A 57014-nucleotide genomic window follows, 5' to 3' on the forward strand; every position below is an offset into this window, starting at 1 on the left:
TGTATTGTAAGGTATTCCTGATCTTCTAACATGCTCTTAGCTTATTGTCACGTCTGTGTGTTGCTCGTGCTGCCTGTGTGCTATTTGCTCCTCTATCCTCTACTCGTCTATTGGTCTTTTTTCTTTGTGTTTTTAAGCAGACGATGGCATACTAGGTGCTCATGAGTCTCGTGGGCTCGTATATTTGTATAATAGACAGGTTACGTGAAGCTCGACCAGCCGCGAGGCTCGGAATCCCGCGAGGACTCCACCTTCAAACTGGTCAAGGGCCTCGCGGACAGCTCCTGTTACTCCTTCGCCACCCAGGACGGCAAGTACCTGCGCCACCGCAGCTTCGTCCTGGTCGCCGAACGCAGCGACGGCTCGTCCCTGTTCAAGCAGGACGCGACCTTCTGCTCCCGTTCGTCCTCGGTGTACGGCGCGGTCATGCTGGAGTCGGTGAACTATCCGGGCCGCTTCCTGCGCCACCAGAACTTCCAGCTGAAGCTGGATCCGTACCAGTACAACGACCTGTACCGATCGGACTCGGCGTTCCAGCTGGTCGACGGACTGGCCTGAGCACACACGCGAAAAACGGCGACGCCCGCGAGGGCGTCGCCGTTTCTGCGTTCGCGGTGGGTCTCAGACGTTGAACCCGAGCGCCCGAAGCTGCTCGCGCCCGTCGTCCGTGATCTTGTCCGGGCCCCACGGCGGCATCCAGACCCAGTTGATGCGCAGCTCGTTGACGAGGCCGTCCGTGGCGGACTTGGCCTGGTCCTCGATGACATCGGTCAGCGGGCAGGCCGCCGAGGTCAGGGTCATGTCGATCGTCGCGATGTTCGCGTCGTCGATGTGAATGCCGTAGATGAGGCCGAGGTTGACGACGTCGATGCCCAACTCGGGGTCGACCACGTCGTACAGCGCCTCGCGGACCTCGTCCTCGGAGGCCGGCTTCATCTCCACGGTGTCGCTCATGCCGTCTTCCTTTCGGCGTCGGCCCCGCTCAGGGCCTGGGCCGTCGCGTCCTTCCACGCCATCCAGCTGAGGAGGGCGCACTTGACCCGGGCCGGGTACTTGGAGACACCGGCGAACGCGACCGCGTCCTCCAGCACCTCCTCCATGGCGTCGTCGGGCTCGATCTTCCCCTTGGACTGCATCAGCTCCAGGAAGGTCTCCTGGATCTTCTGCGCCTCGGCGAGGTCCTTGCCGACGAGGAGGTCGTTCAGCACGGAGGCGGAGGCCTGGCTGATCGAGCAGCCCTGCCCCTCGTACGAGATGTCCGCGATCCGCGCAGTGCCGTCGCCGAAGGCATACTTCACGCGCAGCGTGATCTCGTCGCCGCACGTCGGGTTGACGTGGTGCACCTCGGCGTCGCCATCCCGAAGACCGCGCCCGTGCGGGTGCTTGTAGTGGTCCAGGATGACTTCCTGGTACATCGAATCAAGCTTCACGACTCAGCCAGCTCCTCAGCCGAAGAAGTTCCGTACGTGCTCCAGACCGTCGACCAGAGCGTCGATCTCGGCCGGCGTGGAGTACAGATAGAACGACGCTCGCGTGGTCGCGGGAATTCCGTAGCGCAGGCAGACCGGGCGGGCGCAGTGGTGACCCACGCGGACCGCGATGCCCTGCTCGTCCAGAACCTGGCCCACGTCGTGCGGGTGGATGTCGCCGAGCGTGAAGGAGATCGCCGCACCCCGGTCCTCGGCCGTCGTCGGGCCGATGATCCTGAGGTCCGGGACCTCGCCGAGCCGCTTCACCGCGTACTCGGTGAGCGCGTGCTCATGGGCGAGGATCTTGTCCATGCCGATCGAGTTCAGGTAGTCGATCGCCGCGCCCAGACCGACCGCCTGCGCGATCGGCGGGGTGCCCGCCTCGAACTTGTGCGGGGCGGGAGCGTAGGTCGACGAGTGCATCGACACCGTCTCGATCATCTCGCCGCCGCCCAGGAACGGCGGCAGGTCCTCCAGCAGCTCCTGGCGGCCCCACAGGACGCCGATGCCGGTCGGACCGCACATCTTGTGGCCGGTGAAGGCCACGAAGTCGGCCTGCAGCGCCTGCACGTCCAGCGGCATGTGCGGGGCGGCCTGCGAGGCGTCGATGCAGACGAGCGCACCGACCTCCTGCGCGCGGCGCACTATCGCCTCGACGGGGTTCACGGTGCCGAGGATGTTGGACACCAGCACGAAGGAGACGATCTTCGTCTTCTCGGTGATGATCTCGTCGATGTTGGAGAGGTCGAGGCGGCCGTCGTCGGTGAGGCCGAACCACTTCAGCTTCGCGCCCGTGCGCTGCGAGAGCAGCTGCCACGGCACGATGTTGGAGTGGTGCTCCATCTCCGTGATGACGATCTCGGTCTCGTGGTCCACGCGGTAGGGCTCGTCCGCCCAGCCCAGCATGTTCGCGACGAGGTTGAGCGACTCGGAGGCGTTCTTGGTGAAGATCACCTCGTCCCGCGACGGCGCGTTGATGAACGACGCGACCTTGTCACGCGCGCCCTCGTACAGCGCCGTGGCCTCCTCGGCGAGCACATGCACACCGCGGTGGACGTTGGCGTTGTAGCGCTCGTAGTACTCGTTCAGGGCGTCCAGGACCTGGCGCGGCTTCTGCGAGGTCGCCGCGTTGTCCAGGTACACGAGCTTCTTACCGTCGTGGACCTGGCGGTCCAGGATGGGGAAGTCCTTACGGATCGCCTCAGTGTCGAGGAGGCCCGGCAGCTGAGTCACGAAGATGCGCCACCCTTCACGTACTTGTCGTAGCCCTCGGCCTCGAGCTGGTCGGCGAGCTCCGGGCCGCCGGACTCGGCGATCCGGCCGTTCGCGAACACGTGCACGTGGTCGGGCTTGATGTAGCGCAGGATGCGCGTGTAGTGCGTGATCAGCAGGGTGCCGACCTCGCCCGTCTCACGGACACGGTTGACGCCCTCGGAGACGATACGAAGGGCGTCGACGTCCAGACCGGAGTCCGTCTCGTCGAGGATCGCGACCTTCGGCTTGAGCAGTTCGAGCTGGAGGATCTCGTGGCGCTTCTTCTCGCCGCCGGAGAAGCCCTCGTTGACGTTGCGCTCGGCGAAGGAGGGGTCCATGTTGAGGCGCTGCATGGCCTCCTTGACCTCCTTGACCCACAGGCGGAGCTTGGGGGCCTCGCCGCGGATGGCGGTGGCGGAGGTGCGCAGGAAGTTGGAGACCGAGACGCCGGGGACCTCGACCGGGTACTGCATCGCCAGGAACAGGCCCGCGCGGGCGCGCTCGTCGACGGACATCTCCAGGACGTCCTCGCCGTCGAGGGTGACGGTGCCGCCGGTGATCGTGTACTTCGGGTGGCCCGCGAGCGAGTAGGCGAGGGTCGACTTGCCGGAGCCGTTGGGGCCCATGATGGCGTGCGTCTCGCCCTGCTTCACGGTCAGGTCGACGCCCTTGAGGATCTCCTTCGTGGCGTTGTCGGCCTCGACGGTGACGTGCAGGTCGTGGATTTCAAGCGTTGCCATGGGTTCCTCAGGACTCCTGGGTGAGGGAGGCGCGTACGTCGACAAGGACGTTGCCTCCTTCGATCTTTACGGGGTATACGGGGACGGGGCGCGTCGCGGGAAGGCCGGACGGCTTGCCGGTGCGGAGGTCGAACGCGGAGCCGTGCAGCCAGCACTCGATCTGGCAGTCCTCCACCTCGCCCTCGGAGAGCGAGACGTTCGCGTGCGAGCAGATGTCGTTGATCGCGAACACCTCGCCCTCGGTGCGGACGACCGAGACCGGCGTGCCGTCGAGTTCCACCCGCATGGGGGTGTCCTCCTCCAGCTCGCTCAGCCCACAGGCACGTACGAACGTCATCAGACGGACGCCTCCAGCTCCTCGTCGATCTTCACGAGAAGGCGTTCCTGGATGTCGTCGACACCGATCTGCTGGACCAGTTCGGCGAAGAAGCCGCGGACCACCAGGCGACGGGCCTCGTCGGCCGGGATGCCGCGGGCCATCAGGTAGAAGAGCTGCTCGTCGTCGAAGCGGCCGGTCGCGGAGGCGTGCCCGGCGCCGACGATCTCGCCGGTCTCGATCTCCAGGTTCGGCACGGAGTCGACGCGGGCGCCGTCCGTGAGGACGAGGTTGCGGTTCATCTCGTAGGTGTCCGTGCCCTCGGCCTTGGCCTCGATGAGCACGTCGCCGATCCACACCGCGTGGGCGCCCTCGCCCTGGAGCGCGCCCTTGTAGACGACGTTGGACTTGCAGTGCGGGACGTTGTGGTCGACCAGGAGGCGGTGCTCCTGGTGCTGGCCGGCGTCCGTGAAGTACAGCCCGAACAGCTCGGCCTCGCCACCGGTGCCGGCATAGGCGACGCGGGGGTGCAGTCGGACGACGTCGCCGCCGAAGGTGACCACGAAGGACTTGAAGGTGGCGTCCCGGCCGATCAGCGCGTTGTGCTGCGCCACGTGCACGGCCTTGTCGTCCCAGTCCTGGACGGAGACGACGGTCAGCTTGGCGCCGTCACCCAGGACGTAGTCGACGTTGGCGGCGAGTACGGCGTCACCGGTGTGGTCGATGACGACGACGGCCTCGGCGAAGGCTCCCAGCTCGATCACCTGGTGGGCGAAGGCGGTGCCGCCCTCGCCGTGCACGGCGATCCGGATCGGCTCGGTGAGGACCGTCTCCTTGGGGACGGTGATCACGCCGGCCTTCTCGAACGCCGAGTAGGCCTGGGCGGCGATGCGGTCCACCGGGGTGCCCGCCTTGCCGAGGCGCGCGTCGTCGCGGCCGACGGTCTCGACGCTGACGCCCTCGGGTGCCTGCACCTCGACCTTCAGGCCCTCGCCGGTCGCGACGGCGGTGCCGTCCTGAAGCCCGCGCAGGCGCTCCAGCGGGGTGAACCGCCACTCCTCCTCGCGGCCGTGCGGGACCGGGAAGTCCGCCACGTCGAAGGACGGGGGCGCGCTCATGCGCGTGGCGACGGTCGACTCGGCGGCCACCGCGATCGAGCCGGCGGTGGTGGATCCCACCGGGATGTTCTGAGCCTCAGCCATGGCTGTCGGTCTGCTCTCTTCCTGCGTAAGTGACGTGACGGAGACGGGTCGCTGCTTAGCCGACCGCGCCTTCCATCTGGAGCTCGATCAGCCGGTTGAGTTCCAGCGCGTACTCCATGGGCAGCTCCTTCGCGATGGGCTCGACGAAGCCGCGCACGATCATCGCCATGGCCTCGAACTCGCTCAGACCGCGGCTCATCAGGTAGAAGAGCTGGTCCTCGGAGACCTTGGAGACGGTCGCCTCATGGCCCATGGACACGTCGTCCTCGCGGACGTCCACGTAGGGGTACGTGTCGGAGCGGGAGATGGTGTCGACGAGCAGCGCGTCGCACAGCACGTTGGACTTGGAGCCGTGGGCGCCCTCGCCGATCTCGACGAGACCGCGGTAGGACGTACGACCGCCACCGCGCGCCACCGACTTGGAGACGATGTTGGAGGAGGTGTTCGGCGCCATGTGAACCATCTTGGAGCCGGCGTCCTGGTGCTGGCCCTCGCCCGCGAAGGCGATGGAGAGGGTCTCGCCCTTGGCGTGCTCGCCCATCAGGTAGACGGCCGGGTACTTCATGGTGACCTTGGAGCCGATGTTGCCGTCGATCCACTCCATGGTCGCGCCCTCGTACGCCACGGCGCGCTTGGTGACCAGGTTGTAGACGTTGTTCGACCAGTTCTGGATGGTCGTGTAGCGGCAGCGGGCGTTCTTCTTGACGATGATCTCGACGACCGCGGAGTGCAGCGAGTCCGACTTGTAGATCGGCGCCGTACAGCCCTCGACGTAGTGCACGTAGGCACCCTCGTCGACGATGATCAGGGTCCGCTCGAACTGGCCCATGTTCTCGGTGTTGATCCGGAAGTAGGCCTGGAGCGGGATCTCGACGTGCACGCCCTTCGGCACGTAGATGAAGGAGCCGCCGGACCACACGGCGGTGTTCAGCGACGCGAACTTGTTGTCGCCGACCGGGATGACGGTGCCGAAGTACTCCTTGAAGAGCTCCGGGTGCTCCTTGAGGGCGGTGTCGGTGTCCAGGAAGATGACGCCCTGCTCCTCCAGGTCCTCGCGGATCTGGTGGTAGACGACCTCGGACTCGTACTGGGCCGCGACACCGGCGACGAGGCGCTGCTTCTCCGCCTCGGGGATGCCGAGCTTGTCGTACGTGTTCTTGATGTCCTCGGGCAGGTCCTCCCAGGACTCCGCCTGCTTCTCCGTGGAGCGCACGAAGTACTTGATGTTGTCGAAGTCGATGCCGGAGAGGTCCGAGCCCCAGTTCGGCATGGGCTTCTTGTCGAACAGGCGCAGGCCCTTGAGGCGGAGCTTGGTCATCCACTCCGGCTCGGACTTCTTCGCGGAGATGTCCTTGACGACGTCCTCGTTGATGCCGCGTCGCGCCGAAGCACCGGCCGTGTCGGAGTCCGCCCAGCCGTATTCGTACTTACCCAGGCCCTCGAGCTCGGGGTGGGCAGTCTCCTCGATGGGGAGAGTCATGCGGGGTTCCTCCCGGCCGTGCTTGCAGATGCGTTATGTGTGGTGTGGGAAATCTTTGGGATGAACGTCGTGCAGACGCCGTCACCGTGCGCGATGGTCGCCAGTCGCTGGACGTGCGTTCCGAGCAGCTGGGAGAAGATCTCGGTCTCCGCCTCGCAGAGCTGTGGGAACTTTTCCGCGACGTGGGCGACGGGGCAGTGGTGCTGGCACAGCTGCTCGCCGACCGGTGCGCTGCGCGCCGTAGCAGCGTACCCGTCCGCGCTCAGGGCCTTGGCCAGGGCTTCGGTGCGCTCTTCGGGGGCGGCGGCCTCGATCGCCGTGCGGTACACGGTGGCCTGCTCGGCGATCCTGGCGCGCGCGAAGGCCACCACGGCCTCGTCCCCGCCGAACCGCTCCGCGATCCAGCGCAGGGCGTCCGCGGCGAGCTTGTCGTAGGACTGGTCGAAGGCGTCGCGGCCGCAGTCGGTGAGCGCGAAGACCTTGGCGGGACGACCGCGCGTGCGGGCGCCGTAGACCTTCTGCTCGCGCGCCTCCACGACGTCGTCGGCGACCAGCGCGTCGAGGTGCCTGCGTACGGCGGCGTGGGTCAGGCCCAGTCGGCCGGCCAGCTCGGCGACGGTCGAGGGCCCGTGGTCCAGGATGGACCGCGCGACCCGGTTGCGCGTCGAACGCTCACCGGTCGCGAGCTCCTCCTGAAGGGTCCCCGTGGGGGTCTCCCGAGCCTCGCCGACGTTTTTCACAACACCATTGTTGCGTAATTCCTCAGAGCCGGGCAACCCGCGTCCCGGCCGATGCACGGTGCGGTGCGTCACTTAGGTAAAGCTAACCTGACCTGCGGAAACGATCTTTGATCGATCAATTCGGTGGCATCGCCGGGCCCCTTCCGGGACACTCCACCACCATGGCCATACCCCCTCCGACCGGCCCACTTGTCACCCGCGGCACCATGGCCGCACAGCTGCGCGAGCTGGGCGTCCGGGACGGCGAGACCCTCCTCGTCCACTCCTCCCTGAAGTCGCTCGGCTGGGTCTGCGGCGGACCTGTAGCGGTCGTCCAGGGCCTGCTCGACGCCCTCGGCCCGGACGGCACCCTCGTGGTCCCCACCCAGACCGGCGACCTCTCGGACCCCGCCGTGTGGGCGAACCCGCCGGTGCCCGAGGAATGGTGGGACACGATCCGCGCGTCCATGCCGTCCTACGACCCCCAGGTCACGCCCTCGCGCGGGGTCGGCGTGCTCCCGGAGACCGTGCGCACCTGGCCGGGCGCCCTGCGCAGCGCGCACCCTCAGACGTCGTTCGCGGCGATCGGCGCCCGTGCCGCCGAAGTCGTCGACTCGCACGCGGCCGACTGCCGGCTCGGCGAGCACAGCCCCCTGGCCCGCCTCGAAGCCCTCCACGCGCGCGTGCTCCTGCTCGGCGCCGGCTACGGCACGTGCACGAGCTTCCACCTCGCCGAGTACCGCATCCCCTCGCCCCTGGTGAAGGTGGGCCGCCCCGGTCCGGCCGGCTGGGAGACGGTGACCGAGGTGTCGATCACCTCGGAGCGGTTCGACGAGCTCGGGCACGACTTCGAGCGGGACCGTCCCGTCGTACGGGGAACGGTGGGCGCGGCCCGCGTACGGCTGTTCCCGGTGGCCGACGCGGTGGCCTACGCCGAGCGGTGGCTGGCGGTGCACCGCCCCCGTGACGAGGAGATCCCGTCCGGGGGAGATCCCGCACCCTCCCCCACTCTCGAATCCGCTCGAGCGGGGGGACCCCCACGTCCGAGGCGCGCACCGCGTACCTAGACTCTTGGGTCATGCGAAGCGAGCCCGTGGTCCAGGTCCAGGCCCTGGTGAAGCGGTACGGCACGAAGACCGCGGTGAACGGCCTCGACCTGGTGGCCACGGCGGGGGTGACCGCCGTGCTCGGTCCCAACGGGGCGGGCAAGACGACCACGGTCGAGACCTGCGAGGGCTACCGCGCGCCGGACTCCGGCACGGTGCGCGTCCTGGGCCTCGACCCGGTCAGACACTCCCCTGAGCTGCACACCCGGATCGGCGTGATGCTCCAGTCCGGTGGCGTCTACTCGGGCGCGCGGGCGGACGAGATGCTGCGCCATGTCGCCAAGCTGCACGCCCACCCGCTGGACGTGGACGCGCTCATCGAGCGCCTGGGACTGGGCGGTTGCGGCAGGACGACGTACCGCCGGCTGTCGGGCGGCCAGCAGCAGCGGCTCGCCCTCGCGATGGCCGTGGTGGGCCGCCCGGAACTGGTCTTCCTGGACGAGCCGACCGCCGGACTCGACCCGCAGGCCCGCCACGCGACCTGGGACCTGATCCGCGATCTGCGCACCGACGGCGTCTCCGTCATCCTCACCACCCACCACATGGACGAGGCCGAACAGCTCGCCGACGATGTCGCGATCATCGACGCCGGCAAGGTCATCGCCCAGGGCTCCCCCGAGGAACTGTGCCGGGGCGGCGCCGAGAACACCCTCCGCTTCTCCGGCCGCCCGGGCCTGGACGTGGGCTCGCTGCTCAAGGCCCTCCCGCCCGACAGCACGGCCGCGGAGCTGACGCCGGGCTCGTACCGGGTCGGCGGCAAGGTCGACCCTCAGCTGCTCGCGACGGTGACGTCGTGGTGCGCGCAGCACGGGGTGATGCCGGAGAAGATCTCGGTCGAGCGGCACACGCTGGAAGACGTATTCCTGGAGCTCACCGGCAAGGAGCTGCGCTCGTGACCACGACCGGTACGTACACCCCGAGGCCGGGCGCGGCTCCCCTGGGGCGCATGATCGCGGCACAGGCCGCACTCGAGACGAAGATGCTCCTGCGCAACGGCGAGCAGCTCCTGCTGACCGTCGTGATCCCCACCCTCCTCCTGGTCCTGTTCAGCTCGGTCGACATCGTCGACACGGGCGCGGGCGAGGCGGTGGACTTCCTGACCCCCGGCATCCTCGCCCTCGCGGTCATGTCCACGGCCTTCACCGGCCAGGCGATCGCCACGGGCTTCGAGCGCCGCTACGGCGTCCTGAAGCGGCTGGCCGCCTCCCCGCTCCCCCGCTGGGGCCTGATGGCGGCCAAGACGGTGTCGGTCCTGGTCACGGAGATCCTCCAGATCGTCCTGCTGACGGTGATCGCCTTCGCCCTGGGCTGGGACCCGCACGGCAACCCCCTGGCCGTCCTGCTCCTCCTGGTCCTCGGCACGGCCGCCTTCTCCGGCCTGGGCCTGCTGATGGCGGGCACCCTGAAGGCGGAGGCGACCCTGGCCGCCGCCAACCTCGTCTTCCTCCTCCTGCTCGTCGGCGGCGGCGTCATCGTCCCCATGGACAAGTTCCCCTCCGGCGCCCAGGACGTCCTCGGACTGCTCCCCATCAACGCCCTCTCCGACGGCCTGCGGGACGTGCTCCAGCACGGCGCCGGCATGCCGTGGGGCGACCTGGGGATCCTGGCGGTGTGGGCGGTCGCGGGGCTGGCCGCGGCGGGCAGGTTCTTCCGTTGGGAGTAGGCCCGTGCCGGACCCTCGTGAAAGCGTGCACAAGCGGCGGCCTACGATGGGACGCGTGCCGAACCTGACCCCCGCCGACGCCGCAGCCGCCGTGCGCAACCCGCTCGCCTTCATCGCCGCACGCTGGACCCCGGACCCCCGGACGGTGCGGCGGGCGGCCCTCGCCGCACTCGTCATGTCGGTGGTCATCGTGGTCACCGGCGGTGCGGTGCGGCTCACCGGATCGGGCCTCGGCTGCCCGACCTGGCCCAAGTGCACCGAGGACTCGATCAACAACACCGCCGCGATGGGCATCCACGGCTACATCGAGTTCGGCAACCGCATGCTGACCTACGTGCTGTGCGCCGCCGTCGGCTGGGCGATCATCGCCGCGCGCTCCGAGAAGCCGTACCGGCGCAGCCTCACCCGGCTGGGCTGGGCGCAGTTCTGGGTCGTGATGGGCAACGCGATCCTCGGCGGCATCGTGGTGCTGGTCGGCCTCAACCCGTACACCGTCGCCGCGCACTTCCTGCTGTCGACGGCGCTGATCGCGGTGGCCACGGTGATGTGGCAGCGCACTCGGGAGGGTGACGGGGAGCCGCGTCCGCTGGTCGGCAAGTCGGTGCAGCAGCTGGTGTGGTTCCTGGTCGCCGCGTCCGTGCTGCTGATCGCCGTGGGCACGGTGGTGACCGGGTCGGGACCGCACGCGGGTGACTCCAGCGAGGTCGAGCGGATGCCGCTGGACTGGGAGACGGTCAGCAAGCTGCACGCCGTCCTCGCCTGGATCGTGGTGACGCTGACGTTCGCCCTGTGGTTCGTCCTCAAGGCGGTCGACGCGCCGAAGGGCCCCCTGCACCGCACCCGCGACCTCTTCCTGGTCCTGCTCGCCCAGGGTGTCATCGGCTACGTCCAGTACTTCACCGATCTGCCCGAGATCCTGGTCGGCCTGCACATGTTCGGCTCGTGCCTGGTCTGGATCGGGGTCCTGCGGGTGCTGCTCGCGCTGCGGGAGCGGCCGGAGACGGACACCGAGGTCCCGGTCCCGGCGCAGGCCGGTTCATCGCTCGCCGCCGGGATCTGACCCCCCGTCCCTGGTGGGGATCCGGTCGGCGCTCCGCTCGGCGGGGGCCAGAAGGGTCTCGAACACCGCGAGCAGCTTCTCCACGGTCTGCCGCGAGAACATGCCGACCAGAGCGGCCGCCGCGGTCACCCCGTAGGGATTGATGTCGCTCGACGAGGCCAGGGTGGTCGTCAGTCCGCCCCGCAGCACGAGATAGACGACGAGCGCCAGCGCCGATCCGACGAAGGGCTCCACGGCGTACATCAGCACCCAGCTGCGCCGCAGCAGCCGGTTGCCCACGTACTCGTAGAGCGAGCGCAGGGTGTGGATCAGCGCGCCGACGGCACCGGTCGCCAGGATGACGATGAACAGCCTGGTCTCGCGGGTCAGGCTCGGCGACCAGAACAGGACGCGTGCGCGGGTGGCCGGTTCGGGGCCGGTCGCGGTGGGGTCCGGTGGGGGCGGCCATGTCTGGACCAGGACGACGCCCAGCGCGATGGTCAACAGCAGCAGGAAGACGGCGAGTACGAGGATGTCCCTCGTACCCGCGTCGGTCTCCCCCACGCTGGAGGGCGTCCGGGGCTCTGGCTGTGCCGGTTCCTCCCCCACCGCTTCCCCTACCTCCGCGTCAGCAGGCGCAGGGCGGCCACGGCCGCGGCGCGGGCACCGGCCGCGTCGCCGTAGGGCCTGGTGGTGAGGGTGACGGCCTTGCCCTCCGTCGAGAACACCTGACTCGTCACCGTCTCCCGGACCTTGGCCATGAAGAGCGCGGCGGAATCCCAGTCGTCCGGGCACACCAGCCCGGGAGGCCCGTACAGGACGATCCGCTCGGGATCCGTGAAGTTGACGAGCGCGGACAGACCTGTGCCGAGGGCCGTACCGGCGTGTTCCAATACGTCCTCGACCTGCTTGCTCCATGTCGTCGACAGCAGCGCGAGCACCGCGTCCAGGTCCCGGACCGGCAGGGCGGTCAGCTCACGGACCCGGCGGGCGATGGCGTCGACACCGACCACGCTCTCCAGGCAGCCCCGATTGCCGCAACTGCACTGCGGTCCGTCCGGCTCGACCACCACATGCCCGATCTCCCCGGCGGCGCCCGTCGCACCGTGCAGGATCCTGCCGTCGGCGACGATGCCCGCGCCGACGCCGTGGTCGACGAGGACGACGGCCGAGTGGCGCCGGGCCCGGGTGTCCCCGAGGGCCGCTTCGGCCAGGGCCAGTGCGTTCGCGTCGTTCTCCAGGACCGTCGGCAGTCCGGTCGCCTCCCGGAGCGGTCCGGCCAGGGTCAGTCCCGACCAGCCCACGCCCGCCGCGTAGTTGGGCGCCTTGACCACCTCGCCCCGCTCGGCGCTGACATGGGCGCCGATCTCGATGCCGAGGCCGGTCCGGTGGACACCGGCCTTGCCGCCGACGGCCGGGGCCCGGTCCATCAGCTCCGCCACGAAGTCCGCGAGGACCGTGACCGCCTCGCGCTCGCTGCCCACCGGATTCAGCTCGCGGTCGGCGCGGGTGAGGGTGGTGCCGGACGCGTCGATCACGGCGCCGGTCAGCCGGCTCGGCCGCACCTTGACGCCGACGAAGTGGTCGAGATCCGCCTCCCGTTCCTCCGGGGCGGGTGCGGCGGGCTCCTGGGGCTGCGGCAACAGCCCGGTCTCCTCCAGGTAGTGCATACCGCGCGGGGTGACGTCCCAGGAGTTGTGCCGCCACTGGCGGCTGCGCCAGGCGACGCCGGAGGCCAGCATGCGCCTGCCGATCCGGCTGACCTCCGTGACGTCCACGTCCAGCCGCTCGGCCAGGGTCTCGTTGTTCAGGCCCGGTTCCCGGGCGATCTCCACGAGGAACCGGGCGGCATGGCTGCTCGGATCGAGGGAGAGCTGCAGTCCCGAGGGCAGCCTGCGCAGACTCCAGTACGTCACGTCGATCAGACCGAGGAGACGTCCGCGCTGCTCCGCACGGATGTCGGCGCCGTCGCGGACATACCTTCCGTACAGCCAGCGCAGACCGTTGTGGGCGGCTTCCAGCGCCGACTCGTCCGCGGCCAGCGAGGCGTCCGTGATCAGCATCCCCAGCGCGGTGAAGCGGCCCTCGGGGATCTCCTTCTCCGACTTCATCGCGTCGACCATGCTCTGCACCTCGGTCAACCGATCACGCCGGACCGCCGGTTCCCGGTCCTTGCGACGACGTACATCCGCCATGACACACCCCTCTGTGGATCTCTCCGCGAGCAGGACAGGACGCTCCCCATTCACCATCCTCTGATGTCAAGTGAGTGTCAAGTGATGTTTTACGGAATGCACACTCTGTAAAACGACACCCGCATATGCAATGTGCCTCGTTAATATTTGGTGAAGCTCTACGGACCAGGGGGAACCATGAGCGCAGAAGAAGACGGGGGCACCCATCGCCATTCGATCAATGGGCTCGAATTGTCGTCGGATCCGGCCGATCTGTTCATCACGCTGTACGACGCGCTGCCGGACGCCCACTTTCTCGGAGCCGAGGCGAGGGGGTGGCATCGCGACGGGGACACCCAGCGGCTCGCCGAAGAGGTCTATCTGGACGTCCTGGACCACGGGGACGCCGATACGTGGCTGACCAGGGAGATCGTCGCGCGGCACGGCCCCCGCGGGATGTTCGCCGTGCTCGTCGGGCTCGACCTGGCGCTCAACATGGCCAATCCCTTCGGCCAGACCTTCGACGCGAGGACCGTGGCCTGGCTCACCGACCGCTACAGCCTGCACGGCTGCCTCAACGATCCGCTCGGCCGCACGACGGGATTACTCCTGCCCCGCTGCGCCCGGCCGGGGACATTGCACACCCGCCCGACGGGCAAAGCCGAGTACTTCAGAGTGCATCGCGTTCCGAAGGACATGTGCGACAGGGTCAAACACGCCTGTCTGATCCCACGCAATGGCGCGCACTTCTCAGGAAAGGCAGCGATTTCCCTTGGCGTTGTTCCTTTGATGGAACAGCTGAACGAGCAGCCGTTCGAATTCCGTGAGGAAGCGGATCAGGGTCTGTATCGAATACGGATCAACGACAGGCCGTTGTACGAGCGTCTCGACAAAACGATGCGCAATCTCGAACAGTCCGGGGCCAAGATAGCCGTCCTGCCGGAATACGCGCTCTCCGCCGGCCTGCTGGACCACTGGCGGACCCTGCTGGACACGGAACCGCGCCCCGGCAGCGCCCTCCAGTGGCTCCTGCTGGGCAGCGGACCCGTCGGGGACGAGAAACCGCCCCCGAACCGGGCGATCCTGATCGACCGCCTCACCGGCGAGACGCTGCTCGAACACGACAAGACGGCCGGCTTCACCCTGGCCGCCGGCCAGGCGGCCGACTGGGAGCTGCCCGTCCGGCCGACCGTGGAGCCGGTGGACGAGGACATCACCCTCGGCGACAAGGTCACCGTCCTGGAGACCTCCCTCGGCCGGATCGCCGTGCTGATCTGCGAGGACATCGAGCAGTCGACCGACTGGGAAGCACCCCTGCGGGCGTTCGGGGTCTCCCATCTGTTCGTCCCGATCCTCTCCACCCCGATCAGCAAAAAGCACTTCCGCTGGGAGCAGCGGACGGGACACCGCTGCGTCGACGTGCTCGGCACCTGGGTCGTGTTCTCCAACAGCCTCGCCCTCGGCGAACATCTGCGGCATCGCTTCGACCCGGACGACTACTTCAACTGCCTCGTCCTCGGGCCGCGCTCACGCCGACCGCAGACCTACGCCAACCACTACGCCCAGTTCGGCCGTTCGGTGGACGGGGCCGGGCTCGCGCACGTGGTCCACGACGGGGACCGGACGTACGAGGACAGGGGACCGCTTCCCGGCATCCACCGCGGTTCGGCCGAGTAGGCGGTCAGCCGTACGCCGCCACCAGTCCGTCGATCGCCGGCCCCAGATAGCCCCGGGTCAGCTCACCCCTGCGCGCCGCCCACTCCCCGGTGGGCGGCGCGGGGTCCTCGTACCGCCGCCGCCTGATGTCCTCCACCACCTCGACCGGCGCCCCCAGCTCCGGCAGCAGCTCCAGCGCCTCCCGCTTGGTGATGAGCCGTCCGTCGCGCAGGGTGGCGGTCGCGCGGGCGAAGGTCGTCAGGCCGACGTCGACCCAGGGGGCCTGCCGCCAGCGTTCCGCCTTCGCCAGCTTGGGCCGCCAGAAGTCACGCTGGTCGCGTACGACGAACCCGTCGAGTTCGAGGTCAAGGACCGGCGGCAGCAGTCCGGCGGGGTCCTTCCCGTGCAGCACCCGCCCGAAGGTGTGCAGTTCCCGCCGGGTCACCGGGGTCACGGGCCGCCTGAACAGTTGCTCGTGCGCCCAGGTCAGATGGGACCGGCCGGAGTCCGTCACCGCTTCGGGCGTCAGGTAGGTGCAGTGCAGCAGCCCGGCGAGCGGCTCGGCCCGCAGCCGCGCGTGCAGTGTCGCCAGTCGCCAGAGGGTGCGCGGGGTGATGGGGGCATGCAGTACGGCGATCAGGTCCAGGTCGCTGCGGCCCTCCTGATAGTCCCCGCCGGCGAGCGATCCGTGCGCCCAGAGCGCGAGCGGGTCCAAGGGGGCGAGGCCGGACAGGAAGCGGTCGAGTAACGCGTCGGTCTGCATGGCCCCATCCTGTACAGCTCACTCCAGCCCGTACACCCTGCGCGCGTTCGCCGCCGCGATCAGCCCCGCGACCCGCTGCGCGTCCGCCAGCGACCACGCCCCCTCGGCGACCCAGGTGCCCAGCACCCGGGCCAGCGCCTCGCGGAACAGCCGGGCGCCGACGACATGCAGTTCGGGCAGGCCCTGGGCGCCGCTGGAGAAGAGGATCTTGCCGAAGGGGGCGAGTTCGAGGATCTCGGCGAGGACGGTCGCCGCACGGGCGCCCGTACGGACCAGAGCGGCGCCCGAGTCGGCGTACACATGTGGGAAGACACCGGCGAGATGGGCGGCGTGGCGGTGGTACGGATAGCCGTGCAGCAGGATCAGGTCGGTGCCGAGCCCGGCGGTGGCCCGGACGAAGTCCGTGAGCAGGACCGGGTCCGTACGGTCGATCCGCAGCCCCGGCTCACCGAGCCCGGCGTGCAGCTGGAGCGGCAGCCCCGAGGCGACCGCGATCCACAGCAGGTGTCGTAGCAGAACCGGATCGGACAGCTCGCCGCCCACCCGGCGGCCCGCCAGCCAGCGGCCGGCCGCGCCCCGCACCTCTCCCGGACCCGGCGGCTCGGGCGCCAGCGCCAGTCCGTGCCGCACCCCCGCCACCGAGGTGAAGGCGACCGCGCCGACCGCCGCCCCGTGCACCGACTCGGCGAGGTTGGCGAGGAAGGACTCGACCGTGCCGGAGGTGTCGGCGACCTGTTCGGCGAGGAGTTCGAGCCGCACGATCTCGCGGGCCTCGGCGGCCGACGCCGCCGCCATCTCGCCGGGGCCGGTCAGATCGCCGGGCAGGCCCGTGTCGACGAGGTACGTCGTGATGCCACTGCCCCGCAGCAGCCTGCGGCCCGCCTCCAGTACGCCGAGTTCACGACGCCGGGCGAGATAGCGGGCGGGCGGGCAGTGCGGTTCCAGACCGAGGAGCGGGGGGCACCATCGGCGTACGGCGAAACCGGTCTGGGTGTCGAAGAGGGTCGTACCGGCGGCGGGCGGCCCCTCGGTACGGGCCAGCTGGGCCTCGAAGGTGCCGAGGCCCAGCTCGGTTCTCAGTACGCCGTGGCAGTACTGGTCCACGAGGGACGGCGTTTCGATCATCCGGGCTCCCGTGGCTGGACCGTGTCCTTACTACGGGGCCTAACGGGTGAACGGGGTGTCAGGTGTTGGTCCCGCACACCCCGTGCGAAACCTCAGGTGTTACGGGGTCCGCCGACCTGGATGCCGGCCATCCGCGTCCACTCGTACGGGCCGGTCCGCACCTTCGCGGCGAACTCGCCGTCGAAGTCCTCGTGAACGGTGATGCCGGCCTTCTCGACCGCCTTCTGGGCGACCTCGACGGTGGGGGCCACCAGGTTGCCCCACTCGCCGTCCTCGCCGACGAGGGCGATCCGGGCGCCGCGGTCGCCCATGTAGGCCACCTGGCCCTCGGCACCGCCATGTGCCTTGGAGAAGGCGCTGATCTGCTTGGCGAGCTTGGCCGCCGTGCGCTCGGCCTTCGCGTCAACCTGCTGCGTGTCTGCCATGGCCAGGATGCTACCGACGGGTAGATCAATCGGCGACGGCCGGGGGGCGTGACCCTTGCCTCAGCGCCGCCGAGCGGGTCCGGCGAAGTCGGCTACGGACGGACAACGACCCATAGCCGTACATCCAGCGGAGCGCTCAGCGCAGGAAGGGGTCCACCGCGACCGCCAGGAACAGGATCGACACGTAGGTGATCGACCAGTGGAACAGGCGCATCTCCTTGAGCTTGCCGCCCGTCACCTCGGCCTTGGCCCGGTTCTGGAGCCCGTGCGCCTCCCACAGCCAGAAGCCGCCGGCCAGCAGCGCCACCAGCGTGTAGAACCAGCCCGTGTAGCCGAGGGGGGTGAGGAGCAGGGAGACCGCGACCATGACCCAGCTGTAGATCACGATCTGCTTGGCGACCACCTTGTTGGAGGCGACCACCGGCAGCATGGGCACGCCCACGCGCGCGTAGTCCTCTTTCACCTTCATGGACAGCGGCCAGTAGTGCGGCGGCGTCCAGAAGAACATGACGAGGAAGAGGATGACCGGCGCCCACGACAGGGAGTTCGTGACGGAGGACCAGCCGATCAGCACCGGGAGGCAGCCGGCGATGCCGCCCCACACGATGTTCTGCGACGTCCGCCGCTTGAGGATCATCGTGTAGACGACGACGTAGAAGAGGAGCGCCCCGAGGGACAGCCAGGCGGACAGCCAGTTGACGGCGAGGCCGAACAGGAGCGTGGAGACGACCGCGAGGCTGATGCCGAAGACGAGGCACTCGCGCGGCGACACCATCCCGGTGACCAGCGGTCTCTGCGAGGTGCGGTCCATGAGCGCGTCGATGTCACGGTCGATGTACATGTTCAGCGCGTTGGCGCCGCCCGCGGAGAGGTAGCCGCCGAGGCAGGTGAGAAGCACCAGCGTCAGGTCGGGCACACCCTGCTCGGCGAGGAACATCACCGGGACCGTGGTGATCAGCAGCAGTTCGATGATCCGGGGCTTGGTCAGCGCCACGAATGCCTTGACACGGGCCCCGAACGGCCGGTGACTCGAGCTCTTGCTCTCCCCCAGCACCCCGGCTGGACGGGATTCGACGGCCGTCACGCACACCCCTACAGAGACATCCCAGCAAACCCCTCCCGTGTGAAGTCCCGGTAAAGGCTCGCGCGTACCACGCCACTGTAGACGTTGCCCATACCCCGACATTCGCGGGGGTGGGGTCGTGTTGGGCAGCACCCCCGTAAGAGGGGATCAGGACCGCCGGACGAGCTGATCGACACTCGGTTGAGCACTCGAACGAGCGCGTCCGTATTCAGTTGCCGAATGACGAATCGGCCCAGTCAGGAGGCGGATCGTCATGACTCCCGGCAGTCTGGAATGACGCGAAAAAACGCACGTACTTACGGGGGTAGGCTCGACAACGGCCGGGGCGCCCCGTGCACCGGCATTCGACATGCGTGACATGTGGAGAGGAGCCCTGACCCAGGGTGAGCACCAAGCCGACCACCACAGACCTCGAGTGGACCGAGTTGGACCAGCGGGCCGTCGACACCGCCCGCGTCCTGGCCGCCGACGCCGTACAGAAGGTCGGCAACGGCCATCCCGGTACGGCGATGAGCCTGGCTCCCGCCGCCTACACCCTCTTCCAGAAGGTGATGCGGCACGACCCCGCCGACCCGGAGTGGGTCGGCCGCGACCGCTTCGTGCTGTCCGCGGGCCACTCGTCCCTGACCCTCTACACACAGCTCTACCTGGCCGGTTTCGGCCTGGAGCTGGATGATCTGAAGTCGTTCCGCACCTGGGGCTCTAAGACCCCGGGCCACCCGGAGTACGGCCACACCAAGGGCGTCGAGACGACGACCGGTCCGCTGGGCCAGGGTGTCGCCAACGCGGTGGGCATGGCGATGGCGGCCCGCTACGAGCGCGGTCTGTTCGACCCGGAGGCCGCCACGGGCGAGTCGCCGTTCGACCACTTCGTGTACGCCATCGCCGGTGACGGCTGCCTCCAGGAGGGCATCTCCGCCGAGGCGTCCTCGCTCGCCGGCCACCAGGAGCTCGGCAATCTGATCCTGCTGTGGGACGACAACCACATCTCGATCGAGGGAGACACCGAGACGGCCGTCTCCGAGGACACCGTGAAGCGGTACGAGGCCTACGGCTGGCACGTCCAGCGCGTCGCCCCGAAGCCGGACGGCGACCTCGACCCGCACGCGCTCCACCACGCGATCGAGGCCGCGAAGCTGGTGACGGACAAGCCGTCCTTCATCGCGATGCGCTCGATCATCGCCTGGCCCGCCCCGAACGCGCAGAACACCGAGGCCGCCCACGGCTCGGCGCTCGGCGACGACGAGGTGGCCGCCACCAAGCGCGTCCTCGGCTTCGACCCCTCGCTGTCCTTCGAGGTCTCGGACGAGGTCATCTCCCACACCCGTCAGGCCCTCGACCGCGGCCGCCAGGCCAAGGCCGAGTGGGAGAAGCAGCTCCAGGAGTGGCGCAACGGCAACGCCGAGCGCGCCGCCGAGTTCGACCGCATCTCCGCGGGCGAGCTGCCCAAGGGCTGGGAGGACAAGCTCCCGGTCTTCGAGCCCGGCAAGGGTGTCGCCACGCGTGCGGCCTCCGGCAAGGTGCTCCAGGCACTCGGCGCGGTGATCCCCGAGCTGTGGGGCGGCTCCGCCGACCTGGCCGGCTCGAACAACACCACGATCGACAAGGACAGTTCCTTCCTGCCGGCGGACAACCCGCTGCCGGAGGCGAACCCTTACGGCCGCACGATCCACTTCGGCATCCGCGAGCACTCCATGGCCGCGGAGATGAACGGCATCGCGCTGCACGGCAACACCCGTATCTACGGCGGTACGTTCCTCGTCTTCTCCGACTACATGCGCAACGCGGTGCGGCTGTCCGCGCTGATGCACCTGCCGGTGACGTACGTGTGGACGCACGACTCCATCGGCCTCGGCGAGGACGGCCCCACCCACCAGCCGGTCGAGCACATCGCCGCGCTGCGCGCCATCCCGGGCCTGAACGTGGTCCGTCCGGCCGACGCCAACGAGACCGCGATCGCCTGGCGCGAGATCCTCAGGCGCTACACCAAGGTCTTCGGCAAGGGTGCCCCGCACGGCCTCGCGCTGACCCGTCAGGGCGTGCCGACGTACGAGCCCAACGAGAACACGGCGAAGGGCGGTTACACCCTCTTCGAGGCGTCGAACGGCTCGCCCGAGGTCGTCCTCATCGCCACCGGTTCCGAGGTGCACGTCGCCGTCGAGGCACGCGAGCGGCTGGAGGCCGACGGTGTGCCGACGCGCGTCGTGTCCATGCCGTCCGTGGAGTGGTTCGAGGAGCAGTCGGCCGAGTACCGCGAGAGCGTGCTGCCGGCCGCCGTGAAGGCGCGCGTCGCTGTCGAGGCCGGTATCGGTCTCACCTGGCACAAGTACGTCGGGGACGCGGGCCGCATCGTTTCCCTGGAGCACTTCGGTGCTTCGGCCGACGGCAAGGTGCTCTTCCAGGAGTTCGGCTTCACTGCCGAGAACGTGGCCGCGAAGGCGCGGGAATCCCTCGCCGCTGCCCAGCGCTGACGCTCATATACGACACGTAGGAGATGTAATTCCATGACAGACGCACTCAAGCGCCTCTCCGAAGAAGGCGTCGCGATCTGGCTGGACGACCTGTCGCGCAAGCGGATCACGTCCGGCAACCTCGCCGAACTGATCGACCAGCAGCACGTCGTGGGCGTCACGACCAACCCGTCGATCTTCCAGAAGGCGATCAGCAGCGGTGACGGCTACGAGCAGCAGCTCGCCGACCTCGCCGCCCGCAAGGTCACCGTCGAAGAGGCGATCCGCATGATCACCACGGCGGACGTCCGCGACGCCGCCGACATCCTGCGCCCGGTCTTCGACGCCTCCGGCGGCCAGGACGGCCGCGTGTCGATCGAGGTCGACCCGCGCCTGGCCCACAACACCAAGGCGACCATCGCCGAGGCCAAGCAGCTGGCCTGGCTGGTCGACCGTCCCAACACCCTCATCAAGATCCCGGCCACCAAGGCGGGTCTGCCGGCCATCACCGAGGTGATCGGCAACGGCATCAGCGTCAACGTCACGCTGATCTTCTCGCTGGAGCGCTACCGCGAGGTCATGGACGCCTACCTCGCGGGTCTGGAGAAGGCCAAGGCCAAGGGCCTGGACCTCGCCCTGATCCACTCCGTGGCCTCCTTCTTCGTGTCCCGCGTGGACACCGAGATCGACAAGCGGATCGACGCGCTGGGCACCGAGGAGGCCAAGGCCGCCCGCGGCAAGGCCGGTGTCGCCAACGCGCGCCTCGCCTACGAGGCCTACGAGGAGGTCTTCTCGACCCCCCGCTGGGCCGAGCTGGACAAGGCGCAGGCCAACAAGCAGCGCCCGCTGTGGGCCTCGACCGGCGTGAAGGACCCGGCCTACAAGCCGACCCTCTACGTCGACGAGCTGGTGGCGCCGAACACGGTGAACACCATGCCGGAAGCCACTCTCCAGGCCACCGAGGCGGGCGGCGAGATCCGCGGCAACGCGGTCGCCGGCACCTACGAGCAGTCGCGCGCCGAGATCGACGCGGTCGAGAAGCTCGGGATCTCCTACAACGAGGTCGTGCAGCTGCTGGAGGACGAAGGCGTCGAGAAGTTCGAGGCGTCCTGGAACGACCTGCTCAAGTCGACCGAGGCGGAGCTCGAGCGCCTCGCACCCTCGGAGGGCTAAACCTTGTCCCCTCTTTCCGGTCCCGGAGCGAATCCGCTGCGTGACCCCGCCGACCGACGGCTCCCGCGTATCGCGGGGCCGTCGGGCCTGGTCATCTTCGGCGTCACGGGCGATTTGTCCCGGAAGAAGCTCATGCCCGCGGTGTACGACCTCGCGAACCGGGGTCTGTTGCCGCCGGGCTTCTCGCTGGTCGGTTTCGCCCGGCGCGAGTGGCAGAACGAGGACTTCGCGCAGGAGGTCCACGACGCCGTCAAGGAGCACGCCCGTACGCCGTTCCGCGAGGAGGTCTGGCAGCAGCTCATCCAGGGGATGCGCTTCGTCCAGGGCACCTTCGACGACGACGACGCGTTCGAGCGGCTGCGCGGCACCATCGAGGAGCTCGACAAGGCACAGGGCACGGGCGGCAACTTCGCCTTCTACCTCTCGGTGCCGCCGCGCTCCTTCCCGGTGGTCATCCAGCAGCTGAAGAAGCACGGGCTCACGGACCAGTCCGCCGGTTCCTGGCGCCGTGCGGTCATCGAGAAGCCGTTCGGTCACGACCTGACGTCGGCCGAGGACCTCAACAAGGTCGTCCACGAGGTCTTCGCCCCGGACCAGGTCTTCCGTATCGACCACTACCTCGGCAAGGAGACCGTCCAGAACATCCTGGCGCTCCGCTTCGCCAACCAGATGTTCGAGCCGATCTGGAACCGGTCCTACGTGGACCACGTGCAGATCACCATGGCCGAGGACATCGGTGTGGGTGGCCGGGCCGGCTACTACGACGGCATCGGCGCCGCCCGTGACGTCATCCAGAACCACCTCCTCCAGCTCATGGCCCTCACCGCCATGGAGGAGCCGTCCTCCTTCGACGCGGACGCGCTGGCCGCCGAGAAGACCAAGGTGCTCGGCGCGGTGAAGCTCCCGAAGGACCTGGGCCGGGACACCGTCCGCGGACAGTACGCGGAGGGCTGGCAGGGCGGTGAGCAGGCGGTCGGGTACCTCCAGGAGGAGGGCATCGACCCCAAGTCCAAGACGGACACGTACGCCGCCATCAAGGTGGAGGTGGACAACCGCCGCTGGGCGGGTGTGCCCTTCTATCTGAGGACCGGCAAGCGGCTGGGCCGCCGGGTCACCGAGATCGCGGTGGTGTTCCAGCGGGCGCCGCACTCCCCCTTCGACTCGACGGCCACCGAGGAGCTGGGCTCCAACGCGATCGTCATCCGCGTCCAGCCCGACGAGGGCATCACGGTCCGCTTCGGTTCGAAGGTCCCCGGCACCTCCATGGAGATCCGGGACGTGTCGATGGACTTCGCCTACGGCGAGTCCTTCACGGAGTCCTCGCCCGAGGCGTACGAGCGGCTGATCCTCGACGTCCTGCTCGGCGACTCGAACCTCTTCCCGCGCACCGAGGAGGTCGAGCTGTCCTGGAAGATCCTCGACCCGATCGAGGAGTACTGGGACCGGCACGGCAAGCCGGCCCAGTACCCGTCCGGCACCTGGGGGCCGGTCGAGGCGGACGAAATGCTCGCACGAGAGGGACGGAGCTGGCGCCGGCCATGAAGATAGACCTCACGGACACCACTGCCAGCAAGATCAACAAGGCACTGGTCAAGGGCCGCCGGGCCATCGGCACGCCGGCCGTCGGCATGGTGCTCACGCTGGTCATCGTCACGGACGAGGAGAACGCGTACGACGCCCTGAAGGCCGCCAACGACGCGTCGCGCGAGCACCCCTCGCGCACGCTCGTGGTCATCAAGCGCGTCTCCCGCACTCCCCGCGACCGCACCCAGTCCCGTCTCGACGCCGAGGTGCGGGTGGGCGCGGACGCGGGCACCGGCGAGACGGTGGTCCTGCGGCTGTACGGCGATGTCGTGAACCACGCCCAGTCGGTCGTCCTGCCCCTGCTGCTGCCCGACGCCCCGGTGGTCGTCTGGTGGCCGGTGGAGGCGCCGATCGACCCGGCGAACGACCCGCTGGGGGCTCTCGCCCAGCGCCGGGTCACCGACACCTACGCCTCCGAGCAGCCGGTACGGGATCTCGGCGCCCGCGCCGACACCTACACGCCGGGCGACACCGATCTGTCCTGGACCCGCATCACGCCGTGGCGCTCGATGCTGGCCGCGGCCCTGGACCAGGTCACCGTGGACGTCAACGCGGTCGAGGTCGAGGGCGAGGAGTTCAACCCGAGCTGCGAGCTCCTGGCGATGTGGCTCGCGGACCGGCTGGACGTCCCGGTGAAGCGCTCGCTGTCGGGCGGCCCCGGCCTCACCGCGGTCCGCATGGACACCAGCCACGGGCCGATCACCCTGGACCGCGCGGACGGCTCGCTGGCGACGCTGTCCATCGAGGGCCAGCCGGACCGTGCGGTGGCGCTCAAGCGGCGTGAGACGGCTGAGCTGATCGCGGAGGAACTGCGGCGGCTCGACCCGGACGACACGTACGCTTCGGCGCTGCGGTTCGGGGTGGAGAAGCTGAACGCGGCTGCGGCCCCGACTCCGGCTCCGGCTGTCGTCGGGGAGGCGCCCGAGGCGCCCGCTGTTGCTTCGGCTTCCGCTTCGGCTCCGGCTCCGGCTCCGGCTCCGGCGAAGAAGGCGACCGCCAAGAAGGCCACGGCTTCGTCCCGGAAGGCGGCGGCCAAGTGAGCACTCCGCAGCTGGTCGTGCACCGCGACAAGGAGCTGATGGCGCAGGCCGCCGCGGCCCGCCTCATCACGAAGATCGTGGACGCGCAGGCCTCCCGGGGCTACGCGTCCGTGGTCCTCACCGGCGGCCGCAACGGCAACGGCCTGCTGGCCGCGCTGGCGGCGGCTCCGGCGCGGGACGCGATCGACTGGGGCCGGCTCGACCTGTGGTGGGGTGACGAGCGGTTCCTGCCCGAGGGCGACCCGGACCGCAATGTCACGCAGGCCCGCGAGGCCCTGCTGGACTCGGTGCCGCTCGACCCGAAGCGGGTGCACGCCATGCCCGCCTCGGACGGTCCGTACGGCGCCGACGTCGACGCCGCCGCCGCGGGGTACGCCGAGGAGCTCGCCCGTGCGGCGGGCCCCGAGAACCATGGCTCGGCGCCGACCTTCGACGTCCTGATGCTGGGCGTCGGCCCGGACACCCACGTCGCGTCGCTCTTCCCGGAGCTCCCGGCGGTCCGCGAGACCGAGCGCACGGTGGTCGGCGTCCACGGCGCGCCGAAGCCGCCGCCTACGCGGGTGACCCTGACGCTGCCCGCCATCCGCGCCGCCCGCGAGGTCTGGCTCCTCGCGGCCGGCGAGGACAAGGCCCAGGCCGCGGCGATCGCTCTCTCGGGCGCGGGCGAGATCCAGGCACCGGCTGCCGGCGCCCACGGCCGCCAGCGCACCCTCTGGCTCCTGGACGCGGCAGCGGCCTCCCAACTGCCCCGCTCGCTGTATCCACCGGCGTCGCCCTGAGCGGACCGCCCGCTCAGAAGTCCAACTCCTTCAGCAGGTCCGGGTCCTCCCGGACCTGCTGAAGGAAGGGCTCGAACAACGACGGATCGAACAGCAGCGGAGTCGAAGGCGGACCCGCGCAACCCCTCGACCTGACCGGCCAGTTCGAGCAGACAGTCGTCGGTGCAGCCGTCGACGGCCTCTGCCGGCTGGTTGGCGTACAGCACCTCGTGGTACCCGGCGAACTTGCCCGCCTCCGGTCGTCCAGGAACGACACGAGCGTGCACTGGCTGCTGGCCTCCCGCAGCACCGGACCGCCGCCGCTACACCGGGCGGCGCGGATCCTCGTACAGATGGACCGCCACCGGGGCATGCGGGTCGCCGACCACGATCGTGGTCCCGTCCGAGGCGAGCTTCTCGGGCACCTCGTCCAAGCTCGCGTACGCGGCCGGAGCCTCGCGGCCGGGTCTGCGCGGCTCGTCCTCCCCCGGTTCGTGTCTCTGCCCGCACCCGGCGAGCGCCGCCCCCGTTTCAGGAGCCGTACGGCGGCGCAGGCCTGCCCGGCGGCATCGGTGGGGCGTTCGGCGGCATCGGTGGGGTGAGGGGCAGCTGGGTGGTCGGGTGGGACGCCAGGCGGATGCCGTGGCGCTGGTCCAGGCGCCGCATCTCCAGCAGTGAGATTCCAGTGACCGTCAGGGGCGCGCCCAGGATGAACAGGATGCCCAATCCGAGGCTGAGCCCGTGCAGGTCGCCCGTGAAGAGGTCGGGGAGGGCCATCAGCCAGGTCGTGACCGTGGCGAGCAGCGGCGGCAGACAGCGGTGCACACCCGCGGTGCCGAAGAAGTTCGCTCCCACGTGCCAGGCCCCGCGGGCCACGAAACCGATCAGCCAGAGCACGACCGGGCCGAGGACCAGGATGAACAGGCCCGCGCCGCCCGCCGTCTGCAGCAGCACGACCGTGAGCACGATCGTCCCCACGAAGAGCAGCAGCAGTTTCAGCGAGTTGAACAGCGAGGGCCTCAGCCCGCCCACCGAGCCGCGCCGCCGCCACACGAAGAGCATGACGCCGACCGTCAGCGGTGTGATGAAGAGCAGGACGACGGAGGCCGTCAGCATGTTCTCCAGCATCTCGTCGAAGGCGAAGCCGCCCTCGACGAAGGTGTACACACCGATCGCCGCGACCGTCCCGGCGATGAGACGGATCTTCTTCAGCCGCTCCACCGCCGGGTCGATGGACTCCGGTATCCACGCCGGATGAAACACGGCGCGCGCCGCGTACTTCGGTTTCCAGAGCGGCCCCGCCGTCAGCGCGCCGCCCGTCCAACTCCCTTGTGAACCAGCCACTTTGCACTCCCCCGAGCCATGGCTTCCATGATCGCCGGGGAGTCTACGGGAAGCGGACGGCTCCACGCCGCCCGCTTTCCGTGATCCGAGGTCAGGAACGGCCGCGCAGCTCCCGGTACTTGGTCACCAGAGCCTTGGTCGACTCGTCGAGACCCGGCACGTCCGCGCCGTCGGTCAGCGCCGGTTCCACGCGCTTGGCGAGGACCTTGCCGAGCTCCACGCCCCACTGGTCGAAGGAGTCGATGTTCCAGACGGCGCCCTGGACGAACACCTTGTGCTCGTACAGTGCGACGAGCTGCCCGAGCACCGACGGCGTCAGCTCGCGCGCGAGGATCGTCGTGGTCGGGTGGTTGCCCTGGAACGTCTTGTGCGCGACCAGTTCCTCGGCCACTCCCTCGGCGCGCACCTCGTCCGGCGTCTTGCCGAACGCCAGGGCCTGCGTCTGCGCGAAGAAGTTCGCCATCAACAGGTCGTGCTGGGCCTTGAGCCCGTCGCTGAGCTCACCGACCGGCTCGGCGAAGCCGATGAAGTCCGCCGGGATCAGCTTCGTGCCCTGGTGGATCAACTGGTAGTACGCGTGCTGTCCGTTGGTGCCGGGTGTGCCCCACACCACCGGTCCCGTCTGCCAGTCCACCGGCTCGCCGTCCCGGCCCACGTACTTGCCGTTGGACTCCATGTCCAGCTGCTGGAGGTACGCCGTGAACTTGGACAGATAGTGGCTGTACGGCAGCACCGCGTGCGACTGGGCGTCATGGAAGTTGCCGTACCAGATGCCCAACAGGCCCAGGAGCAGCGGCACGTTGGACTCGGCGGGCGCGGTCCTGAAGTGCTCGTCGACGAGCCGGAACCCGTCGAGCATCTCCCGGAAGCGGTCCGGGCCGATGGCGATCATCAGGGACAGCCCGATCGCCGAGTCGTACGAGTACCGTCCGCCGACCCAGTCCCAGAACTCGAACATGTTGGCCGTGTCGATACCGAACGCGCCGACCTTCTCCGCGTTCGTCGACAGCGCCACGAAGTGCTTGGCGACGGCGGCCTCGTCACCGAGCGCGTCCAGCAGCCACTGGCGGGCCGAGGTCGCGTTGGTGATCGTCTCGATCGTGGTGAAGGTCTTGGAGGCGATGACGAACAGCGTCTCCGCCGGGTCCAGGTCGCGGGTCGCCTCGTGCAGGTCGGCGCCGTCCACGTTGGACACGAAGCGGACCGTGAGGTCGCGGTCGGTGAAGCTGCGCAGCACCTCGTAGGCCATCGCCGGTCCGAGGTCGGAGCCGCCGATGCCGACGTTGACGACGTTCCTGATCCGCCTGCCGGTGTGTCCCTTCCACTCCCCGGAGCGGACGCGCTCGGCGAAGCCGGCCATCTTGTCGAGGACCGCGTGCACGCCCGGCACGACGTTCTCCCCGTCGACCTCGACCACCGTGTCCCGGGCCGCCCGCAGCGCGGTGTGCAGGACGGCCCGGTCCTCGGTGGTGTTGATCTTCTCGCCGCGGAACATGGCGTCCCGGAGGCCGAGGACATCGGTGGCGGCGGCCAGCTCGCGCAGCAGCCGCAGCGTCTCCTCGGTGACGAGGTGCTTGGAGTAGTCGACGTACAGGTCCCCGACCTGGAGCGTGTACCCGGCGCCGCGGCCCGGTTCGGCGGCGAACAGCTCGCGCAACCGCACCTCGCCGAGCTCCTCGCGGTGCTTGGCCAGAGCGGTCCACTCGGGTGTCTGGTTGAGCCTCGTACGGCCGTCTGCGTTCATGTCCGACTTCAGCCTTCTTTCGTGCCTGTCCCAGCTGGTCCAACCTAATTGATCAGCGCGTGACATGAGCTGCCGCGGCGCCGTCCTGCGGTGCAACAACAGGTACGTCCGGCTTGAGCGCAGGTGTCAACGAGGCGACGGAGAGAACGAAGAAGCCGGCCGCGAGCAACGCCGGGGTGCCCCGCCCCCAGGTCGTGGCGGCGACACCGCCGAGGAGTGCGCCCAGGGGTGCCCCCGCGACCGCCAGGGTCCGGAAGGCCGAGCTGACCCGGCCCAGCATCTCGGCGGGGCTGCGCTGCTGCATGAGGGTCGTGGTGTTGACGTTCCACACCATGCCCATCACCCCGAAGACGGCCATCGCGGCCACCATCGCGGCCAGGCTCCGCACCGTCCCCATCACGACGAGCGCGCCGATCTGCACGGTCCCGGCGAGGAGTACGGCCCGCACCCGCCCCGCGCGGGAGACCAGCCGTCGGTTGAGCGCTCCCCCGGCCAGGGAGCCGACGGTGTAGGCGGTCGTCGCCGCCGCGAACCCGGCGTGCCCCGCGCCGATCCAGTCGGTCACCAGAAGCACCATGGTGGCGATGAGGGCGCCCACGCCTATGTTGCACAGGGCCGTGGCCGCGCACAGGCCGCGCAGGGCCCGATCCCCGGCGAGGGTGCGCAGCCCCTCCGCGATCTCCCGGCGCAGGGTGCTGCCCGCCGGTCTCGGCTTCCGCTCGGGCGCACCGGTCCGCAGCGAGGCCACCAGTGCCGCCGCCACCAGGAAGGTCGCCGCGTCGGCCACGAAGGGCACCGGGGCGCCGACCAGCAGCAACAGGGGAACGACGGGGGCGCCGAGGAGACCGCCGGCGATCTTCTGCCCGGTCATCAGACGGGCGTTCGCACTGCCGAGGGCCTCGTCGTCCACCAGCGCGGGCAGCAGGGCGGTGGACGCATTGTCGAAGAGTGTCTGCAACGTGGTCAGGGCGAAGGCCAGCGCGATCAGCAGACCGATGGAGGCCTGCCCGAGCGCCACGGCCACCGCGAAACAGGCGACCAGCAGCCCTCGTAGCGCATCCACCGTCCACATCGCGCGCCGCTGGTCCACCCGGTCGGCGACCGCTCCGCCGAGCAGGCCGAAGACGATCCAGGGCAGATAGCCGCAGGCGGTGACCGCCGCTATGGCGAGGGGCTCGTGGGTCAGGGTGGCGGCCAGCAGGGGCAGCGCCGCCGTACGCAGCGCGTCTCCGAAACTGGAGAGCACCGCGGCACTCCACAACCGCCCGAACCCTCCACGCCACGCGGGCACACACGCACCCGCGGCCTCGACCGTCACCACAGCTTCCCCCTCACGATTCGCACGCCTTGCAGCGATACACAAACCGTAGAGGTCACCACTGACAACACGGTGGGCCTGTGGACAACGTGAGAACAGCTCCGGCCAGGCACCTCTCGGTGCCCGGCCGGCTGTCAATTCCTAGATCTCGCCCCGCAGTTTGGCGAGCGCCTCGGCGAGGATCGCCTCGCCGTCCGCGTCGCTGCGACGCTCCCGTACATACGCGAGGTGCGTCTTGTACGGTTCGGTGCGCGGCGGGTCCGGCGGGTTGTCCCGGTCCTGTCCGGCGGGGAAGCCGCAGCGCGGGCAGTCCCAGGTTTCGGGGACCTGCGCGTCGCTGGCGAAGCTGGGCTGCGTCTCGTGCCCGTTGGAGCACCAGAAGGAGATGCGCAGCCGGGGCGCGGACTCGCCACGCTCGGCCTCGCCCATCGGCCCCGCCCCGACCCGGCTTCCTCGGATCGCGTTGCCACTTGCCACGGTCGTAACTCCCTGCGTGATGGTGCCGCGAAGCGAGTCGGCGTTTTCGCTCCGTTGCGAGCGCCTCAGTCTACGTAAGGCCCAACGCGCGTCCAGTGATTGGAGTTACAGCCCCCACACCTAGACGCAAGCCCCATGATAGGCCGCGCTCAGGTGCGCGTACCGAACATGGGGCCTTACGTACGGATTGTGCGTGCCGGTCAGTTGTTCACCTTCATCAGAAGGCCGAGCACGATGATGCACGCGAACCACAGCAGACCGACCACGATGGTGATCCGGTCGAGGTTGCGCTCGGCGACCGAGGAGCCGCCGACGGAGGACTGCATACCGCCACCGAACATGTCGGACAGGCCGCCGCCCTTGCCCTTGTGCATGAGCACCAGCAGCATCATCAGCCCGCTGAAGACGATCAGGGCGATCGAGAACCCCATAACCACGGCTGGACCAACTTCCTCGGATCTGGATGGACGACAGGGGCACAGCCACTGGGCTGTGCCCCCGCAAGGGTACGACGGATCCCGCTTACCGCATACTCACTGGTCGCGGAAGCGCACGATCTTGACGAACTCGTCGGCATCGAGCGACGCACCGCCCACGAGCGCACCGTCGATGTCGGCCTGCGCCATGATCTCGGCGACATTGCCGGACTTCACGGAGCCGCCGTACTGGATACGGACCTGGTCGGCCAGCTCCTGGGTGTAGAGCTCGGCGATCTTGCCGCGGATGGCGGCGCAGACCTCCTGGGCGTCCTGGGCGCCGCAGACCTTGCCGGTGCCGATGGCCCAGACGGGCTCGTAGGCGATCACGACGGACTCGGCCTGCTCGGCCGGGAGGTCCTTGAGACCGCCCTCGACCTGGGCGAGGGTGTGGGAGACGTGGTTGCCCGCCTCGCGGACGTCCAGCTCCTCCCCGACGCACAGGATCGGGGTCAGGCCGTGCTTGTAGGCGGCCTTGACCTTGGCGTTGACGATCTCGTCGGTCTCGGCGTGGTACTGGCGGCGCTCGGAGTGGCCGATCGCCACGTAGGTGCACTTCAGCTTGGCGAGCATGGCACCGGAGATCTCGCCGGTGTAGGCGCCGGAGTCCTGTGCGGAGATGTCCTGGGCGCCGTACTTGATCTTGAGCTTGTCGCCGTCGACCAGGGTCTGCACGGAGCGCAGATCGGTGAAGGGCGGCAGGACGGCGACCTCGACGGCCTCGTAGTCCTTGTCCGCGAGGGCGAAGGCGAGCTTCTGGACGTGTGCGATGGCCTCGAGGTGGTTGAGGTTCATCTTCCAGTTGCCCGCCATGATCGGCGTGCGCGTGCTCATAAGGGTCAGTCCTCCAGTGCGGCGAGGCCGGGGAGCGTCTTGCCCTCGAGGTATTCGAGGGAGGCGCCGCCGCCGGTCGAGATGTGGCCGAACGCGTTCTCGTCGAAGCCCAGGATGCGGACGGCCGCGGCGGAGTCGCCACCGCCGACGACCGTGAAGGCCTGGGAGTCGAGGAGGGCCTGGGCGACCGCCTTGGTGCCCTCGGCGAATTCGGGGTGCTCGAAGACGCCCATCGGGCCGTTCCAGAAGACGGTGGCGGCGTCGGTGATCTTCGAGGCGTACAGCTTGTTGGACTCCGGGCCGATGTCCAGGCCCATCCGGTCGGCCGGGATGGCGTCCGCGGCGACGGTGGTGGCACCGGCCGGAACCTTGGTCTTCAGGTCCGGGAACCCGGGAGCGACCACGGCGTCGACGGGCAGCACCAGCTCGACGCCGGTCTTCTCCGCGCGCTCGATGTACTCGAGGACGGCCGGGATCTGGTCCTCCTGGAGGAGCGACGCGCCGACCTCGTACCCCTTGGCCTTGAGGAAGGTGTACGCCATGCCGCCGCCGATGAGGATGCGGTCGGCCTTGCCGAGCAGCTCGTCGATGACGGCGAGCTTGTCGGAGACCTTGGCACCGCCGAGGGCGACCACGTAGGGGCGCTGCACGTCGTCCGTGAGCTTCTTCAGGACGCCGACCTCGGTGGCGATGAGGTAGCCGGCGTAGTGCGGCAGGCGGGCCGGGAGGTCGAAGACCGAGGCGTGCTTGCGGTGGACCGCGCCGAAGCCGTCGCCGACGTAGACGTCGGCGAGGGCGGCGAGCCGGTCCGCGAAAGCGCCGCGCTCGGCGTCGTCCTTGGACGTTTCGCCGGCGTTGAAGCGCAGGTTCTCGATGACCGTGACCTGGCCGTCGGCGAGGCCGGCGACGGTGGCCGTGGCGGACTCGCCGACGGTGTCGGTCGCGAAGGCCACGTCGGCGCCGAGGAGTTCACCGAGGCGTGCGGCGGCGGGAGCGAGCGAGAAGGCCGGGTCCGGGGCGCCCTTGGGGCGGCCCAGGTGGGAGGCGACGACCACGCGCGCGCCCGCCTCGGCCAGCGCCTTGACGGTGGGCAGCACGGCGCGGATACGGCCGTCGTCGGTGATGGTGGTGCCGTCCAGCGGCACGTTCAGGTCGGCGCGGACGAAGACCCGCTTGCCTGCGACGCCTTCGGCGAGAAGTTCGTCGATCGTCTTCATTGAGAGGGCTCCCGAGAGGACTGGTGGTGCTCGTGATCCTAAGAGGGCTGGTCTGCACGTGAGTCAGGGCCCGAGCGGCGCGTCCTTGCGCCGCCCGAGCCCTGCTCTCACATCAACGTGCCTGCTCTGTCGGTCAGAGCTGGTTGCCGACGAAGACCGTGAGGTCGACGAGTCGGTTGGAGTAGCCCCACTCGTTGTCGTACCAGCCGAGGATCTTCACCGACTTGCCCTCCTGGACCATGGTCAGGGAGGAGTCGAAGGTGCAGGAGGCCGGGTCGCTCACGATGTCCGAGGACACGATCGGGTCCTCGGTGTAGACGAGGATGCCCTGGAGGTCGCCGTCGTCGGCGGCCTTCTTGAACGCGGCGTTGACCTCGTCCTTGGTGACCTCGCGCTGGAGCTCCACGACCAGGTCGGTGGCCGAGCCGGTCGGGACCGGGACGCGCATCGCGATGCCGTCGAGCTTGCCCTTGAGCTGCGGGAGGACCAGGGCGGTGGCCTTGGCGGCACCCGTCGTGGTCGGGATGATGTTCTCGGCGGCGGCGCGGGCGCGGCGCAGGTCCGAGTGCGGGAAGTCCAGGATGCGCTGGTCGTTGGTGTACGCGTGGACCGTCGTCATCAGACCCTTGACGATGCCGAAGTTCTCGTCGAGGACCTTGGCCATCGGCGCCACACAGTTGGTGGTGCAGGAGGCGTTGGAGATGACGTGGTGGTTGGCCGCGTCGTACTTGTCCTGGTTGACGCCCATCACGATGGTGATGTCCTCGTCCTTGGCCGGAGCCGAGATGAGGACCTTCTTGGCGCCGCCGGCGATGTGCTTCTCGGCGTCGGCCTTCTTCGTGAAGATGCCGGTCGACTCGATGACGATGTCGACGCCCAGCTGACCCCACGGGATGTCGGCGGGGTTGCGCTCGGAGAGCACCTTGATGGTGTGGCCGTCGACCGTGATGGTGTCGGCGGTGTGCGAGACCTCGGCCTTGAGGCGGCCCAGGATGGTGTCGTACTTCAGCAGGTGAGCGGTGGTCGCGGTGTCACCCAGGTCGTTGACAGCCACGATCTCGATGTCAGCACCCTGCTCCAGCAGTGCGCGGAAGTAGTTGCGACCAATACGACCGAAGCCGTTGATGCCTACGCGGATCGTCACGAACCGATCTCCTCGTTGGTACGCCGGCTATGCGGTGCCGGCGAGCTCTGTTTGGGATGTCCCCGACCGCCTACGACCCTACCTCCCACAAGCTCCCGCAGTGACATCGAGATGCCGCATACACGGGCAGGCGGTCCGTACCCGCCAGTAGGGGTACGGACCGCCCGGGCCGAAAGGCATGGTCGCTCGAACTGGTTACGGAGAGTCAGTCACCGTTGACCGGTGCGTTCACTTTCCGAGAGCCGTGAGCGCCTTGCCGAGCAGGGTCGTGCGATCGGCCGCCGCGGTGACGTGTTCCAGGCCGAAGCCCAGCAGCACGGTGTCGTCCGTGGTGACCGCGCCGTACGTCTTGAACAGCTCTCCGGAGAGCCCCCAGTCCTTGACGACCGCCGGGCTGCCCGCGGGCGGTCCGGGGACGCTCCAGGCACCCAGCGACGTCTCGAAGCCCTCGGTCTCGACGGCGTTGCCGCCGATCACCACGGACGCGTTGTCGACGAGGACACCGCGGCCGCCGGATCCGGGGTCGGTGATGTAGCTGAGGGAGACCTCGACCTTCTTGCCGGCGTAGGCGGAGAGGTCGAACTCGACCGGCTGCCAGCCGGCCGACGCCCCGGTGAAGCTGTTCCACTGGCCGCTGGTGCCGGAGGCCGTGCAGCCGCCGTCGCCGAGGGTCAGATACCGCTTGAGTGCGGGATGGGCCGCGATGAAGTACCCGGCGTCGCACTCCGCGGGCACGGCGGTGCTGGTCCTGCCGTTCTTCTCCGGCAGCGTGGTCCAGTCGTCGGCCCCGGCCGTGTGAGCCTCCAGCACGGCGTGGTCGTAGCCCTCCTCGGTGCTCCACAGCAGCCGGGTGCTGAGCGTGGGTGCCTGTGCGGCGGTCACCGAGGTGAGGTCGATGGTGCGGGTGAGGCGGTTCCACGCGTAGTCGCTGTGGGTGACGGCCGCCATGGAGGCGCCTTCGTAGGGACCGTACGGGTTGACCGTGCCGGGGTAGGTGCCGCCGCCCGCGCTCGCGAACTGCGGGAACGTGGCGACCGGCAGGGTGTCCGAGGTGGCGCTGAACGACCCGGCCGTGTCGAGCGGGTTGCCCGGGGCCGCGCCGAGCGCTCCGCCGGCTCCGGCGAGTTTGCCGACGCCCTGGAAGGCGGTGGCTCCCGGCAGGGACGTACGGTTGTAGGCGCCCAGGTAGTACTGGCCGAAGTCGTTCGACAGGGTGCCGCCGCCGAGGTCGACGTTGCCGCCGGCCCGTTCGCCCGCCTCGACCAGTTTGCCGCCCTCGTTGAGGTAGGCCCGCAGCTGGAGTTGGGTGGCGTTGCCCGGGACGCTCGCGCCGGTGTAGTGGACGACCGTCCTGAAGTGGTCCAGGACGCCGAGCGCGTCGGGCGCGCCCTGGGTGGCGACGTCCCAGACGGTCGCCTTGCGGCCGTTGGCCTTCAGCGCGTCGACGTAGGTCTGCGCCTGTGTGGCGGCCGCGCCCTCCTCGGCGACCACGAGCACGTCCGCGCGTGGCCGCGCGGCCACGGTGTAGGTGAAGTGCTCGCTGGAGGTGCGCTTTCCACTGCGCGTCTCGCCGGTGAACCACACCTCGACCTTGTCGCCCGGATCGCCGTCGGCGACCTTGGCGCGGTACTCGTCGAAGTAGAGGTTGTCCTCACCGCCGAACGTCTCGCCGCCCTTCCAGGCCTTGAGCGCCCTGTCGTGCGTGCGGCCGCCGTTGACGCGGTACTTGAGCTCCTTGTCGCGCACGGACTTGCGTGCGACGACGGAGACTTCCTGGTCCGCGCCGCGCGAGTACGACGTGGTGAACGTCTTCGGGGTGAAGTCGGCGGCCTTCAGACCGAGCGAGGACTTCGGCTGGTCGGGCTGCGCGGCGGACTCGGCGACGGAGAGCGCGAACGGGATGTTCTTCTGGAACTCCTGCTGGATCAGCTTCTCGTCGTCCGGGAAGTTGAAGACCGACCGGCAGTCGGCCGCGTTCCACTGGTCGTCGGCGTAGAGGTCCGACACGGTCTGGCAGGTCGACATCTCGGGGGTGTACATCGCCAGGCCGTTGACGTTCGACGCGTGGCCGTCCGCCTCGCCGTTGGTGGTGTAGAGCTCCGAGGAGACCTGCGGCCGGTAGCCGGGGATCGCGGAGTTGTCCGGGGTGCCGGCGAGCGACTTGTAGAGGACGTCGTCGGGCGTGTCGGTGGCCACCTGCCAGCCGACGCCGTAGAGGAGGAGTTCGGCGGCGGAGTGGTAGTTGATGCCGTACGTGAAGCCGATCCGCTTCTGGAAGGCGTCGATGGCCTTCGTCTCGGGCTCGGAGCCCGGGCCCGTGCCGCGGTAGGTCTCGCTGGTGGGGGTGGGGGACGAACCCTCGTTGTCGTAGCCCCACTTGTAGGAGAAGTTGCGGTTGAGGTCGACGCCGTCACCGATGGCGATGGTGCCGTCGGCGTTGTTGTCCCGCAGGTTCTTGCGCCACAGGCGGGAGTCGTCGCCCTGGAAGGTGTAGTCGTAGCCGTCGGGGTTGGCCGAGATGACGAACCACAGCTCGGTCGAGTCGACGATCTTCTTGATGCGCTTGTCGGACTTGTAGTTGTCGACGTAGTAGTGGAGCAGCCGTCGGGTCATCTCCGGCGTGATCCACTCGCGCGCGTGCTGGTTGGACATGTACAGCACGGAGGGCTTGGCGCCGTCCTTGGTCTTCTTCGCGTTCTTGGTGAGCTTGAGCGCGAGGATGTCCTGGCCGCCCACCGTCTTGCCGATGGAGACGACCTTGGTGAGGCCGGGGTTCTCCTGGCCGGTGCGGAGAATCTCCTCCTTGATGTTCCCGGCCCCGCTGTACGGGCGGAACACACCGTCGGCGGCCGCCTCGACACGCTTCTCGGCCTTGGCGGAGAGAGTGTGCTCGGTGAGGTCGACGCCCTGTTTCTCGAGTTTGTCCGCCTGTTGGTCAGTCAGGTAGACCTCGACGGTCGCGGTGCCCTTGGCGGGTACCTGCTCGCTCAGTTCGTGGCCGTCCTGCCCGGCTGCCAGCAGCAGGGGTACCTGCTGGTTGGTGACCTCGGCCCGGAAGACCTTGATCTCGTCGGGGTCGGGAGAGCCCGCGCTCTCCGCGGCCTGGGCGATGGGCGCGAGGCCCGCACCGCCCAGAAGGAGTGCGCCAACAGCGAGGATCGGTCTCGCTCTTCGTCTCATGTGCCCCCCTTGCAGTGGTCCGCCACAGCAGCGAACAGATGCCAGGCTCATGACAGTTCATGATCCAGTCAAGGGGGCCTCACGGACACGCAAAAGCCGGTGTCGTCACTCCAAAGGAGCAGCGACACCGGCGTGATGACGGTGGATCAGCCTGCGAGGTTGTCGGCCATCTCCTCGGTGATGCTGGATTCCGTGCCCGGGATGCCGAGATCCTGGGCCCGCTTGTCGGCCATCGCCAGCAGCCGGCGGATCCGGCCGGCGACGGCGTCCTTGGTCAGCGGCGGGTCGGCGAGCGCGCCCAGTTCCTCCAGGGAGGCCTGCTTGTGCTCCATGCGCAGGCGCCCGGCGGCCGCGAGATGCTCGGGCACGTCGTCGGCGAGGATCTCCAGAGCCCGTCCGACCCGGGCACCGGCGGCGACGGCCGCGCGCGCGGAGCGTCGCAGGTTGGCGTCGTCGAAGTTGGCGAGACGGTTCGCCGTGGCCCGCACCTCGCGGCGCATCCGGCGCTCCTCCCAGGCCAGCACCGACTCATGGGCGCCGAGCCGGGTGAGCAGCGCGCCGATCGCGTCGCCGTCGCGGACGACCACCCGGTCCACTCCGCGCACCTCGCGGGCCTTCGCGGCGATGGAGAGCCGACGGGCGGCACCGACCAGGGCGAGCGCGGCCTCCGGACCCGGGCAGGTCACCTCCAGCGAGGAGGAACGGCCGGGCTCGGTCAGCGAGCCGTGCGCCAGGAAGGCCCCGCGCCAGGCGGCCTCGGCATCGCAGGTGGCCCCCGAGACGACCTGCGGGGGCAGGCCGCGGATCGGGCGGCCCCGGCCGTCGACCAGGCCGGTCTGCCGGGCCAGCTGGTCACCACCGGCGACCACCCGCACCACGTAGCGCGAACCGCGGCGCAGTCCGCCCGGTGCCATCACGATCAGCTCGGAGCTGTGGCCGAAGATCTCCAGGATGTCCCGCTTGAGCCGACGGGCCGCCATCGCGGTGTCCAGCTCCGCCTCGATCACGATGCGCCCGCTCACCAGGTGGAGGCCGCCGGCGAACCGCAGGACGGCGGAGACCTCCGCCTTTCTGCAGCAGGTCCGGGTGACGGGGAGCCGGGAGATCTCATCCTTCACCGCTGCCGTCATCGCCATGGGCCGATCCTTCCATGCATCCGAAAAATACGGTCGTACGCGGCGGCCAACAGCTCCGGGTCGTGCCTCGGGGTCCCATCGGGCCGGGCCACCGGCGCCAGCTCGACCGCGGCACCGAACCGCTTGGCGGCATCGGTCAGGGAGTCGCGGTCGGGCACGGCGGCCTGGTCGGCCAGCACCACGTCCAGGGCGAGTTTAGGGGCGTGTCGTCCCAAAACCTCCAAATGACGCTGCGGGGAGAAGCCATCGGTTTCTCCGGGCTGCGGGGCGAGGTTCAGCGAGAGTACCCGGCGCGCCTTCGTCTGGGTGAGGGCGTCCAGGAGTTCGGGCACCAGCAGATGCGGGATGACCGAGGAGAACCAGGAGCCGGGTCCGAGCACCACCCAGTCCGCGTCGAGGACGGCGGCGACGGCCTCGGGGACGGCGGGCGGGTCGTGCGGTACGACGTGCACGGACTGCACCTCGCCCGGGGTCAGGGCGACGGTCGCCTGTCCCCGGACGGTGTCCACGTCCTCGGGGCGCTCCGGGTCGTGCCCCTTGACCAGTGCCTGGAGCTCCAGGGGTACGGCGGACATGGGCAGCACCCGGCCGTGCGCGCCCAGCAGCCTGCCGACCAGGTCGAGGGCCTGGACATGGTCGCCGAGCTGCTCCCACAGGGCGACGATCAGCAGATTGCCGACCGCGTGCTCGTGCAGGTCGCCCTTGGACTCGAAGCGGTGCTGGATGACCCGGGCCCAGGTCTGGCCCCAGTCGTCGTCACCGCACAGCGCGGCCAGCGCCTTGCGCAGATCGCCGGGCGGCAGCACGCCCAGCTCGTCGCGGAGCCGCCCGCTGGAGCCGCCGTCGTCGGCCACGGTGACGACGGCGGTGAGGTCGCCGGTGATCCGGCGCAGTGCGGCGAGCGAGGCGGACAGGCCCATGCCGCCGCCGAGGGCGACGACCTTGGGCTGGGCACCTCGGCGGCGCGGCCTGGCGCCGCGGGCCTCCACGGGCCGGGTCGCGCGTCCCTCGGGCACGACCCGGCGCAGCCTGCTCAGCCGCGGAGAACGTTCTGTCATTCCCGTCCCATGTCCCGGTGTACGACCACCGTCTCCACGCCCTGGGAGGCGAGACGGGCGGCGAGCTTCTCGGAGGTGGCGACGGAGCGGTGCTTGCCGCCTGTGCAGCCGACCGCGATCGTCACGTACCGCTTGCCCTCACGGCGGTAGCCGGCCGCGATGAGCTGGAGCAGCTCGGAGTAGCGGTCGATGAACTCCTTCGCGCCGGGCTGGTTGAAGACGTACGCCGACACCTCCTCGTTGAGGCCGGTGAAGGGGCGCAGCTCCGGGACCCAGTGCGGGTTGGGCAGGAAGCGCATGTCCACGACCAGGTCGGCGTCGACCGGGAGGCCGTACTTGAAGCCGAAGGACATGACGGTGGCCCGCAGCTCGGGCTCCTCCTCGCCCGCGAACTGGGCGTCCATCTTGGCGCGCAGCTCGTGGACGTTGAGGCTGGAGGTGTCGATGACCAGGTCGGCGTCGCCGCGCAGCTCGCGCAGCAGCTCGCGCTCGGCGTCGATGCCGTCGACGATGCGGCCGTCGCCCTGGAGGGGGTGCGGGCGGCGCACCGACTCGAAGCGGCGGACCAGGGCCTCGTCGGAGGACTCCAGGAAGACGATCCGCCGGGTGACGTGCTTGGCCTCCAGGTCGGCGAGGGACTCGCGGAGGTTGTCGAAGAAGCGGCGGCCGCGGACGTCGACGACGACAGCGATGCGCGCCACGTTGCCCTGGGAGCGGGCGCCGAGCTCCACCATGGTGGGGATCAGCGCGGGCGGCAGGTTGTCGACGACGAACCAGCCGAGGTCCTCCAGACACTTGGCGGCGGTCGACCGGCCGGCTCCGGACATACCGGAGATGATCACCAGCTCGGGGATGGCCGCATCGGGAAGTCCGGCCGCCTCGCCGGTCGTGCCGGTACTCACTTGTGCTCCGTCTCCGTCTTGGCTCTGTTGGCCTTCGTGCTCGTTCACATTCATGTCTCCTGCCCCCGTCGTTCGTCCGGGGTGCCCGCCGTCACGGGCTCCCCACCGGAACCCATGGTGCCGGGTTCCTCTTCCATGATCTCTCCAGTAGCTGTGTTCACCGCGGGCGCGGCCGGTGCCGCCTGGGCGAGGGCCACGGCGATGGTCTCAGCCGTTTTGCGGCCTATGCCGGGAACCTCGCAGATCTGGTCGATGGTGGCAGATCGAAGTTTCTTCAACGAGCCGAAATGTTTCAGAAGTGCCTGCTTGCGCGTCTCTCCGAGGCCGGGGACATCGTCCAGCGGGCTCGCCCGGAAGCGCTTGGCGCGCTTGGCCCGCTGGTAGGTGATCGCGAAGCGGTGGGCCTCGTCACGGACGCGCTGGAGCAGATAGAGACCCTCGCTGGTACGGGGCAGGACCACCGGGTCGTCCTCGTCGGGCAGCCAGACCTCCTCCAGCCTCTTGGCGAGGCCGCAGACGGCGATGTCGTCGATACCGAGCTCGTCGAGGGCCTTCTTGGCCGCGGCGACCTGGGGCTGTCCGCCGTCGACGACGAGGAGCTGGGGCGGGTAGGCGAACTTCCTGGGGCGGCCGTCGTCGTCCTTGAGCGGGTTCTCGGGGTCGTCCTCGACCCACTCGCCGGTCTTCTCCTTCTCGGCGAGGTAGCGCCGGAAGCGGCGGGCGATCACCTCGTGCATCGAGCGGACGTCGTCCTGGCCCTCGCCGTGCCAGACCTGCGTGTCTCCGACACGACCCTTGATCTGGAAGCGGCGGTACTCGCTCTTGCGCTGGAGGCCGTCCTCGAAGACGACCATGGAGGCCACGACGTCATCGCCCTGGAGGTGCGAGATGTCGAAGCACTCGATCCTCAGGGGGGCGCTGTCCAGGTCGAGGGCCTCGGCGATCTCCTCCAGGGCACGCGAGCGTGTGGTCAGGTCGGAGGCGCGCTTGGTCTTGTGCAGCGCGAGGGTCTGCACGGCGTTGCGCTGCACGGTCTCCATCAGCGCCTTCTTGTCGCCGCGCTGCGGGATGCGCAACGACACGTTCGACCCGCGGCGTCCGGTGAGCCACTCCTGGACCGGTCCGGCCGGGTCGGGCAAGGCCGGGACGAGGACCTCCTTGGGGACCGAGTCCCCGGTCTCCTCGCCGTAGAGCTGCTGGAGGGCGTGCTCGACGAGGGCGCCGGTGGTGATCTCCTCGACCTTGTCGGTGACCCAGCCGCGCTGGCCGCGCACGCGTCCGCCGCGGACGTGGAAGATCTGCACGGCGGCTTCGAGTTCGTCCTCGGCGACCGCGATGAGGTCGGCGTCGGTCGCGTCGGCGAGCACGACGGCGCTCTTCTCCATGGCCTTCTTCAGGGCCTCGATGTCGTCGCGCAGGCGGGCCGCCCGCTCGTACTCCATCTCCTCGGCCGCCTCCATCATCTGCCTCTCCAGACGGCGGAGGTACGTCCCGGTCCGGCCTGCCATGAAGTCGCTGAAGTCCTCGGCGAGTTCGCGGTGCTCGTCGGCGGAGACGCGGCCGACGCAGGGCGCGGAGCACTTGCCGATGTAGCCGAGGAGGCAGGGGCGGCCGGTGCGGGCGGCGTTCTTGAAGACGCCGGCGGAGCAGGTGCGGACGGGGAAGACGCGCAGCAGGAGGTCGACGGTGTCGCGGATCGCCCACGCGTGCCCGTAGGGCCCGAAGTACCTGACGCCCTTCTTCTTGTGACCGCGCATCACCTGCACGCGCGGGAACTCCTCGTTCATCGTCACCGCGAGGTACGGGTAGCTCTTGTCGTCGCGGTACTTGACGTTGAACCGGGGGTCGTACTCCTTGATCCAGGAGTACTCCAGCTGGAGGGCCTCGACCTCCGTGGACACCACCGTCCACTCCACGGACGCGGCCGTGGTCACCATCGTGCGGGTGCGGGGGTGCAGGCTCGCCAGGTCCTGGAAGTAGTTCGCCAGGCGCTGGCGCAGGCTCTTCGCCTTTCCGACGTAGATCACCCGGCGGTGCTCGTCGCGGAATCGGTAGACCCCGGGAGAGTCCGGGATCTGTCCCGGCCTGGGGCGGTAGCTGGAGGGGTCGGCCATGTCTCCCACCCTACTGGCGGGGGCTGACAGTCCGACGGGGCTGTGGACGACGGGCGGGCGACCGCTACTACCTGGACTCCAGGAACGTCAGGACGGCCAGGACCCGGCGATGGTCGTCGGTGTCCTCCGTCAGGCTGAGCTTGCCGAGGATGCTGCGGACATGCTTCTCGACCGTGCCCTCGGTGACCCACAGGCGGCGGCCGATGCCGGCGTTGGAACGGCCCTCGGCCATGAGCGCCAGGACCTCCTGCTCGCGGGAGCTGAGGTGGGACAGGGGGTCGTCGCGGCGCTGGGCCGTGAAGAGTTCGTGGACCAGGGAGGGATCGACGACCGCGCCGCCCTTGCCGATGCGGTCCAGCGCCTCGATGAACTCGTCGACGACCGTGACCCGGCTCTTCAGCAGGTAGCCGACCCCGCGTCCGCCGGCCAGCAGTTCCAGGGCGTCCTCGACCTCGACGAACGCGGACAGGACGAGGATGCCGGTGTCGGGGTGGCGCTCCCGGATGGTGCGGGCCGCCTTGAGTCCCTCCGTGGAGTGGTCGGGCGGCATCCGTATGTCGACGATGGCGATGTCGGGGCGCTCCTCGTAAACCAGTTCCAGGAGCCGCTCCGCGTCACCTGCCTGGCCGGCCACCTCGTAACCGACTCTCTCGCACAGACTCGCCAGTCCCTCCCGGAGCAGGATGTCGTCGTCGGCGAGGACCACCCGTCCCCGCACCTGCCGCTGCGATGCGTCGTCCATGGCCCCGGCTCCCCTTGCCCGACCGATCTGCTGCGCGCCCAACAGCCTGCCCCACCGGCGGGATTACGGCTAGCCGGAAGCGGAATTGGGGGCCTGCCGTGACGACACGCGGACGTATGCGAGCGATTCTCGTATCAGTGCGATGCAGAAGGACCGGTCGCTTCGGGCGAGAGGCGACGGGTCGCGGGACCGAAGGGTTGCGGGACCGAAGGGCTCGAAGGGTTGCGGGAGATGCGGCGGACGCGGATCGAGAAGACGAGGCGGTCGGCCCGTGTCCGTCCCGCCCCCGAGGACACGTACGGCTTCGGCGATGTCCTCGACCCCCGGGATCCCGACATCGTGCGCGCCAAGCGCCTTCAGTCGACACACGACGGCGGTACCCACCGCCCCTAGAACCGGACGGCGGCCTCTCCGTCCGACATGACCGCCCGGTGCGTACGCGACGTCACCAAGTCCGAGGTCCCCCCGCCTGGACGACTCCCCCGCGTGCGCCCCGGGCGGTCACATGTCCGTCGGCGGCGGGCTCAGCGGCAGCCGTACCCTCAAGGTGGTGCCCTCGCCCGGTGGACTGCTGACGTCCAGCTTGCCGCCGATCGCCTCGACGCGGTCGATGAGCCCGATCAGCCCGGATCCACGGCCCGGCTCGGCTCCCCCGACGCCGTCGTCGCGGATGACCAGCTCCAGCCGGCCGTCCCGGATCTCGGCCTCGACCTCCACCACGCCCGCGTGGGCGTGTTTCGCGGCGTTGGTGAGGCATTCCGAGGTGACGTAGTACGCGGCCACCTCCAGCTGCTCCGGCAGCCGCGTCGCGGGCAGCCTCAGGTCGAGCTCCACGGGGACGGGCGAGCGGCGGGCCAGGGAGCGCAGGGCGGGACCCAGGCCGCCCTTGGAGAGGATCGCCGGGTGGATGCCGCGGGCCACCTGGAGCAGGTCCTGGAAGGCGTCGTCGAGGCCCTTGCCCACATGGGCGAGCTGCTCGGCGAGTTCCGAGGACGGGTCCGTCAGCAGGGACTCGGCCAGTCTGAGGTCCAGTTGGAGGGCGACGAGCCGCTGCTGGACTCCGTCGTGCAGATCGCGCTCGATCCGGCGCCGGGAGGCGTCCGAGGCGGCCACCACGCGCGCGCGTGACGCGGTCAGCTGGGCGCGGCTGTCCGCGTTGGCGATGGCGGTGGCGACGAGTTCGGTGAAGTCGGCCAGCCGCGACTCGGTGCCGCCGGGCAGTGCGTCCAGCGCGGACGACGCGAGGATGAAGCCCCACAGCCGGTCGTCGACGACGATGGGCGCGCCCACCGCCTCTCCCACATGGGCCGCGCGCCGGGTCCCGGACACCTCGCGGATCGCCTTGAGGCCCGCCAGCCGACGCTCCTCGCGGCCGGCCCGCTCGAGCTCCTCCGGGATCCCGTACGCGGTCCCGAGGACCGTGTGGCTGCCGTCGGGTTCCTGCCGCAGCACGGCCGCGGTCGTGTTCAGCAGGGCCCCGACCTCCTCCGCCACCCTCGCGAACACCTCGTCCGGCGGGGCGCCGCGGGCCACCAGGGTGGCGACCCGCCGCAGCGCGGCCTGTTCCAGTGCGGCGCGGCGGCTCTCGGTGACGTCGCGCGCGGTGGCGTAGATGAGGCCCTCCTCGGGGACCGGACGGGCGCTCCACTGGAGCCAGCACTCGGTGCCGTCCACGCGCAGGTAGCGGTTCTCGAACTCGACCAGGTCGACGCCGCTCGCGAGACGGTCGAGGGCGACGCGGGTGCTGTCCCGGTCGTCCTCGTGCACGAACTCGATGTAGGGCTTGGACAGCAGTTCCTCACCCGAGTAGCCGAGGGTCCTCTCGACGGCCGGGTTGACCCGCTTGAAGTAGCCGTCGAGGCCGCTGATGCAGAGCAGGTCCAGGGAGAGGTTGAAGATGCTCTCCACTTCCTGTTCGGCCTTCTCGCGCCGCCCGTGGGCCGCCGCGAAGGACGCCATGGTGCCGTTCATGCCGCCGAGCAGCTGGGCCCAGGTGCCGTCGAAGGAGGCGACGTCGGCGCGGTGTCCGAGCCGGTTGTGGTCGATCGCCGTGTTCATGGCCCGGATCTCGCCGGCCAGCCGCTCGGTGGTGACGCGCAGTTCGCGGAAGGTGTCGGCCACATCGCCGAGTTCGTCACGGCCGGTGTACCGGATGTCGTACGAGAGATCGCCGTACGACAGGGCCCGCGCGCCCTGGGAGACCTCGCTGAGGGGGCGGGTGATGGAGCGGCGCAGGGCCAGCGCGAGGACGGTGACGACGCCGAGGACGGCCAGGGAGACGGCGAGGTCGCGTCGTACACGGGTCTCCGCGCTCCGGCGGTCGCGGGCGGCGGTGACGTCGAGGTCGTGTGCGGCCTGGTCCTGGATGCCGCGCAGGGCGTCGATGCGGGCCCCGGAGTCGAGCAGCCAGCGGTCGTAGGACGGCCAGCGGGCGGTCTCGGGGGTGGGTGCGGCGAGCATGTCGCGGACCGCGCGAACGGCCCGGCCGGGCGCCTCGAACTGCGTGCTGTACAGCTCGCCCCGCAGTTCGTCCGAGGTGTTCTGCCGGAAGGTGTCCAGTTCGGCCGCCTCCAGTTCGGGCCAGCGTCCGGCGGCGGTGGGGCGTTGCTCGGCGGGTGCGTCCAGCAGGATCGCCAGCTCCACGCGCTCGCGCTCGGCGGCCTCGATGGCCCGTACGAGGGCGATGTGGGCGTCCGCCGCGCGGCCCGAGGTCCGGGTGGGGCTCCCCGACTCGAACACGGCGACGTTGTCGAGCAGGGCGTCCTCGATGCTCGCGTAGTCCTGGGCCACCGTGCGGGCGGTGAGCGAGGCGGTGCCCGTCTGGACGCGCAGCGCGTGCAGTCGGCGGCCGGCGGCGTCGAGGTCTCCTGCGGCGTCGGCCCCGGTCCAGCCGACACCCCGGTCGACGGCCCGCTCCAGGGCCTGGTCCGTGGCCCGTTCGGCCGCGGCACGTGTCGCCGGGGTGATCGTCCCGGGACGCAGCCGGGCCTGTACGGCGGCGATCCGCTCCCGGGCGACGGCGTCGGAGACCTCGGTGAGCGCGAACGTCACCTCGGTCGCGGCGTGGAAGGCGCGCAGGTCGCTCGCCTCCCGCCACTGGGCGACGCCGCTGAAGGCGGTGAAGGCCAGCAGTCCGGTCACCGGCAGCAGCACGAGCAGCATCAGCTTCCGTCCGACGCGCAGACGGGCCAGGAGCGGGGGACGCTCCGTCCGTGTCGGTCTCACGCCGCGCACGTTCGTTCCTCAGCGCCCGGTGGGCGGGTAGTACTGGTGGTCCGCCAGGTCCTTGTCGATGGCCTCCACCGCCCCGTCGAGCGTGGCCCGCACCGGCGCCTCGTCGAGCATGATCTTCGCGAAGGCCCGGGAGAAGGCGTCGGTGATCGCCGCGTAGGCGGGCGTACGGGGCCGCGGGCGGGCGACGCCGCTCTGCAACTGCTCGATGTAGAGCCGCTCGGGGCCCGTCTCCGAGAACAGCCTGGTGCGTTCGATCGCGCTTCTGGTCGCGGGGACGGCCCCGTTGACGTTCGTCATGCGCAACACCTCGTCGGGGCTCAGCAGGAACGAAAGGAACCGCCAGACCGCGTCCGCGTCGACGCTGGTCGCCGGGATCGACCACTGCCAGGAGCCCATCCCGGTCACGGAGCCCCGGCCGAAGTCGGGCAGCGGCACGATCGCCACGTCGCCGGGGAACGCGCCGCTGTACTCGCCGTAGGTCCAGTGCCCGGTCCAGGAGAGGGGGCTGCGGCCCTCGACGAAGGCCTTGTCGTCCTCGCCGGGGTCGACGAGCCCCGCCTTGACCCAGCTCTGCATGGTGGTGAGTGCCTCCACGGAGGCGGCGCAGTTGAGGTAGCCGTCGGCCGTCCGGAACGTGTTCGGATCGATGAGGTCACCGCCCGCCGACCACACCGCGGGCGCGAAACCGTAGGTGTTCCACTCGGCTCCGGGTGTGGCGTAGAGGAGCCTGAGGTCGAGCGGCGTCCGGTAGCCCTCCTTCCGCAGTCTCACCAGAATGCCCGTCAGTTCGTCGGAGGTCCAGGCGTCCTCGGAGCCCCGGGGGACACGGATGCCGGCCTTCTCCAGCACCGACGGCCGTACGTACATCCCGAGTCCGGAGTCGAAGGTGCCCAGGCCCCACAACTGGCCCCGGTAGGTGCCCTGTCGGAGGACGGAGGGGAGCAGGTCGGCGCGCAGGTCCCCGGTCAGGCAGGAGTCGAGCGGCCTGAGCCTTCCCGCCCAGGCGTGGCCGAAGACCTTGGGGGCGTCGAAGTCGAGCAGGTCGGGCAGTTGACCGTCGGCAGCGGCGGCCAGGACCTCGGCGTCGTAGTCGCCGTCGGGGAGGTCCACGAGGCGGACCTCGACCTCCTTCTGGGACGCGTTGAACCTCCGCACCTGCCCACGCAGGGTCTCCTTCTCACCGTGCGCCGTCGGCGTGTGGTACCACATCGTGATCTGCGAGGTGCCGGTGATCCGTCCGTCGCAGCTCGTGTCGGTGCGGGCTCTCTCCTCGTGGTCGGTGTCGCCCGCGGTGCAGCCGGCGAGCAGCGCGGCGCTCAGGGCGCCGGCCAGGAACGACTTCAGGACCCCGCGGGTCATGACCCCTTCTGCGGATAGTCGTCGTGGGCGGCGAGGTCCTTGTCGATGGCCTTCACCGCCTCGTCGAGGGCGGCCTTCACCGGCGCCTCGTCGAACATGATCTTGGCGAAGGCCCGGGAGAAGGCGTCGGTGATCGCCGGGTAGGCGGGCGTCTGCGGCCGGGGCCGGGCTACGCCGCCCGTCAGTTGCTCGATGAACAGGTGCTCGGCGCCGCCGGGACCGTAGGCGGAGGAGAGCTTCACCGCGCTGTGCGTGGCCGGGATCCCGCCGTTGGCCTCGCTCATCCGGTGGACCTGGTCCGGCTTCAGCAGATAGGCGAGGAAGCGCCAGACGGCGTCTCCGTCGGCCGCGCCCGAGGTGACGCCCCACTGCCAGGACCCCATCCCGGTCACCGCGCCCCGGCCGAAGTCGGGCAGCGGCACGATCGCCACGTCGCCGGGGTGCGCCTTGCTGTAGTCCGGGTACCACCAGTGGCCGGTCCAGGAGATGACGCTACGGCCCTCGATGAACGCCTGGTCGTCGCTCTTGCCGGGTTCGACGAGCCCCTCCTTCGCCCAGGTCTGCATGGTGGTGAGCGCCTCGACCGCCTCAGGGCTGTTGAGGAATCCGTCGGCCGTGCGGAACGTCCCGGGCTCGATGAGGTCACCGCCCGCCGACCACACCGCGGGCGCGAAGCCGTAGGTGTTCCACTCCTCGCCGGGCTTCGCGTAGACGAGCCCGATGTCGAGGGGCGTCTTGTGACCCGCCTTGCGGAGGGTGCGCAGGACGTCCGTGAATTCGCCGGAGGTCCACGCGTCGTCGACACCCTTGGGGACACGGATGCCGGCCTTCTTCAGCGCCGAGGGGCGCACATACAGCCCCAGCCCGGAGTCGAAGGTGCCGACACCGTACAACTTCCCCGCATACGTGCCCTGTTGACGGATCGACGCCAGCAGGTCGCTCCGCACGCTCTCGGGAACGCACGAGTCGATCGGCTTGAGCTTGCCGGACCAGGCGTAGCTGTAGAGATTGGGGCCGTCGAAGTCGAGCAGGTCCGGAAGGTCGCCACTGGCCGCGGCGGAGTTCACCAGGTCGTTGTACGGCCGGAACTCAGGCAGGGTGACAAGCTCCACCCGCACCTGCTTCTGCGCTTCGTTGAACTCCGCGACCTGCTTCTGCAAGGTGCTGAGCTCCCCGCTCGGCCCGGCGTGGAACCACATCGTCAGATGCTCGGTGCCCTCGATCCTGCCGTCGCAGGTCGTGTCACCGCGTGCCTCGTCATTCGTGCCGTCGCCGTCATCGCCTCCCCCGCCGCACCCGGCCAGCAGCAGGGCGATCCCCAACAGCCCTGCGGCCAGGGCGCGGTGATGCCGACCCGTTCCGACAGTCCTGATCCACGCCCGCATCGCGCACCCCCACTCGACCGGCCTTCCGCGGCCTCCCCAGGGCAGCCCACATGCTACCCCTGGTGACCTGCCGCTGCGCTGAGTAAGCAGGAATCGACGGACTCGGCAAGGGACTTCAGCACATTCCAGCTGCCCGGAAGCAACGCGCGTCGACTCTTTCCGGGTAGCTGGAAAGCGCAATCACCTGCCTGTTGGGACCCTGTGGGGCATGTCCATGCGCTGTCTTCTCGTCGATGACAGCATCCGCTTCCTGGAGGCCGCGCGCACTCTGCTGGAGCGCGACGGGATACCCGTCGTCGGCGTCGCCATGTCAGGTTCGGAGGCTCTGGCACGGGCCACTGAACTGGCCCCTGACATCGTCCTGGTGGATCTCGACCTCAACGGGGAGAACGGCTTCGACCTCGCGGTGGAGCTCGCCGGCAATGTCACGTCCGTGATCATCCTGATCTCCACACACTCCCTGGACGACTTCGAGGAACTCATCGCCGCCAGCCCGGCACGCGGGTTTCTTCACAAGTCCGCGCTCTCCGCCGAGGCGATCAGAGACGTACTGGGCAACGACGGCCCGGGCGCGCCGACTTGACTTCTCCGGGCCGCATCCCGGCCAGGAGTGCGTGCCTGTTGGGCATGAGGTGTTGTCGGGACTTGGTCAACACGCTTCAATGCGGGGGAACTCGGGACCGTGAAGAGCGGCGTACGGATGTGAAGACGCCTCCGGTCCCGGTGCGAATCCGCACGAACGGTCTGACCAGCCGTCGTGACCACACAGAAAGGCCCCTGCATGCCGCACGCCACACAGCACGGGGACGTTTCCGCCGTCGCCGACGCGGAACTGGACACGGCCCTGCGAGGCGGCCCTTTCCATGTCGCCCTGCGGGCGGCGATCGCCGCCCGCGGACTGCCGCTCCAGCGCGTGCAGCACCATCTGTCGCGCTACGGGGTCAAGGTCGGCGTCACCAGCCTGAGTTACTGGCAGCAGGGTGCGCGCCGGCCCCAGCGCCCCGAGTCGCTGCGCGCGGTACGGGCCCTGGAGGAGATCCTCCAGCTGCCGGAGGAGTCACTGATCCGGCTGCTCGCCGAGGCCGACGCCCACGCGGCCGGCCAGCGCCCCGCCGTCCGCTCCTACCGCTCCCTCGTCGAGGCCTCCGGCGTACTGGAGCGGCTGCTGGCCGAGCTGGACTCACCGCCGGACGGCGGGCTGCACACCCTCGGGCACCACGAGCGGGTACGGATAGGGGGGCGCCGGGAGCTGCTCGGGCGCGAGTCGCACCACATCGTGCGCGCCTACAAGGACGGAGTCGACCGGTTCGTGGCCGTGCACCACGGCGACCCGGGGTGCGCGCCGGAGCGCATACAGGTGCACGCCTTGGAGAACTGCCGCACGGGACGCGTCCGCTCCCACCACGAGACCGGCGTGCTCGTGGCCGAGCTGCTCTTCGACACACGGCTGCGGGCCGGCGACACCTTCCTGTTCCGCTACGGCGTCGAGGACGGCACGGCGGGTGTCTCCCGCGAGTACATCCGCGGGTTCGGCCCGTCCGGCGGGCAGTACGCGCTCCAGGTGCGGTTCGACGAGAACGTGCTGCCGGCCCGCTGCCACCGGTTCACCCAGCACTCGGCGGCGGCCCCGCGCAGTGGACGCCAGGAGCTGGCGCTCACCGGGACGCACCGGTCGGTGCACATCGTCGAGCCACGGGTGCGGACGGGGATCGTGGGGATCGGCTGGGACTGGGAGTGAGCTGTCGGGAGCCCGCCTGACGTAAACGCTTGCGCAAGCGTTTACGTCAGCGGTCGGATGGGATATGTTCCCGGCTTGAGGGGGTCTGCCGAGGGGCCTGCCGAGGGGTGTCGCCCGAGGGCTGTCCGGGAGGACCGCCCTGGAGGACTTGCCCGGGAGGAGAACGTCATGCCGACGATGGCCGATGTGGCGCGCAGCGCGGGCGTGTCCGTGGCGACCGTCTCGCACGTGCTCAACGACACCCGGCCGGTGCTCCCGCACACCCGTCAGGCCGTCCTGGACGCCATCGACGAGCTCGGTTACACACCCAACACGCTGGCCCGCTCCCTGGTGACCTCCCGCACCCGGTCCATCGGGCTCGCGGTGTCGGCGATCAGCAATCCGTACTTCACGGAGATCCTCCAGGGCGTCGAGGCCGAGGTCCTGGAACGCGGCTACAGCCTGCTGATCGCCGACCCGCACGACGACCCCGTCCATGAGCGCAAGGTCGTCCAACTCCTGCACGAGCGGCGGGTGGACGGCATGATCGTGGCGCCCTCCGTGGACCCCAAAGAACTGCTGGCCTACCTCGGCCGCCATGCCGTACCCACGGTGCTCCTCGACCGTGTCGTCGACACCGCGCCGCCCTTCGACCAGGTCTGCGCCGAGAGCACCGCGCCGATGAGCGAGCTGGTCGCCCATCTCGCGGTCCTCGGCCACCGACGGATCGGGCTGGTGGCGGGTCTGCCCGGGCTCAGCACCAGCAGCGAGCGGATCGCCGGGTACCGTGGCGGGCTCGCGGCCGCCGGGCTGGCGTACGACGAAGGGCTCGTGGTCCACGGCGACTCCGCGTCGGCCGGTGCCGAGCGGGCCACCGCGACCCTGCTGGCCCTCCCGGAGCCGCCGACGGCACTCGTCACCGCCAACAACGCGATGACCATCGGCGCGCTGCGCGCCCTGCGCGACCACGGTCTCGCCGTGCCCGACGACATCGCGCTGTGCTGCTTCGACGACTTCGCCTGGGCCGACCTCTTCTCCCCCAGGCTCACCGCCATCGCCCAGCCCAGCAAGGAGATCGGCGCCCGGGCGGTGCGGGTGCTCCTGGACCGCCTGGCCGATCCGGACCGGCCGGCCCGGACGGTCCGTCTGCCCTGTGACCTCGTGCATCGCACGTCGTGCGGGTGCTCCGAGGAGGCGGTGGTGTCCGAATGACGGCTGTCCGAGGTGTGCGAGGGGGCCAGGCGCGCGAGAGGGCCGAGAGGTGCGAGGGGGCCGAGGTGTCCCGGCAGCAGCCGGCCGAGGAAGCCGGGATGTCCGGACAGCGACTGACCCAGGAAGCCGGGGCGGTCCAACGGCAGCCGCCCGAGGGGCGGTTGCCCTCTCCCCCGTCTGTCTCCGTACCGCAGGACAGCCCCGCAAGCCCGAGAAAGGAACCTGCTCGTGATCGTCGTCGCCGGTGAGGCCCTCATCGACCTGGTACCGCAGGGCACGGGAGCCCTGGCGGGACTGACGCCGGCGCTCGGCGGCGGCCCGTACAACACGGCCGTCGCCCTCGGCCGCCTCGGCTCCCCCGCCGCCTTCTGCTCCCGTACGTCGTCCGACGCCTTCGGCGAAGCCCTGCTCGACAGGCTGCGGCGGGCGTCGGTGGACGTGTCGGCGGTGCAGCGCGGGCCCGAACCGACCACCCTGGCGGTCGCCACGATCGACGCGAGTGGCTCGGCCGCCTACTCCTTCTATGTCGAGGGCACCGCCGACCGCCTGTTCGCGGCCCCCGCCGAGCTCCCCGCCGGTACGCGCGCGGTGTCCTTCGGCACCTGCTCGCTCGTCCTGGAGCCGGGGGCCAGCGCCTACGAGGAACTCATGCGGACCGCGGCCGCGCGGGGTGTGTTCACCGCGCTCGACCCGAACATCCGGGCCGGGCTGATCCCCGATCCGGACGCCTACCGGGCCCGGTTCAAGAGCTGGCTGCCTTCGGTGTCACTGCTCAAGCTCTCCGAAGAGGACGCGCAGTGGCTGGGCGGCACCCCGAGCGAGTGGCTGGCCGCGGGACCTTCGGCCGTCGTGATCACGCGAGGCGGTGACGGTCTGACCGCGTTCACCCGGGATGGCTCGGCGCACTCCGTGCCGGGCGAGAAGGTCGACGTCGTCGACACGATCGGGGCCGGTGACACGGTGAACGCGGCGCTCCTGCACGGTCTGTCCGTCCGGGACGCCCTGTCCGCCGAGGCGCTCCTGGGACTGGGCGCCGACGGCTGGACAGAGCTGCTGCGATTCGCGGCGCGGGCGGCCGCGATCACCTGCTCCCGGGCGGGGGCGGAACCGCCGTACGCCTCCGAACTCGGGGACTTGTAGGGGGCGTTCGGCCTTTCCGCCGGTTTCGCTGATTCCACTGTTCAGGAGTCAAGGTGCGTCGCGGCCGCAGGGATCGGGCGGCTGATCTTGCAACGATCGGCGCCCCGCGGGGAGTTCCCACGGGGCGCCGAACTTTTCCGGATTTCTCAGGACCTGTTGCCCATGGGCCTCAGGCCTTGCGGGCTCGCGTCGTCTTCTTCGCGGGTGCCGCCTTCTTGGTGGTGCCGGCCGCCTTCTTGGCCGCCGTGGTGTCGGCCGCTGCGGTGTCGGCGGCCTTGGTCGCGGCCGCCTTGCTCGCGGTTGCCTTGGTCGCGGTCGTCCTGGCCGTGGCCGTCTTCTTCGCCGCCGTCTTGGCGGCGACGGTCTTCTTGGCCGCCGTCTTGCGCGGGGCCCTCACCGAGGACGCGTCGCTGATCCGGTCGGCGCCGAGGATCTCCCGCAGGAACTTGCCGGTGTGGCTGGCGGGGACTCCGGCGACCTCCTCCGGGGTGCCCTCGGCGACGACGAGACCGCCGCCCGCGCCGCCCTCGGGGCCCATGTCGACGACCCAGTCGGCGGTCTTGATCACGTCGAGGTTGTGCTCGATGACGATGACCGTGTTGCCCTTGTCGACCAGGCCGGCTAGGACCTTCAGCAGCTTGCTGATGTCCTCGAAGTGCAGACCGGTGGTCGGCTCGTCCAGGACGTAGACCGTGCGCCCGGTGGAGCGCTTCTGGAGCTCACTGGCGAGCTTCACACGCTGGGCCTCGCCGCCGGACAGGGTGGTCGCGGACTGACCGAGGCGGACATAGCCGAGACCGACGTCGTTGAGCGTCTTGAGGTGGCGGTTGATCGCGGGGACGGCCTCGAAGAAGTTCATGGCTTCCTCGATGGGCATGTTCAGGACCTCGGCGATGGACCTGCCCTTGTAGTGGACCTCCAGGGTCTCCCGGTTGTACCGGGCGCCGTGGCAGACCTCGCACGGGACATAGACGTCCGGGAGGAAGTTCATCTCGATCTTGATCGTGCCGTCGCCCGCGCAGTTCTCGCAGCGGCCGCCCTTGACGTTGAAGGAGAAGCGGCCGGGCAGGTAGCCGCGGACCTTCGCCTCGGTGGTCTCGGCGAACAGCTTGCGGACGTGGTCGAAGACGCCGGTGTACGTCGCCGGGTTGGACCGCGGGGTGCGGCCGATGGGCGACTGGTCGACGTGCACGACCTTGTCGACGAGGTCGTCGCCGTCCACGCGCGTGTGGCGCCCCGGAACGCTCCGGGCGCCGTTCAGCTCACGGGCCAGGTGGGTGTACAGGATGTCATTGACCAGCGTGGACTTGCCGGAGCCTGAGACACCGGTGACCGCGGTGAACACGCCGAGCGGGAACGAGACGTCGATGTCCTGGAGGTTGTTCTCCCGGGCACCGTGCACCGTGAGCCGGCGGGACGGGTCCTGCGGGCGCCGGATGTCGGGGAGCGGGATCGCCTTCTTGCCGGACAGGTACTGCCCGGTCATGGACTCGGCGTTGGTCAGCAGTTCCTTCAGGGAGCCGCTGTGCACGACCTTGCCGCCGTGCTCGCCGGCGCCGGGGCCGATGTCGACGATCCAGTCGGCGACCTTGATGGTGTCCTCGTCGTGCTCGACGACGATGAGCGTGTTGCCCATGTCGCGCAGCCGGACCAGGGTCTCGATCAGCCGGTGGTTGTCGCGCTGGTGCAGACCGATGGACGGCTCGTCGAGGACGTAGAGCACGCCGACCAGGCCGGAGCCGATCTGGGTGGCCAGGCGGATGCGCTGGGCCTCGCCGCCGGAGAGGGTGCCGGCCGCGCGGTTGAGGGAGAGGTAGTCGAGGCCGACGTCGACGAGGAACTTGAGCCGCTCGTTGACCTCCTTCAGTACCCGCTCGGCGATCTTCTTGTCGCGGGTGTTGAGCTTCAGTTCGCCCAGGAAGTCCGCGCAGTCACTGATGGACATCCCGGAGACCTCGGCGATGGACTTCCCCATCACCGTGACCGCGAGGACGATCGGCTTGAGGCGGGTGCCCTCACAGGTGGGGCAGGGCACCTCGCGCATGTAGCCCTCGAAGCGCTCACGGCTGGCGTCGCTCTCGGACTCGCCGTGCCGCCGCTTGACGAAGGGGACGGCACCTTCGAAGGGCGTCGTGTAGACCCGCTCGCGTCCGTACCGGTTCCGGTAGCGGACCTCGATCTGTGTCTTGTGGCCGTACAGCAGGGCCTTCCTGGCGCGCTGCGGCAGGCCCGCGAAGGGGATGTCGGTCCGGAAGCCCAGTGCGTCCGCGAGGGCGCCGATCAGCCGGCCGAAGTAGTCCTTGGTGTGCCCGTGCGACCAGGGGTGGATGGCGCCCTCGTCGAGCGACTTGTCCTCGTCGGGGACGATCAGCTCGGGGTCGACCTCCATGCGGGTGCCGATGCCGCTGCACTCGGGGCAGGCACCGAAGGGGGAGTTGAAGGAGAAGGAGCGGGGCTCCAGCTCCTCGAAGGACAGGTCGTCGTACGCGCAGTACAGGTGCTCCGAGTACATGCGCTCGCGCTCGGGGTCGTCCGCGGGGAGGTCGACGAAGTCGAGGACGACCATGCCGCCGGCGAGACCGAGGGCGGTCTCCACGGAGTCGGTGAGCCGGCGCTTGGCGGACTCCTTCACCGTGAGGCGGTCGATGACCACCTCGATGGTGTGCTTCTCCTGCTTCTTCAGTGTGGGCGGCTCGGAGAGCTGGATGGTCTCGCCGTCCACGCGCGCGCGGCTGTAGCCCTTGGTCTGGAGGTCCGCGAAGAGGTCGACGAACTCGCCCTTGCGCTCGCGCACCAGCGGCGACAGCACCTGGAAGCGGCTGCCCTCCGGCAGCTCCAGGACCTTGTCGACGATGGCCTGCGGCGACTGGCGCGCGATCGGACGGCCGCACTCGGGACAGTGCGGCTTGCCGATACGCGCGAAGAGCAGCCGGAGGTAGTCGTAGACCTCGGTGATGGTGCCGACCGTCGAGCGCGGGTTGCGGGAGGTCGACTTCTGGTCGATGGAGACCGCGGGCGAGAGGCCCTCGATGAAGTCGACGTCCGGCTTGTCCATCTGGCCGAGGAACTGGCGGGCGTACGAGGAGAGCGACTCCACGTACCGACGCTGACCTTCGGCGAAGATCGTGTCGAAGGCCAGGGAGGACTTGCCCGACCCGGACAGGCCCGTGAAGACGATGAGCGAGTCACGCGGCAGGTCGAGCGAGACGTTCTTGAGGTTGTGCTCGCGCGCGCCACGGACGATGAGACGGTCGGCCACGCCGGTCCGCACCTTTCTTGAGAAGAAGTGACAGGGGCGAGGCCCCCGTGCTGACAGGGGCGAGGCCCCGTGCTTTTTCAGACTAGGGGGAGCCACTGACAACGCCGGTCGGATTCCCGGATGCATAACAATCCCCGGCCATCCAGCATGCCCGACGCCGCTGTCGACCATATAGCACGTGCATTCGATTTACGGCACTGCTTCACCACCTTCACCCAAAGGTGTGGCGGGGCTAGTGTCAGCAGCATGATTGATCACGCGCATGACCTGGCGTCTGTACGTGACGCGACGGAACGGCTGCTCACCGCAGCCGCCAAACTGGACAACGCGTCTGTGACCGAGCCGTCACGGCTTCCCGGGTGGACCCGCGGCCACGTCCTCGCCCACCTCGCCCGCAACGCGGACGCCCTGGTGAACGTTCTGGAGGGCAGGCCCATGTACGCCTCCGGGGAGACCAGGGACGCCGACATCGACCGGGACGCCCCGCGCTCCCTCGACGTCCAGCTCACCGACGTCCGTGACAGCGCCGCCCGCTTCCAGGAGGCGGGAGCCGCCCCGGCCGACTGGTCGCGCGTCGTGCAACTGCGCAACGGGGTCACCGACGCGGCGGCCCGGGTGCCGTTCCGGCGGTGGGTGGAGGTGGAACTGCACCATGTGGACCTAGGGATCGGATACGAGCTGGAGGACGTGCCCGCGGAGTTCGCGGAGCGGGAGATCGCCTTTCTCGCCGACCGGTTCACCGGACACCCCGACGTACCGCCGACCCGTCTGACGGACGACACGCACGCGTGGACCACGGGCC

Annotated in this window: 48 protein-coding genes and 1 pseudogene (1 of these 49 running past the window's edge); 17 read left to right on the forward strand and 32 right to left on the reverse strand. The window is 69.6% G+C overall.

The window, feature by feature from the left end:
* Positions 1 to 198: 198 nt before the first annotated feature.
* A pseudogene (locus HLK59_RS08810) lies at positions 199 to 558 on the forward strand (AbfB domain-containing protein); the annotation flags it as partial.
* Positions 559 to 621: 63 nt separating this feature from the next.
* Here the strand turns inward: HLK59_RS08810 and HLK59_RS08815 are convergent.
* The 8 genes from HLK59_RS08815 to HLK59_RS08850 are packed head-to-tail and all read right to left on the reverse strand — an operon-like array spanning position 622 to position 7201.
* Positions 622 to 954, reverse strand: coding sequence for a metal-sulfur cluster assembly factor (locus HLK59_RS08815; protein ID WP_171140724.1), 333 nt, complete (start codon positions 952 to 954; stop codon positions 622 to 624).
* Positions 951 to 1430, reverse strand: a complete 480-nt coding sequence (gene sufU, locus HLK59_RS08820; RefSeq protein ID WP_171140725.1) for a Fe-S cluster assembly sulfur transfer protein SufU — start codon at positions 1428 to 1430, stop codon at positions 951 to 953. The genes HLK59_RS08815 and sufU overlap by 4 nt, the downstream gene beginning before the upstream one ends.
* Positions 1431 to 1445: 15 nt before the next feature.
* Positions 1446 to 2702, reverse strand: coding sequence for a cysteine desulfurase (locus HLK59_RS08825; RefSeq protein ID WP_171140726.1), 1257 nt, complete (start codon positions 2700 to 2702; stop codon positions 1446 to 1448).
* Entirely contained in the window at positions 2699 to 3463 is a 765-nt protein-coding gene (gene sufC / locus HLK59_RS08830; RefSeq protein WP_171140727.1) for a Fe-S cluster assembly ATPase SufC, read from the reverse strand. Before sufC ends, HLK59_RS08825 begins: the two co-directional genes overlap by 4 nt.
* A gap of 7 nt (positions 3464 to 3470) precedes the next feature.
* Entirely contained in the window at positions 3471 to 3800 is a 330-nt protein-coding gene (locus tag HLK59_RS08835) for a bifunctional 3-phenylpropionate/cinnamic acid dioxygenase ferredoxin subunit (protein WP_171140728.1), read from the reverse strand.
* Complete coding sequence (sufD, locus tag HLK59_RS08840) at positions 3800 to 4981, reverse strand: Fe-S cluster assembly protein SufD (RefSeq protein WP_171140729.1); 1182 nt, start codon at positions 4979 to 4981, stop codon at positions 3800 to 3802. The genes HLK59_RS08835 and sufD overlap by 1 nt, the downstream gene beginning before the upstream one ends.
* A gap of 55 nt (positions 4982 to 5036) precedes the next feature.
* Positions 5037 to 6461, reverse strand: a complete 1425-nt coding sequence (sufB, locus tag HLK59_RS08845; protein ID WP_171140730.1) for a Fe-S cluster assembly protein SufB — start codon at positions 6459 to 6461, stop codon at positions 5037 to 5039.
* Positions 6458 to 7201: a metalloregulator ArsR/SmtB family transcription factor gene (locus HLK59_RS08850; protein WP_171140731.1), complete on the reverse strand. Its 744-nt coding sequence runs from the start codon at positions 7199 to 7201 to the stop codon at positions 6458 to 6460. Before HLK59_RS08850 ends, sufB begins: the two co-directional genes overlap by 4 nt.
* 161 nt (positions 7202 to 7362) lie before the next feature.
* Between HLK59_RS08850 and HLK59_RS08855 the strand changes: the two genes are divergently transcribed.
* Genes HLK59_RS08855 through HLK59_RS08870 form a run of 4 tightly spaced genes read left to right on the forward strand, consistent with a single transcriptional unit; the run spans position 7363 to position 11009 of the window.
* Positions 7363 to 8247 carry an AAC(3) family N-acetyltransferase gene (locus HLK59_RS08855; RefSeq protein WP_171140732.1) on the forward strand — a complete coding sequence of 295 codons (885 nt, stop codon included), beginning with the start codon at positions 7363 to 7365 and terminating at the stop codon, positions 8245 to 8247.
* A gap of 11 nt (positions 8248 to 8258) precedes the next feature.
* The gene (locus tag HLK59_RS08860; RefSeq protein ID WP_171140733.1) at positions 8259 to 9182 is read left to right on the forward strand and encodes an ABC transporter ATP-binding protein; all 924 of its coding nucleotides are present in this window, start codon (positions 8259 to 8261) and stop codon (positions 9180 to 9182) included.
* A 50-nt stretch (positions 9183 to 9232) separates the two neighbouring features.
* Positions 9233 to 9949 carry an ABC transporter permease gene (locus HLK59_RS08865; RefSeq protein ID WP_206326937.1) on the forward strand — a complete coding sequence of 239 codons (717 nt, stop codon included), beginning with the start codon at positions 9233 to 9235 and terminating at the stop codon, positions 9947 to 9949.
* A 46-nt stretch (positions 9950 to 9995) separates the two neighbouring features.
* Entirely contained in the window at positions 9996 to 11009 is a 1014-nt protein-coding gene (locus HLK59_RS08870) for a COX15/CtaA family protein (RefSeq protein WP_171140735.1), read from the forward strand.
* On the opposite strand, the gene HLK59_RS08875 is transcribed toward HLK59_RS08870, so the two are convergent.
* Positions 10986 to 11552: a hypothetical protein gene (locus HLK59_RS08875; protein WP_171140736.1), complete on the reverse strand. Its 567-nt coding sequence runs from the start codon at positions 11550 to 11552 to the stop codon at positions 10986 to 10988. The two genes, HLK59_RS08870 and HLK59_RS08875, sit on opposite strands and share 24 nt — an antisense overlap.
* A gap of 53 nt (positions 11553 to 11605) precedes the next feature.
* Positions 11606 to 13183 carry an ROK family protein gene (locus HLK59_RS08880; protein ID WP_171140737.1) on the reverse strand — a complete coding sequence of 526 codons (1578 nt, stop codon included), beginning with the start codon at positions 13181 to 13183 and terminating at the stop codon, positions 11606 to 11608.
* A gap of 177 nt (positions 13184 to 13360) precedes the next feature.
* Here HLK59_RS08880 and HLK59_RS08885 point away from each other — a divergent pair, with 177 nt between their 5' ends.
* Complete coding sequence (locus tag HLK59_RS08885) at positions 13361 to 14839, forward strand: hypothetical protein (RefSeq protein WP_171140738.1); 1479 nt, start codon at positions 13361 to 13363, stop codon at positions 14837 to 14839.
* 4 nt (positions 14840 to 14843) lie between these two features.
* On the opposite strand, the gene HLK59_RS08890 is transcribed toward HLK59_RS08885, so the two are convergent.
* The 4 genes from HLK59_RS08890 to HLK59_RS08905 all read right to left on the reverse strand — a co-directional run bounded on the left by HLK59_RS08890 (position 14844) and on the right by HLK59_RS08905 (position 18221).
* A complete protein-coding gene (locus HLK59_RS08890; protein WP_171140739.1) occupies positions 14844 to 15581 on the reverse strand; it encodes a nucleotidyltransferase in 738 nt (245 codons plus the stop codon).
* An 18-nt stretch (positions 15582 to 15599) separates the two neighbouring features.
* Positions 15600 to 16706, reverse strand: coding sequence for an amidohydrolase family protein (locus HLK59_RS08895; protein ID WP_171140740.1), 1107 nt, complete (start codon positions 16704 to 16706; stop codon positions 15600 to 15602).
* A 92-nt stretch (positions 16707 to 16798) separates the two neighbouring features.
* Positions 16799 to 17131, reverse strand: a complete 333-nt coding sequence (locus HLK59_RS08900; RefSeq protein WP_171140741.1) for a hypothetical protein — start codon at positions 17129 to 17131, stop codon at positions 16799 to 16801.
* A gap of 136 nt (positions 17132 to 17267) precedes the next feature.
* On the reverse strand, positions 17268 to 18221 hold the full coding sequence (locus HLK59_RS08905; protein WP_171140742.1) for a heme o synthase: 954 nt from the start codon (positions 18219 to 18221) through the stop codon (positions 17268 to 17270).
* Between the two features lie 377 nt (positions 18222 to 18598).
* On the opposite strand from HLK59_RS08905, the gene tkt reads away from it, so the two are divergent.
* Genes tkt through pgl form a run of 5 tightly spaced genes read left to right on the forward strand, consistent with a single transcriptional unit; the run spans position 18599 to position 25241 of the window.
* Positions 18599 to 20686: a transketolase gene (tkt, locus tag HLK59_RS08910; RefSeq protein WP_171140743.1), complete on the forward strand. Its 2088-nt coding sequence runs from the start codon at positions 18599 to 18601 to the stop codon at positions 20684 to 20686.
* 33 nt (positions 20687 to 20719) lie between these two features.
* Positions 20720 to 21838, forward strand: a complete 1119-nt coding sequence (gene tal, locus HLK59_RS08915) for a transaldolase (RefSeq protein WP_171140744.1) — start codon at positions 20720 to 20722, stop codon at positions 21836 to 21838.
* A 3-nt stretch (positions 21839 to 21841) separates the two neighbouring features.
* On the forward strand, positions 21842 to 23380 hold the full coding sequence (gene zwf, locus HLK59_RS08920; RefSeq protein WP_171140745.1) for a glucose-6-phosphate dehydrogenase: 1539 nt from the start codon (positions 21842 to 21844) through the stop codon (positions 23378 to 23380).
* Positions 23377 to 24462, forward strand: a complete 1086-nt coding sequence (opcA, locus tag HLK59_RS08925) for a glucose-6-phosphate dehydrogenase assembly protein OpcA (protein WP_171140746.1) — start codon at positions 23377 to 23379, stop codon at positions 24460 to 24462. The genes zwf and opcA overlap by 4 nt, the downstream gene beginning before the upstream one ends.
* Positions 24459 to 25241: a 6-phosphogluconolactonase gene (pgl, locus tag HLK59_RS08930; protein ID WP_171140747.1), complete on the forward strand. Its 783-nt coding sequence runs from the start codon at positions 24459 to 24461 to the stop codon at positions 25239 to 25241. The genes opcA and pgl overlap by 4 nt, the downstream gene beginning before the upstream one ends.
* Positions 25242 to 25751: 510 nt before the next feature.
* Here pgl and HLK59_RS08940 read toward each other — a convergent pair.
* The 14 genes from HLK59_RS08940 to HLK59_RS09005 all read right to left on the reverse strand — a co-directional run bounded on the left by HLK59_RS08940 (position 25752) and on the right by HLK59_RS09005 (position 42906).
* Entirely contained in the window at positions 25752 to 26564 is an 813-nt protein-coding gene (locus HLK59_RS08940) for a hypothetical protein (RefSeq protein ID WP_346779678.1), read from the reverse strand.
* 91 nt (positions 26565 to 26655) lie between these two features.
* On the reverse strand, positions 26656 to 28308 hold the full coding sequence (gene pgi, locus HLK59_RS08945) for a glucose-6-phosphate isomerase (RefSeq protein ID WP_171140748.1): 1653 nt from the start codon (positions 28306 to 28308) through the stop codon (positions 26656 to 26658).
* Between the two features lie 52 nt (positions 28309 to 28360).
* Entirely contained in the window at positions 28361 to 29629 is a 1269-nt protein-coding gene (locus HLK59_RS08950) for an MFS transporter (protein ID WP_171140749.1), read from the reverse strand.
* A gap of 138 nt (positions 29630 to 29767) precedes the next feature.
* Positions 29768 to 30103 (reverse strand): RNA polymerase-binding protein RbpA, encoded by a 336-nt coding sequence (locus HLK59_RS08955; protein ID WP_003976875.1) that lies wholly within the window; start codon positions 30101 to 30103, stop codon positions 29768 to 29770.
* Between the two features lie 200 nt (positions 30104 to 30303).
* Positions 30304 to 30534 carry a preprotein translocase subunit SecG gene (gene secG / locus HLK59_RS08960; RefSeq protein WP_046261782.1) on the reverse strand — a complete coding sequence of 77 codons (231 nt, stop codon included), beginning with the start codon at positions 30532 to 30534 and terminating at the stop codon, positions 30304 to 30306.
* A gap of 102 nt (positions 30535 to 30636) precedes the next feature.
* Positions 30637 to 31413: a triose-phosphate isomerase gene (tpiA, locus tag HLK59_RS08965; protein WP_171140750.1), complete on the reverse strand. Its 777-nt coding sequence runs from the start codon at positions 31411 to 31413 to the stop codon at positions 30637 to 30639.
* A 5-nt stretch (positions 31414 to 31418) separates the two neighbouring features.
* A complete protein-coding gene (locus tag HLK59_RS08970; protein ID WP_171140751.1) occupies positions 31419 to 32630 on the reverse strand; it encodes a phosphoglycerate kinase in 1212 nt (403 codons plus the stop codon).
* Between the two features lie 133 nt (positions 32631 to 32763).
* The gene (gene gap, locus HLK59_RS08975) at positions 32764 to 33774 is read right to left on the reverse strand and encodes a type I glyceraldehyde-3-phosphate dehydrogenase (protein WP_171140752.1); all 1011 of its coding nucleotides are present in this window, start codon (positions 33772 to 33774) and stop codon (positions 32764 to 32766) included.
* 228 nt (positions 33775 to 34002) lie between these two features.
* A complete protein-coding gene (locus tag HLK59_RS08980) occupies positions 34003 to 36954 on the reverse strand; it encodes a M14 family metallopeptidase (RefSeq protein WP_171140753.1) in 2952 nt (983 codons plus the stop codon).
* A gap of 146 nt (positions 36955 to 37100) precedes the next feature.
* On the reverse strand, positions 37101 to 38090 hold the full coding sequence (gene whiA / locus HLK59_RS08985; protein WP_171140754.1) for a DNA-binding protein WhiA: 990 nt from the start codon (positions 38088 to 38090) through the stop codon (positions 37101 to 37103).
* Complete coding sequence (gene yvcK / locus HLK59_RS08990; RefSeq protein WP_171140755.1) at positions 38081 to 39148, reverse strand: uridine diphosphate-N-acetylglucosamine-binding protein YvcK; 1068 nt, start codon at positions 39146 to 39148, stop codon at positions 38081 to 38083. The genes whiA and yvcK overlap by 10 nt, the downstream gene beginning before the upstream one ends.
* Positions 39145 to 40104 (reverse strand): RNase adapter RapZ, encoded by a 960-nt coding sequence (gene rapZ / locus HLK59_RS08995; protein ID WP_171140756.1) that lies wholly within the window; start codon positions 40102 to 40104, stop codon positions 39145 to 39147. The genes yvcK and rapZ overlap by 4 nt, the downstream gene beginning before the upstream one ends.
* On the reverse strand, positions 40101 to 42164 hold the full coding sequence (uvrC, locus tag HLK59_RS09000) for an excinuclease ABC subunit UvrC (RefSeq protein ID WP_171140757.1): 2064 nt from the start codon (positions 42162 to 42164) through the stop codon (positions 40101 to 40103). Before uvrC ends, rapZ begins: the two co-directional genes overlap by 4 nt.
* A gap of 67 nt (positions 42165 to 42231) precedes the next feature.
* Complete coding sequence (locus HLK59_RS09005) at positions 42232 to 42906, reverse strand: response regulator transcription factor (protein WP_171140758.1); 675 nt, start codon at positions 42904 to 42906, stop codon at positions 42232 to 42234.
* 231 nt (positions 42907 to 43137) lie between these two features.
* Here HLK59_RS09005 and HLK59_RS09010 point away from each other — a divergent pair, with 231 nt between their 5' ends.
* Entirely contained in the window at positions 43138 to 43299 is a 162-nt protein-coding gene (locus tag HLK59_RS09010; RefSeq protein ID WP_171140759.1) for a hypothetical protein, read from the forward strand.
* 108 nt (positions 43300 to 43407) lie between these two features.
* Here HLK59_RS09010 and HLK59_RS09015 read toward each other — a convergent pair whose 3' ends face one another.
* The 3 genes from HLK59_RS09015 to HLK59_RS09025 form a co-directional block, all read right to left on the reverse strand.
* Complete coding sequence (locus HLK59_RS09015; protein WP_171140790.1) at positions 43408 to 46068, reverse strand: PAS domain S-box protein; 2661 nt, start codon at positions 46066 to 46068, stop codon at positions 43408 to 43410.
* A gap of 81 nt (positions 46069 to 46149) precedes the next feature.
* Positions 46150 to 47499, reverse strand: a complete 1350-nt coding sequence (locus HLK59_RS09020) for a sugar ABC transporter substrate-binding protein (protein WP_171140760.1) — start codon at positions 47497 to 47499, stop codon at positions 46150 to 46152.
* Positions 47496 to 48884 (reverse strand): sugar ABC transporter substrate-binding protein, encoded by a 1389-nt coding sequence (locus HLK59_RS09025; protein WP_171140761.1) that lies wholly within the window; start codon positions 48882 to 48884, stop codon positions 47496 to 47498. Before HLK59_RS09025 ends, HLK59_RS09020 begins: the two co-directional genes overlap by 4 nt.
* Before the next feature lie 208 nt (positions 48885 to 49092).
* On the opposite strand from HLK59_RS09025, the gene HLK59_RS09030 reads away from it, so the two are divergent.
* From HLK59_RS09030 to HLK59_RS09045, 4 genes are all read left to right on the forward strand, one after another.
* On the forward strand, positions 49093 to 49467 hold the full coding sequence (locus tag HLK59_RS09030; RefSeq protein ID WP_171140762.1) for a response regulator transcription factor: 375 nt from the start codon (positions 49093 to 49095) through the stop codon (positions 49465 to 49467).
* A 198-nt stretch (positions 49468 to 49665) separates the two neighbouring features.
* A complete protein-coding gene (locus HLK59_RS09035) occupies positions 49666 to 50622 on the forward strand; it encodes a hypothetical protein (protein ID WP_171140763.1) in 957 nt (318 codons plus the stop codon).
* 168 nt (positions 50623 to 50790) lie between these two features.
* A complete protein-coding gene (locus HLK59_RS09040; RefSeq protein WP_171140764.1) occupies positions 50791 to 51813 on the forward strand; it encodes a LacI family DNA-binding transcriptional regulator in 1023 nt (340 codons plus the stop codon).
* Positions 51814 to 52041: 228 nt separating this feature from the next.
* Positions 52042 to 52953: a carbohydrate kinase gene (locus HLK59_RS09045; RefSeq protein ID WP_171140765.1), complete on the forward strand. Its 912-nt coding sequence runs from the start codon at positions 52042 to 52044 to the stop codon at positions 52951 to 52953.
* A gap of 169 nt (positions 52954 to 53122) precedes the next feature.
* Here HLK59_RS09045 and uvrA read toward each other — a convergent pair whose 3' ends face one another.
* On the reverse strand, positions 53123 to 56212 hold the full coding sequence (gene uvrA / locus HLK59_RS09050; protein WP_171140766.1) for an excinuclease ABC subunit UvrA: 3090 nt from the start codon (positions 56210 to 56212) through the stop codon (positions 53123 to 53125).
* Positions 56213 to 56458: 246 nt separating this feature from the next.
* On the opposite strand from uvrA, the gene HLK59_RS09055 reads away from it, so the two are divergent.
* Positions 56459 to 57014: the 5' portion of a maleylpyruvate isomerase family mycothiol-dependent enzyme gene (locus tag HLK59_RS09055; protein WP_171140767.1), read on the forward strand. It continues 131 nt past the right edge of the window; 556 of the gene's 687 nt are visible here — the first part of the coding sequence; its start codon is at positions 56459 to 56461; its stop codon lies off the right edge, out of view.

Source organism: Streptomyces sp. S3(2020) (genome assembly GCF_013044505.1).
Lineage (GTDB): Bacteria > Actinomycetota > Actinomycetes > Streptomycetales > Streptomycetaceae > Streptomyces.

What these genes read in the sequence shown, in the direction of transcription:
- HLK59_RS08815 (WP_171140724.1), bottom strand. Translation starts at nt 954, where the DNA reads ATGAGCGACACCGTGGAGATGAAGCCGGCCTCCGAGGACGAGGTCCGC.
- sufC (WP_171140727.1), bottom strand. Translation starts at nt 3,463, where the DNA reads ATGGCAACGCTTGAAATCCACGACCTGCACGTCACCGTCGAGGCCGAC.
- HLK59_RS08835 (WP_171140728.1), bottom strand. Translation starts at nt 3,800, where the DNA reads ATGACGTTCGTACGTGCCTGTGGGCTGAGCGAGCTGGAGGAGGACACC.
- sufD (WP_171140729.1), bottom strand. Translation starts at nt 4,981, where the DNA reads ATGGCTGAGGCTCAGAACATCCCGGTGGGATCCACCACCGCCGGCTCG.
- sufB (WP_171140730.1), bottom strand. Translation starts at nt 6,461, where the DNA reads ATGACTCTCCCCATCGAGGAGACTGCCCACCCCGAGCTCGAGGGCCTG.
- HLK59_RS08855 (WP_171140732.1), top strand. Translation starts at nt 7,363, where the DNA reads ATGGCCATACCCCCTCCGACCGGCCCACTTGTCACCCGCGGCACCATG.
- HLK59_RS08860 (WP_171140733.1), top strand. Translation starts at nt 8,259, where the DNA reads ATGCGAAGCGAGCCCGTGGTCCAGGTCCAGGCCCTGGTGAAGCGGTAC.
- HLK59_RS08865 (WP_206326937.1), top strand. Translation starts at nt 9,233, where the DNA reads ATGATCGCGGCACAGGCCGCACTCGAGACGAAGATGCTCCTGCGCAAC.
- HLK59_RS08870 (WP_171140735.1), top strand. Translation starts at nt 9,996, where the DNA reads ATGGGACGCGTGCCGAACCTGACCCCCGCCGACGCCGCAGCCGCCGTG.
- HLK59_RS08880 (WP_171140737.1), bottom strand. Translation starts at nt 13,183, where the DNA reads ATGGCGGATGTACGTCGTCGCAAGGACCGGGAACCGGCGGTCCGGCGT.
- HLK59_RS08885 (WP_171140738.1), top strand. Translation starts at nt 13,361, where the DNA reads ATGAGCGCAGAAGAAGACGGGGGCACCCATCGCCATTCGATCAATGGG.
- HLK59_RS08890 (WP_171140739.1), bottom strand. Translation starts at nt 15,581, where the DNA reads ATGCAGACCGACGCGTTACTCGACCGCTTCCTGTCCGGCCTCGCCCCC.
- HLK59_RS08895 (WP_171140740.1), bottom strand. Translation starts at nt 16,706, where the DNA reads ATGATCGAAACGCCGTCCCTCGTGGACCAGTACTGCCACGGCGTACTG.
- HLK59_RS08900 (WP_171140741.1), bottom strand. Translation starts at nt 17,131, where the DNA reads ATGGCAGACACGCAGCAGGTTGACGCGAAGGCCGAGCGCACGGCGGCC.
- tal (WP_171140744.1), top strand. Translation starts at nt 20,720, where the DNA reads ATGACAGACGCACTCAAGCGCCTCTCCGAAGAAGGCGTCGCGATCTGG.
- opcA (WP_171140746.1), top strand. Translation starts at nt 23,377, where the DNA reads ATGAAGATAGACCTCACGGACACCACTGCCAGCAAGATCAACAAGGCA.
- pgi (WP_171140748.1), bottom strand. Translation starts at nt 28,308, where the DNA reads ATGAACGCAGACGGCCGTACGAGGCTCAACCAGACACCCGAGTGGACC.
- secG (WP_046261782.1), bottom strand. Translation starts at nt 30,534, where the DNA reads ATGGGGTTCTCGATCGCCCTGATCGTCTTCAGCGGGCTGATGATGCTG.
- tpiA (WP_171140750.1), bottom strand. Translation starts at nt 31,413, where the DNA reads ATGAGCACGCGCACGCCGATCATGGCGGGCAACTGGAAGATGAACCTC.
- HLK59_RS08970 (WP_171140751.1), bottom strand. Translation starts at nt 32,630, where the DNA reads ATGAAGACGATCGACGAACTTCTCGCCGAAGGCGTCGCAGGCAAGCGG.
- HLK59_RS08980 (WP_171140753.1), bottom strand. Translation starts at nt 36,954, where the DNA reads ATGAGACGAAGAGCGAGACCGATCCTCGCTGTTGGCGCACTCCTTCTG.
- whiA (WP_171140754.1), bottom strand. Translation starts at nt 38,090, where the DNA reads ATGGCGATGACGGCAGCGGTGAAGGATGAGATCTCCCGGCTCCCCGTC.
- yvcK (WP_171140755.1), bottom strand. Translation starts at nt 39,148, where the DNA reads ATGACAGAACGTTCTCCGCGGCTGAGCAGGCTGCGCCGGGTCGTGCCC.
- rapZ (WP_171140756.1), bottom strand. Translation starts at nt 40,104, where the DNA reads ATGAATGTGAACGAGCACGAAGGCCAACAGAGCCAAGACGGAGACGGA.
- uvrC (WP_171140757.1), bottom strand. Translation starts at nt 42,164, where the DNA reads ATGGCCGACCCCTCCAGCTACCGCCCCAGGCCGGGACAGATCCCGGAC.
- HLK59_RS09005 (WP_171140758.1), bottom strand. Translation starts at nt 42,906, where the DNA reads ATGGACGACGCATCGCAGCGGCAGGTGCGGGGACGGGTGGTCCTCGCC.
- HLK59_RS09010 (WP_171140759.1), top strand. Translation starts at nt 43,138, where the DNA reads ATGCGGCGGACGCGGATCGAGAAGACGAGGCGGTCGGCCCGTGTCCGT.
- HLK59_RS09015 (WP_171140790.1), bottom strand. Translation starts at nt 46,068, where the DNA reads ATGCTGCTCGTGCTGCTGCCGGTGACCGGACTGCTGGCCTTCACCGCC.
- HLK59_RS09020 (WP_171140760.1), bottom strand. Translation starts at nt 47,499, where the DNA reads ATGACCCGCGGGGTCCTGAAGTCGTTCCTGGCCGGCGCCCTGAGCGCC.
- HLK59_RS09025 (WP_171140761.1), bottom strand. Translation starts at nt 48,884, where the DNA reads ATGCGGGCGTGGATCAGGACTGTCGGAACGGGTCGGCATCACCGCGCC.
- HLK59_RS09030 (WP_171140762.1), top strand. Translation starts at nt 49,093, where the DNA reads ATGTCCATGCGCTGTCTTCTCGTCGATGACAGCATCCGCTTCCTGGAG.
- HLK59_RS09035 (WP_171140763.1), top strand. Translation starts at nt 49,666, where the DNA reads ATGCCGCACGCCACACAGCACGGGGACGTTTCCGCCGTCGCCGACGCG.
- HLK59_RS09040 (WP_171140764.1), top strand. Translation starts at nt 50,791, where the DNA reads ATGCCGACGATGGCCGATGTGGCGCGCAGCGCGGGCGTGTCCGTGGCG.